The following is a 54,742-nucleotide window of genomic DNA, read 5'->3' as shown; positions in this document are numbered from 1 at the left end:
GGCCTGAACCAACTGCTCACATCCACACCGTCCTTCAACCCGGTCGCTGGAGCAGGCCTGAACATCACGATCCCCGAACTGGCCCTGGCGATCGTCGTCGCGATCCTGCCGGTCCTGGTGCTTTTCCTCTTCTCCCAGCGAACGCTGGTGTCGGGGATGCTCGCGGGAGCGACCAAGGAATAAGCGGTACCGGGAAAGGCGCGGTGCCTAGAGCGCCCCTTAGGGGCGCGGGAACTACGCGACCAGTCACAACGCACCCGCAGACACCAAAAGCATCTTCTGCAGCTCCCGCGCAGCCCTGGGCGGCGCCACATCACTCCGGTGCGCCAAAGCGATCGTCCGATGCAACCCCGGCCGAGCCAGCGGAGTGACCCGCAACCCCCGCCCCGACCGAGCGGCGACCATCCGGGGCACCACGGCCACCCCCAACCCGGCCCGCACAAACCCCAGCACCGCGTCCATCTCGCCCCCCTCCACGGCAAAACTCGGCTCGAACCCAGCGGAGCGGCACGCGGCGACGGTCAGCTCCCGCAGGTCGTAGCCGTGCCGGAACATCACCAGCCGCTCCCCCTCCAGGTCGGAGATCTCCACCCCGCCCCGCCCCCGCCCGGGCACCGTCGCCTCGGGCGAGGACACCACCACCAGGTCCTCCCGCAACAGCTCGACCGTGGTCAGCGCGGGCGACGCCGGCGGCAGCGGCAGCACGATCAGGGCCAGATCCAGCGCCCCGCGCGCCAGCTCCCGTACCAGGTCATGGGAGCCGCTCTCCTCGATCAGCAGCTGGATCCCGGGATAGCGGTCGTGGAACGCCCGCAGCACATCCGGCAGCAACCCGGTGCACAGGCTCGGCGTCGCCCCCAGCCGAACCCGGCCGCTGCGCAGCTGCACCAGCTCCTGCACCTCGTGCCGGGCGGTGTCCGCGTCCGCGAGGATCCGCCGGGCCAGCGGCAGCAGCGCCTCACCCGCGTCGGTGAGGGTGATGTTGCCCCGGGCCCGCAGAAACAGATCCGCCCCCAGCTCCCGCTCCAGCGCCTTGATCTGCTGGGAGAGCGAGGGCTGGGCGACATGGACCAGCTCGGCGGCCCGGGTGAAGTGCCGGGTCTCGGCCACGGCGACAAAGTACTGAAGCTGCTGGAACTGCATGGTGACACGATAGCTCCCGGCTATGGAATCGAGCCGGACCATGTCTTGGACCGATCGGGTCCTCGGGCTCTACCGTCCTCAACATGGCTCTGGCAACGCGGACGGACCGACGGCCGTCCATGGCGCGCACGATGTGGGACAGCTCCGTCGGCAAGAAGACCGTGATGGCCGTCAGCGGCCTGATCATGCTGCTCTACCTGGTCGTGCACATGATCGGCAACCTGAAGATCTACTTCGGGGCGGGCGAATTCAACCATTACGCCCACTGGCTGCGCACCGTCGGCGAACCCTTCATGCACTACGAGTGGACGCTCTGGCTCATCCGGATCGTCCTGGTCGTCGCCGTGGTCGCCCACGCCACGTCCGCGTACCAGCTCAGCCGCCGTGACATCAGGGCGCGCCCCACCAAGTACGTGCACGGCAGGCCCCGGGCCGGCTACGCGACCCGCACCATGCGCTGGGGCGGGATCATCCTCGGCCTGTTCATCGTCTGGCACATCCTCGACCTGACCACCGGCACCGTGCACTCCGGCGGCTTCCAGGAGGGCCACCCGTACCAGAACGTCGTGGACACCTTCTCCACCTGGTACGGCAACGTCATCTACATCGTCGCGATGCTCGCGCTCGGCCTGCACGTCCGGCACGGCTTCTGGAGCGCCGCCCAGACCCTCGGCGTCGGCAGCCGCACCCGCGACCGCGCCCTCAAGACCGTCGCCAACGTCCTCGCGCTGCTGCTCACGGCCGGCTTCATCGCCGTACCCGTGGGTGTCATGACCGGAGTGGTGAGCTGAACATGACCGACTACGTGAACTACACGACCGGCGAAGCCGTGGCCGACGGCAAGGCGCCCTCCGGACCGATCAACGAACGCTGGGACAAGCGCCGTTTCGAGGCCAAGCTGGTCAACCCCGCCAACCGGCGCAAGCACACCGTGATCGTCGTCGGCACCGGCCTCGCCGGGGGCTCCGCCGGGGCCACCCTCGCCGAACAGGGCTACCACGTCGTCCAGTTCTGCTACCAGGACTCCCCGCGCCGCGCGCACTCCATCGCCGCGCAGGGCGGTATCAACGCGGCGAAGAACTACCGCAACGACGGCGACTCCATCCACCGGCTGTTCTACGACACCGTCAAGGGCGGTGACTTCCGGGCCCGTGAGTCGAACGTCCACCGGCTCGCGCAGATCTCCGTCGAGATCATCGACCAGTGCGTGGCGCAGGGCGTGCCGTTCGCCCGTGAGTACGGTGGTCTGCTCGACACCCGGTCGTTCGGCGGTGTGCAGGTGTCCCGGACCTTCTACGCCCGCGGCCAGACGGGCCAGCAACTGCTGCTCGGCGCGTACCAGGCACTGAGCCGGCAGATCGCCGCCGGGAACGTGGAGATGCATCCGCGCACCGAGATGCTCGACCTGATCGTCGTCGACGGACGGGCGCGCGGCATCGTGGCCCGGGATCTGATCACCGGTCGCATCGACACGTACTTCGCGGACGCCGTCGTACTGGCCAGCGGCGGCTACGGCAACGTCTTCTACCTGTCGACGAACGCCATGAACTCCAACGCGACCGCCGTCTGGCGGGCGCACCGGCGTGGCGCCTACTTCGCCAACCCGTGCTTCACCCAGATCCACCCCACCTGCATCCCGCGCACCGGCGACCACCAGTCCAAGCTCACCCTGATGAGCGAGTCGCTGCGCAACGACGGCCGGATCTGGGTGCCCAAGGCCAAGGGCGACACCCGGCCCGCCAACCAGATCCCCGAGGACGAGCGCGACTACTACCTGGAGCGCATCTACCCGTCCTTCGGCAACCTCGTCCCGCGCGACATCGCCTCCCGCGCCGCGAAGAACGTCTGCGACGAGGGGCGGGGGGTCGGGCCCGGTGGGCAGGGCGTCTATCTCGACTTCGCCGACGCCGTCGCGCGGATGGGGCGGAAGGCCGTAGAGGCGAAGTACGGCAACCTCTTCGACATGTACCAGCGGATCACCGACGAGGATCCGTACCAGGTGCCGATGCGGATCTATCCCGCCGTGCACTACACGATGGGCGGCCTGTGGGTCGACTACGACCTGCAGACCACCGTCCCGGGCCTGTTCGCGATCGGCGAGGCCAACTTCTCCGACCACGGGGCGAACCGGCTCGGCGCGTCCGCGCTGATGCAGGGCCTGGCCGACGGCTACTTCGTGCTGCCGGCGACCATCAACGACTACCTCGCCCGCAACCCCCACCAGGAGGCGGTGACGGCCGGACACCCCGCCGTACAGGAGGTGCTGGCGGAGACGGAGGACCGGCTGAACCTGCTGCTGTCCGTCGACGGCGACCGTACGGCCGACTCCTTCCACCGTGAACTCGGCGAACTGATGTGGGAGTTCTGCGGTATGGCCCGTACGGACTCCGGGCTGCGCAAGGCACTTGAACGCATCCCGCAGATCCGCGAGGAGTTCTGGCGGCGCATCAAGGTGCCCGGGACGGGTGAGGAGTTCAACCAGTCCCTGGAGAAGGCCAACCGCATCGTCGACTACCTGGAACTCGCCGAGCTGATGTGCCTCGACGCGCTGCACCGCGCCGAGTCCTGCGGCGGTCACTTCCGCGAGGAGTCCCAGACTCCCGACGGCGAAGCCGCCCGCAGGGACGACGAGTTCGCGTACGCGGCCGCCTGGGAGTTCACCGGCACCGGGGACGCCCCGGTGCTGCACAAGGAAGACCTGGTCTTCGAGTACGTCCACCCCACCCAGCGGAGCTACGCATGAAGCTCACCCTGCGCGTCTGGCGGCAGAAGAACGCCGACGCCGACGGCGCGATGTCCACATACGAGGTGGACGGCATCTCGTCGGACATGTCCTTCCTGGAGATGCTCGACACCCTCAACGAGGAGCTCATCCTCAAGGGCGAGGACCCGGTCGCCTTCGACCACGACTGCCGCGAGGGGATCTGCGGCGCGTGTTCCCTTGTGATCAACGGGGATGCGCACGGTCCCGAGCGGACCACCACCTGCCAGCTGCACATGCGGTCCTTCAAGGACGGCGACACGATCGACATCGAACCGTGGCGGGCGGCCGCCTTCCCGGTGATCAAGGACCTGGTGGTCGACCGGACCGCGTTCGACCGGATCATCCAGGCCGGCGGGTACATCACCGCGCCGACCGGGTCCGCGCCTGAGGCGCACGCCACGGCGGTGCCGAAGGCCGACGCCGACTTCGCGTTCGAACACGCGGAGTGCATCGGGTGCGGGGCGTGTGTCGCGGCCTGCCCCAACGGGGCGGCGATGCTCTTCACCTCCGCCAAGATCAATCATCTGAACGTGCTGCCCCAGGGGGCGCCCGAGCGGGAGACGCGGGTGCTGGACATGGTGGCGCAGATGGACGACGAGGGCTTCGGCGGGTGCACCCTGACGGGGGAGTGCGCGACGGCCTGCCCGAAGGGGATCCCCCTGGTGTCCATCACGAGCATGAACAAGGAGTGGCTGCGGGCCACCCGGAAGGCGGGGAAGCGGTAGCGCCGTAGGGGGCGCTTCGGTGAACGTTCGCCGACAAGTGCGGACGGGCGGGGTCGGGACTGGTGCTCCCCGGCCCCGTCTCGCCGTTCGCCGACCGTCCTCCAGGGGCGCGCAACGGCCCGGCTGGGTCACGGTAACGTTGCCTCAGCGCGTCCATCAGGCCACGCGCGGGGGTGCACCACCCCCCGATTCCCGGCATTCAGCAGTCGCACATCCCCGGGTCCCGCGCACGTCACGCCGAGTCCAGCCTGCCAAGGAAGAAAGCAGGTGCAGATTTCCTCAGCTTCCGCTCGGCGCAGGAGACCTCCATGACCGCCATGCCCGCCTCACCCCCCGCTCTCGCCGCCCCATCCGGGGACTCCGGCTATCTGGTGCAGCTCGCCCGTGACGAGGACGACGTCCGGGCCGCGCAGCGACTTCGCTACCAGGTGTTCGCCGGAGAGATGGGCGCCCGGCTCGACGGGCCGGAACCGGGTCTGGACGTGGACGCCTTCGACGCGTTCTGCGACCACCTCCTGATCCGTGAAGCCCTCACCGGCGAGGTCGTCGGCACCTACCGACTGCTGCCGCCCGAGCGTGCCGCGGTCGCCGGCCGCCTGTACTCCGAGGGCGAGTTCGACCTGAGCCCGCTCGACGGCATCCGCCCCGGACTGGTCGAGGTGGGCCGCTCCTGTGTGCACCCCGCCCACCGCGACGGCGCCGTGATCGGCCTCATCTGGGCCGGCATAGCCCGGTACATGGTGGACCGCGGCCACGAGTGGCTGGCCGGCTGCTGCTCCATTCCGCTCGCCGACGGCGGTGCCCTCGCGGCCGCCACCTGGGAGCGCGTGCAGGCCAAGCACCTCGCCCCGGAGGAGTTTCGGGTACGACCGCTGCGGCCGTGGGTCCCCGAGGGGCCGGCTCCGGAGGGCCGTACCGAACTGCCGGCGCTGCTCCGCGGCTACCTGCGCCTCGGCGCCTGGGTGTGCGGCGAGCCCGCGCACGACCCGGACTTCGGGGTCGCCGACATGTACGTCCTGCTGTCGATGCGCCGGGTCAACTCGCGCTATCTGCGGCACTTCCTCTCGCTCGTCCCGGCCTGATGAGCGTCTGGCTGCCCAGCGCGCCGTGCACCCCGGGCGCGTGCGTGGAGTCCGCGGGGTCCCTCACCGTCGTACCCCGTGCCGTGCTGCGGTTCGCCGCGGTCGTGGCCCTGATGCTGACCGCGATCGTGCTGCTCCCGCTCGGCGGGCGGATCCCCGCCGAGTGGGTGCGGCGGTTCTCCCGGCTGGTCGTCCGGGCCGCCGGGGTCCGGGTCCGGGTCACCGGCAGTGCCCCCGGCACCGGTGGGGTGCTCCTTGTCGCCAACCACATCTCCTGGTTGGACATCCCACTGCTGGCCGCCGTACGGCCGGCGCGGATGCTCGCCAAGAAGGAGATCCGCGAGTGGCCGGTGGCCGGTGCGCTGGTGGCCGGCGCCGGGGCGCTGTTCATCGACCGGGACCGGCTGCGCGCGCTGCCGGAAACGGTCGCCCGGATCTCGGGCGCGCTGCGGGAGGGTGTCGCGGTGGTCGCCTTCCCGGAGGGCAGCACCTGGTGCGGCCGGGCCCAGGGCCGGTTCCGCCGGGCCGTGTTCCAGGCCGCCCTGGACGCCGGCGCGCCCGTGCAGCCGGTGCGCCTGCACTACCGGCTGGAAGCGGGAGAGGCCAGCACCGTGCCCGCCTACGTCGGCGAGGACACGCTGCTGGCGTCCCTGTGGCGAGTGGTGTCGACCCGCGGCCTGGTGGCCGAGGTGGACATACGGCCGCTGATACCGGCCGGCAGCCACCCGGACCGTCGCACCCTCGCCCGCGCCGCCCAGCCGGTGACCCACGAGCCGGCCTGGACGCACGCGGCTCTGGTGAGCCCCGGCAAGGGCTCTCAGTGGTCGGTCTCCAATTGGAGCTTGAGCAAGTCGGCGCCGTAGTCACCGCCGTTGGGCGTGCGGGTGATGGTGTGGACGTGCTGCTGGGTCGGCGTGCCGCCCGGACCGCCCATGCCACCGCCGCCTGTCGGCCGGTCACCGGCCGGCATCCCCGTGAGCCGGCCGGTCAGCCGGCCGGTGGGCTGTCCTGAGGGCTGCCCCGTGGGCTGGCCGCCGCCCGTCCGAGTTCCCTGGGCGAGCGGGACTGGGCGTCGTACTCGACGGCAGGGGCAACCTGTTAGCGTTCCTGAAGATCATCGGGGGAGGTACCGAGACAGACAGGGCCCGGGCGCCACGGACGCGGACGTACGGATCGTGGGGGCTGTGCATCGGGGGAGACTCCGTACGGGCGACTCGCCGGGCAGGGACAAACCCCGCGAGTCCAGCCCGTGCGGTTCGTCAGGACTGCGGAGGGTTGTTGCGGTTCCGCTCCTGCTCGATGTAGTCGTCGGCCCTCTTCTGGGCCATGTCGACCTGGGACTGGTACTTGTTTCCGGTCCGCTGGTCGATCATGTCGCCGCCCTTGTCGACGCCCTGTTTGGCCTGGTCCTCGTGGCCCTTGAGCATGCCCTTGAGCTTGTCCAGCATGGACATGGCAGCCCTCCTCGCTGGTTGAGACTTCCTCCCAGCGTCACCGGGCCGGGCCCGGTCCGCATCTCGGCGGGCGTCCCCGTGCGGGGCCGCCATGCCTGTGCCAGCTTGGAAGACGCGGATTCCCGCCGCCCGCAGAAAGGCCTGGCCCCATGAGCACTCCCGGTTTCGGATTCGGACGCAGTCCCTTCGAGGAGTTCGACGAGCTGATGTCCCGCTTCTTCGGCGGATCCGGACCGGGCACACCGGCCCGCCGTCCGCAGCGCGTCGACGTCGGCAGCCTGCTGTCCGAGCGGGCGCGAGAGCTGGTGGCCGAGGCCAGGGGCCTCGCCGCCGTCGAGGGCAGCGAGGAACTGGACGCCAGGCATCTGCTGGCCGCGGCCACCTCCCATGAGTCCACCCGCCGGCTGCTCACCGAGGCGGGCGCGGACCCCGACCAGCTCCGCGAGCGGCTCACCGCCGGTCACGGCGGCGGTGAGAGGACTGAGCCCACGGCCTTCACCCCGGCCGCCAAGCGCGCCCTGCTCGACGCCTACCAGATCTCCCGCGCCGAGGGCGCCTCCTACATTGGCCCCGAGCATCTGCTTCGTGCGCTCGCCGCGAACCCGGAGTCGACGGCCGGGCGGGCGCTCGGCGAAGGCGGCTGGGAGCCGACCCGGATGCCGGCCGAGGGCGCGGGGGAGCGGAAGAAACCCAGCACCACGCCGACCATCGACGAGTACGGCCGTGATCTCACCGAGGACGCGCGGGCCGGGCGCCTGGACCCGGTGATCGGGCGGGACGAGGAGGTCGAGCAGACCATCGAGGTGCTCTCCCGGCGCAGCAAGAACAACCCCGTCCTGATCGGTGACCCCGGTGTCGGCAAGACCGCCATCGTCGAGGGCATCGCGCAGCGGATCGTCGCCGGCGACGTGCCCAAGACCCTCGAAGGCAAGCGGCTGGTCTCCCTGGACCTGGCCGGAATGGTGGCCGGCACCAAATACCGGGGCGAGTTCGAGGAACGGCTGAAGAAACTCCTCCACGAGGTCCGCGAGCACAGTGACGAACTGGTGCTGTTCCTGGACGAGTTGCACACCGTCGTCGGCGCCGGCGGGGGCGGCGACGGAGCCCTCGACGCGGGCAACATCCTCAAACCCGCCCTCGCGCGCGGCGAGTTGCACCTCATCGGCGCGACCACCGTCGACGAGTACCGCAGGCACATCGAGAAGGACGCGGCCCTGGAACGCCGGTTCGCGCCCATCCTGGTCGGTGAGCCCACCGTCGACGACACCATCGAGATCCTGCGCGGTCTGCGCGACCGCTACGAGGCCCACCACCAGGTCCGCATCACCGACGAGGCCCTCGTCGCGGCGGCCGAGCTCTCCGACCGGTACATCACCTCCCGCTTCCTGCCCGACAAGGCGATCGACCTGATGGACCAGGCCGCCGCCCGGGTCCGGCTGCGCTCGAAGACCCCGCCCACCGACACCCGGGACATCGAGGACCGGATCGCCGCCCTGAACCGGGAGAAGGACCAGGCCGTCGCCGACGAGGAGTACGAACGCGCCAAGGAGGTCCGCGACCGGATCAAGGAGACCGAGGCCGAGCTGGAGCGGGCGGGCACGGCCGAAGAGCACGCGCCCAAGGTCACCGCCGAGGACATCGCCGAGGTCGTCTCCCGCACCACCGGCATCCCGGTCGCCCAGCTCACCGAGGAGGAGCGGGAGCGGCTGATGAAGCTGGAGGAGCACCTCCACGAGCGGGTCGTCGGCCAGGACGAGGCGATCACCGCCGTCGCCCGCGCGGTCCGCCGCGCCCGCGCCGGCATGAGCGACCCCAACCGCCCCGTCGGCAGCTTCCTCTTCCTGGGCCCGACCGGCGTCGGCAAGACCGAGCTGGCCCGCGCCCTGGCCGCCGCCCTCTTCGGCGACGAGAGCCGCATGATCCGCCTGGACATGAGCGAGTTCCAGGAGCGCCACACGGTCTCCCGGCTGGTCGGCGCCCCGCCCGGATACGTCGGCCACGAGGAGGCCGGTCAGCTCACCGAGGCGGTGCGCAGGCAGCCGTACGCCGTGCTGCTCCTTGACGAGGTGGAGAAGGCGCACCCGGACGTCTTCAACACCCTGCTCCAGCTGCTGGACGACGGCCGTCTCACCGACTCCCGGGGCCGTACCGTCGACTTCAAGAACACGGTGGTCATCATGACGTCGAACATCGGCGCCGACCGTATCCTGGCCGCCGGCACCGAGGACTACACCAAGGTCCGCGAGGCGGTCATGCCGGCCCTCCAGCAGCACTTCCGGCCGGAGTTCCTCAACCGCATCGACGAGATCATCGTCTTCCGCGGCCTGGACCGCACCCAACTGCGCCAGGTCGTCAGCCTGTTGCTGGAGCACACCCGGCGCCGGCTGCACGCCCAGAACGTCTCCCTCGACATCACCGACACGGCGGCCGAGTTGCTGGCCGACCTCGGTCACGAGCCCGACTTCGGCGCCCGCCCGCTGCGTCGCACCATCCAGCGCGAGGTGGACGACCGTCTGGCCGACCTGCTGCTGTCCGGCCAGCTCACGGCGGGCGACCGGGCGGTGGTCGACGCGGCCGACGGCCAGATCGTGATCAGGTCCGACAAGCCGGCCGAGGTCGGCTGATCAGGCCTGCACGAGCGCGGCCAGCCGCCGGTAGGAGTCCAGCAGGGCCGGCCGGTCGTAGGTGCTGGTCGTGACCAGGACCTCGTCGGCGGCCGTCTCCTTCAGAACCGTCTCCAGTTCGTGCGCGACCTGGTCCTCGGTACCGGCAAGGTGCCCGGCGAGGCCGGACTCGTAGAAGCCGCGCTCCTTCACGGTCATCGTCCGGTTCTGCACGGCCTCGGCCGGGGGCAGCGGCGGGAAGGTGCCGTGGGTGCGGGAGTACGCCATCGACCAGGCCTCGGGGACGAGCAGCCGGCGGGCCGCCTCGGGGGTGCCGGCGACGGCGACGGTCCCGGAGATCACGACGTAGGGCTCGGTCGCCCAGGGGGAGGGACGGAAGCGGTCGCGGTAGCGGTCGATGCCGCGTCGCATCCTCTCCCGGTTGCGCAGATCGCCGATGACCATGGGCAGCCCGGCGCGGGCCGCGATGTCCGCGCCCTCGCCCATCGCCAGCACGAACGGCGGCACCCGCAGCCCCTCCGCAGGGCGGGCCCGCACCCCGGTCGGCGAGGTGCCCTCGAACCAGCCGAGCAGCTCACCGAGTTGCGCCGCGAAGTCCTCGGCGTCGTCCTTGTCGCGCCCCAGCGCCCTGCGGACCCCGTCGGTGAAACCCACCGACCGGCCGAGCCCCATGTCGATCCGCCCGGGGAACAACGACTCCAGCACCCCGAACTGCTCGGCCACGATCAGGGGTTGGTGGTTCGGCAGCATGACACCGCCGGTGCCGACCCGGATGGTCCGGGTCGCCGCGGCGACGGCGGCGGCGAGCACGGTCGGAGCCGAACCGGCGACCCCGGGCACACCGTGATGCTCCGACACCCAGAACCGGTGATACCCGAGCGCCTCCACCTCCCGCGCCAGCGCCACGGTGTCCCGCAGCGCCGCACCGGGGGCGTGTCCCTCCCGAGTGCGGGAGCGGTCGAGGACGGAGAACCGGGTCCGGGCGATCAGTGCGTTCACAGACGGTTCAACACCGGGGCGCCCCCATGATTCCCGCCGACGGCCGGTCCCGGAGGTGCGGCAGGCCGCGCTCGTAGGCCCTGACGCGGTGCCGCGGCACCAGGTGGCGGACGCCGTCGACGTTTCTCCGGGACGAGTGCCGGGGCGCTTTCCCGGGCCGTCGGCCCTAGCCCCGGCAGACGGCGCCCCGGGCCGATGTCGTTGCCGCGACTAGGGTTACGGCGTGACCGAGAGCAGTAGGCGTCCGATCGCCGTGTTCGACATCGACAACACCCTCGCCGACACCGCGCACCGGCAGCGGTTCCTGGAGCGCAGGCCCCGGGACTGGGACGCGTTCTTCGCGGCCGCGCCGCACGACCCGCCGCTCGCCGAGGGGATCGCGCTGGCCGTGGCGACCGCGGAGGAGTGCGAGATCGTCTATCTCACCGGGCGGCCCGAGCGCTGCCGGCGCGACACCCTGGAGTGGCTCGCCGCCCAGGGGCTGCCCGAGGGGCGCGTGCACATGCGGCGCAACGCCGACCGCAGGCCCGCCCGGCACACCAAGCTGGAGGTCCTGCGCGGCCTCGCCGAACGACGTGAGGTCCGCGTCCTGGTCGATGACGACGAGCTGGTGTGCGACGACGCCGAACGGGCCGGGTTCACCGTGGTGCGGGCCCGCTGGGCCGACCGCTCGGCCGCGCTGGAGCAGGCCCAGGAGGGGGAGGGGCGGACCTGAGCCCCGCCCGGCCCGGGTCCTGGAGCCGTCAGCCCTCGTCCTCGATGCGGAAGCCCACCTTCAGGCCTACCTGGTAGTGCTCGATCTGCCCGTTCTCGATCTGGCCCCTGACCTGTGTCACCTCGAACCAGTCCAGGTTGCGCAGGGTCTGGCCGGCGCGTGCGACACCGTTGCGGATGGCCTGGTCGATGCCCTCGTGCGAGGTGCCGACGATCTCGGTGACCCGGTAGGTGTGGTTCGTCATCGGGATGCTCCTCTCGTGGTCACTCCAAGGTGCCGCATCCCGAAGCGGAGCGCGAGGCGTCAGTTGCGAAGGGGGCGTCGGCGGCGAACGCGAGCCGCCCGAAGTTCTCGGCGATGCGGCGGTGTCCTGCCGGATCGGGGTGGATGTCGTCGGGCAGGGGGATTTCCGCGTAGTCCTTCTCGCCGTAGAGGTCCCGGCCGTCGAGGTAGTGCAGGTTCGGGTCGTCGGCCGCCCGCTGTTCGACGATACGGGCGAGTTCGTCACGGATGACATTGAGCGTCAGTCGCCCGGCGGCGCGTTCGGCCGGATCGCCGGTCGCCTTGAACCGCGGGGTTCCGCCGTCGAAGTCGGGCGCGAGTGGGCCGGGCGTGTCCTCCTGGAGCGGGCACAGAATGGGGGAGACGACCAGCAGTGGCGCGGTCGGATGCCCCTCGCGGACGGTGTCGAGGAAGCCGTGGACCGCGGGGGTGAATGCCCGCAGACGCATGGTGTCGGCGTTGACGATATTGATGCCGATCTTCAGGCTGATCAGGTCCGCGGGGGTGTCCCGCATCGCGCGGGCGGTGAACGGGTCCAGCAGCGCACTGCCGCCGAACCCCAGGTTGACCAGTTCCACCTCACCCTGGGCGGCCGCCAGGGCCGGCCAGATGGCGGTCGGGTGCGTGGCGTTCGACCCGTGGCTGATGGAACTGCCGTGGTGCAGCCACACCCTGCGCCCGCTGTCCGGTGCCTGCTCGATGGGGGCGTCGGTGCGCAGGGCGATCAGCTCGGTGACCTCCGTGTGCGGAAGCCAGATCTCGACGTTCTTGTCACCGGCGGGGAGACCGGTGAACCGGGCGGTGCCGGCGGGTCCCTCCGACAGCTCGTAGGCCTGGGTGAGCATGTCGGTGATCGTGTGCACGTTGCCGCCGCCCACCGTGGCCTGGGCCGCGAGACGGCCGTCGACCAGCAGGTCGTACGTGCCGTCCGCCGGGGCCGGGAACCCCCGGTAGACCCGCTTGGTGGGCAGCGTGTCCAGTTCGATGGTGGTGGCCCGGGTACGGAAGACCAGCCGCACGCCGGAGGGCTGGGCCTCGGCCAGGGCCAGTTGGCTGTCGGGGATCTGCCGGCGCGCCCGGGCGGGCAGCCGATGCGGCAGCAGTCCGTGCGCGGTTGCTTCCACATCGAGGAAGCCGCGCAGGATGTCCACGGTGACGGGTGTGGTGATCCAGTCGTGTTCGGTGCTCATTGCCTCAGCCTGTTGATCGATGTTTCCGGATGGTTCAGGGGGTGGCCCGGTTCCGTAGCAGAGCGTCGAGGGAATCCACGATCCAGGCCCACGACTCCTGCGCGTCGGGGGCGCTGTGCTCGAAACCCCCGGCCAGCTCCAGGCTGACGTAGCCGTGGAAGACGCTGCCCAGCATTCGGACCGCGTGCGTCTGGTCCGGCTCCTTCAGGTCGTAGCCGCGCAGGATCGCCCGCGTCATCTGTGCGTGCCGCACCCCGGCACTGGCGGCCGCCGTCTCGTGATCGAGGCGCAGTCGTGCGGCCGCGTACCGGCCAGGGTGTTCCCGGGCGTAGTCGCGGTAGGCATCCGCGAAGGCGGCCAAAGCGTCCTTCCCGGCCCGCCCGGCCAGGGCGTCGGCGACCCGGTCGGCGAGTTCCTCCAGGGCGAACAGGGCGATCCTGGTCCTGAGTTCCTGGGAGTTCTTCAGGTGCGAGTACAGACTCGCGACCTTGACGTCGAACTGCCGGGCGAGTGCCGAGACGGTCACCTGGTCGAAGCCGACCTCGTCGGCCAGCTCCGCGCCCGCCAGGGTCAGCCGCTCCGGGGTCAGGCCTGCTCTAGCCATAACCTTCCTCCTGTTCAGCGGCAACAATAATGCATTTGCCTAAAGCTTATAGGCAAATTAGCCTGCCCATCATGAGACCCCTGAGCGAGCGGGAGATCCGCACCGCCTTCGTGAACTGCACCAAGGGCGAGGCCAAGCGCCTGTCCGTCCCCCGTGACCTGGCCGAGCGGCCGTGGGACGACCTGGACTTCCTCGGCTGGAGGGACCCCCAGGCTTCCGACCGGGCCTACCTCGCCATCGAGCTCGGCGGCCGCCCGGTGGCACTCGCCCTGCGCAGCTCCAGCGCCACCTCCTGGCAGACGCGGCGGAGCATGTGCTCGCTGTGCATGACCACCCACACCGGGGGCGTCTCGCTGATGGTCGCCGCGAAAGCCGGCAAGGCCGGACAGCAGGGCAATTCCGTGGGCCTCTACATTTGCAGCGACCTCGCCTGCCCGCTGTACGTACGAGGCAAGAAGGACGCGGGCGTCGGCGCACGCCTCCCCGAGTCGCTCACCTTGGAGGAGAAGATCCAGCGGACCGTCGCGAACCTCACGGCGTTCATCGCAAGGGTCACCGCATGAGGCGACCGGCCGCGCAGGTCACAGCTGCCCGGGGCGCTGTGCGTCACCCCCGCCGCCGCCAAGCTCACGGATTCTTCGGCCAGTACCTGGCCGGCTGACCCTGCGCGGAGGGGTGCGCAGTCGCCCCGCCACGTCCTTGGGCTCGCCGGGTCTTGACCCTTCGCATTGGTCCATACCAAAATCCCGTACACCCGTACGAGCGCCAGTGCTCGTTCCCCCCACGTCGGGTCTCTTCCCTGTCCGCCAGACAGAACAGGAACCCCTCGTGAGACCTCTTCGCCCGCTCGCGCTCGTCTGTGTGTCCGCCGCGCTGCTCAGCGCCTGTGGCGTCCTGCCGGGTGGGGAGGGCGAGCGGCGCACCGTCACGGTGTGGCTGATGCAGAACAGCGCGTCGGAGGAGTTCCTGCGCCGGTTCACCGCCGATTTCGAACGCACCCACCAGGACATCCGGCTCGACATCCGTATCCAGCAGTGGACCGGGATCGTGGACAAGGTGCAGGCGGCGCTCAAGTCCGGCTCCGCGGACGTTCCCGACGTGATCGAGGTCGGCAACACCCAGGTCCCGCAGTACGTCGAGGGCGGCCGGCTCACCGACCTCACCCTGGAGTCGATGCGCGACTGGGGCAAGGAGCACTGGCTGCCCGGCCTCGCCGAACCCGGCCGCAACGACTCCCGTCAGTACGGCATCCCCTGGTACGCGGCCAACCGTGTCGTCATCTACCGCAAGGACCTCTTCCAGAAGGCCGGCCTCACCTCCCCGCCGAAGACCCGCGAGGAGTGGCTCGCCGACACCGAGAAGCTCAACTCCGGCGGGAACCAGGGAATTTACCTCGCCGGACAGGACTGGTACACCCTCTCCGGGTTCGTCTGGGACGAGGGCGGTGATCTGGCCGAGGAGACGGACGCCGGCTGGAAGGGCGCCCTGGACAGCCCGGCCGCGCTGCGCGGGATGGACTTCTACCGGCGGCTCCAGGCCCTCGGCAGGGGACCTGTGGACGCCGACGAGGAACACCCGCCCCAGGCCCAGGTGTTCGCGGGCGGTCAGGTCGCACAGATCGTCGCGGTGCCCGGCCTCGCCCAGTCCATCGTGCAGGAGAACCCCGAACTCAAGGACGAGATCGGCTACTTCCCGGTGCCGGGCCGCACGGCCGACCACCCCGGCGCCGTCTTCACCGGCGGCTCCGACCTCGTCGTACCGCAGAACACCGACCGGCCCTACGACGCGACCGCCGTCGTCGGCGCACTCACCGGCGCCAAGTGGGACACCGAACTGGCCCGCACCATGAACTACGTGCCCAACAAGACCACGCTGGCGGGCGCGGTCGCCGGGGCGGAGGGGGTCGCCGCCATGGCGGCGGGAGCCGCGCAGGGACGGGCGACCCCGCACACCCCGGACTGGCCGGCGGTCGAGGCCGACAACCCGATCAAGGGCTATATGACCGAGGTGCTCGGCGGAGCGGACCCCGCGACCGGGGCCCGCCGTGCCTCCCGGCGGATCACCGAACTGCTCGCGCCGGACTTCGGGTGACTCAGCGGGCGACGCTGAGTGAGAGCGCGAACCGGCCCTGCGAGTCGGTCCACCAGTTGGTCAACTCAAGTCCGGCGGCCGCCAGTTCGGCGGTCACTCCGTCGCGCCGGAACTTCGCCGACACCTCGGTACGCAGCTCCTCGCCCGCCGCGAAGTCCACGGCCAGGTCGAGCGCGGGCACCTTCACGGTCTGCGCGACACGGGAACGCAGCCGCATCTCGATCCACTCCTCGTCCGTGTCCCACAGGGCGACATGGTCGAAGCTGTCCGGGTCGAAGTCGGCGCCCAGCTCCCGGTCGACGACGGCCAGGACGTTCTTGTTGAACTCGGCCGTCACCCCGGCCGCGTCGTCGTAGGCCCGGACCAGTACGTCCTCGTCCTTGACCAGGTCGGTGCCTAGGAGCAGCGCGTCACCGGGCGCGAGCAGTCCCCGCACCGAGGCCAGGAATCCGGCCCGCTCGGCGGGCAGCAGATTGCCGATCGTGCCGCCGAGGAACGCCAGCAGCCGCGGGCCCGGCGTCTCGGGCAGGCTCATCCGGCCCGTGAAGTCGGCGATCAGGGCGTGCACGGACAGCTCCGGCCGCTCCTCGATGAGGGCCTGCCCGGCCTGGGTCAGCGCGCTCTCGCTGACGTCGACCGGCACGTACACCTCAAGAGAGGTGAGCGCGTCGATCAGCAGGCGGGTCTTCTCGGAGGAACCGGAGCCCAGCTCCACCAGGGTGCGGGCGCCGCTCACGGCGGCGATCTCGCCGGACCGGGCGAGCAGGATCTCCCGCTCGGCCCGGGTCGGGTAGTACTCGGGCAGCTCGGTGATCTGCTCGAACAGGTCGCTGCCCCGGGCGTCGTAGAACCACTTCGGCGGCAGCGTCTTGGGGGTGGCGGTGAGGCCGTTCAGGACATCGGCGCGCAGCGCGGCGTCCGTGGCGTCCTCGGGAAGGGTGCGGGTGACACGGAGGGGACTCACGTACAGGGCTCCTTCGGGGATACGGATGCCGGGGCCTCGACCGGACTGTCCTGGACCAGGTCGCCCTCGACCGGGTTCTCGACCGGGGCGAGGGTGACGCTCCGGCGGCTCGCGGTGAGCAGCGTGCGGTCGGGGACCTCCCGCCAGCGCGGGTCGTCGTCGTACGGCTCGGAGGCGACGACGGTGCGGTGGCCGGGTTCCGAGAGATAGAAGAGGCTGTCGCCCCAGGCGGTGGCGGCGATGGTCTCGCCGTCGGTGAGCAGGAGGTTCAGCCGGGCGGTCGGGGCCGCCTCGGCCACCTGCTGAACCGTTTCGGCAAGGGCGGGGCCCGGTGCCGTGCCGGACCGCAGCCGGTTGAGAGCCAGGGCCCAGACGAACGCCGAGTCGTTGCGCGCCTCCATGGACAGCAGGTCGACCGGGGGCAGGAACGGGGCGAGGGACGCCACGGACCGCGGCCAGCCGGGGATCGCCCCGTTGTGGCTGAACAGCCAGCGGCCCGCGGCGAACGGGGCAGCCGCGGCCTCCGCGTCCGCACCCGCCAGGGTCGCGTCCCGTACGGCGGCGAGCACGGCGCCGGTGCGCACCACCCGGGCCAGGTCGGCGAAGGACTGGTCGGCCCAGATCGGCCCGGCCCGCCGGTAGCGGGCCGGCTGCGGATCCTCCGGGGCGTACCAACCCACGCCGAAACCATCGGCGTTGACCGTCCCGTACCGCTGCCGCCGAGGCGCCCACGACTGGCGGTAGAGGGAGTGCTCGGGCTCCACGAGGAGCCGGCCGAGCGGCTCCTCGGGTCCCAGACAGGCCAGATGACGGCACATCAGACGGACTCCGCGGCGGTGCGGGCGGTGCGGAAGCCGGAGAAGATCTGCCGCCGGATCGGGTAGTCCCAGTTGCGGAACGTCCCCCGGCAGGCCACCGGGTCCACGGCGAACGAGCCGCCGCGCAGCACCTTGTGCTCGGGGCCGAAGAACACCTCCGAGTACTCCTTGTACGGGAAGGCGGTGAAACCGGGGTAGGGGAGGAAGTCGCTGGACGTCCACTCCCAGACGTCACCGATCAACTGCCGTACGCCCAGCGGTGACTCGCCCTCCGGGTAGCTGCCCGCCGGGGCCGGGCGCAGATGCCGCTGGCCGAGGTTGGCATGGGCCGTTGCCGGGTCGGCGTCGCCCCACGGGTAGCGCCGGGACCGGTTCTCGCCGGGATGGTGCCGGGCGGCCTTCTCCCACTCGGCCTCGGTGGGCAGCCGGCGGCCGGCCCAGCGGGCGTAGGCGTCCGCCTCGTACCAGCACACGTGCAGCACCGGCTCCTCGGGCGGCACGACCTCCGTGACCCCGAAGCGGCGCCGTAGCCACTGGCCGCCCTCACGGCGCCAGAAGTGCGGGGCGACGATCGAGTGCTGCCGGATGTGCTCCCAGCCCTCGGGCGTCCACCAGCGCTCGTTCTCGTAGCCGCTGTCCTCGATGAACGCCAGGTACTGACCGTTGGTCACCGGGGTGGTGTCGATCCAGAAGGCCGGCACCTCCCGCCGGTGCGCGGGGCGTTCGTTGTCCAGCGACCATGGCTCGGTGGAGGTGCCCATGGTGAACGGGCCACCGGGGACCAGGACTTCGGCCGGGCCGGTGAACGGCGGTGCCGGATTCGGGTCCGGGGCGGTCAGAGCCTGGGGGCCCTTGCGGAGCTGATGGGTGATCAGCATCGTCTCGTCGTGCTGCTGTTCGTGCTGGGCGATCATCCCGAAGGCGAAGCCCGCCTCGGTCAGCCGGGTGCCGGTGAACGCCGAGCCCTCCAGCAGGTCCAGGGCCCGGCCGCGCACCTCCGCCGCATAGCGCCGGGCCTCGGCGGGCGGCAGCAGCGGGAGCGTGGGCCGTTCGGAACGCGGGTGCTCGAAGGCGTCGTAGAGGGTGTCGATCTCGGGGCGCATCGCCTCCCGGCCGGCGACGTTGCGCAGCAGCCAGAGCTCCTCCTGGTTGCCGATGTGCGCCAGGTCCCAGACCAGCGGTGACATCAGCGGGGAGTGCTGGGCGGTGAGGTCGGGCTCCTCCACGCAGCTGGTCAGGAGTGTGGTGCGGTCCCGGGCCGTGGTCAGGGACTTCAGGGCCCGGTCGCGCAGGGTCTCGATGTCGATGTCGGTCTCGGGGGCGGTCATGCGGGGATGTCCTTCCCGTGGGCGCGACCCGATGTGCCGCGCAGGGGGTCCAGCAGGTCGTCGGCCGGGCAGCGGCCCTGGAGGACGTACCGGTCGAAGTACGCCGTCACGGCGGCCACGACCTCGGGGGTCGCGCCCAGCCGGGGCAGGGCCTCCAGCGCCGCCGCGAAACAGGCGACGGCGGCCTCGTGCAGCTCGGGGTCGCCGAGTCCGGTCCGGGCCGCGTCGATCCACAGCGGATTGTGCGGGGCGGGCCGCGGCACCGCCCGCTCGGCCAGCGGTTTCACCGTCCGGTACACGGTCTCGGCGGCCTCCGGGTCGTCGAACAGCGCCGCCGTCACCGCCAGCGGCACCATCCAGCCGTCGTCGCCGGGCTGCGCGTCGATCATCCGCAGCTCCAGATGACCGCGCGGCCGGACCGGCGGGAACAGCGTGGTGAGGTGGTATGCGAGATCAGCCCTGGTGGGCGACCCCGAGCGGGTCCAGTCCCGGAAGGTGAGTCCCTCGGGCACCTCCCAGGGGCCGCCGTCCCGCCGTACGCACATCACCGGGGCGTCCAGCACGTGCCGGGCCCAGGACGTGCGCGGGTCGCCGGCCAGCGGGGGAGCTCCCGCGCGGCCCGCGCCGATCCCCAGCCACAGCAGCTGCCGGGTGGAGACCCAGCCGGTGGGCTGCCCTCCCACCAGGGGCGAGTTCGCGAAGGCGGCCACCAGGACCGGGCCCAGCTGATGGGCCAGCCACCAGCGGCGGGTGTGCCCCAGCGGGCCGGGCTCCTCGTGGCCGGCGTCCAGGCAGACCTGTACGGACGCCGAGGCGCACATCATGTGGCGGCCCGCCGTGCCGGTACGGTCCAGGCAGGCCTCCATCGCCTCGTAGCGCGGTTCGCGCAGGAAGCGGCGGGGTGTGTGCCAGGGATCGTGACCGACGCCCACGAGGCCGAGGCCCTGCTGGGTGAGGACCGTACGGACGGCGTCCAGGTCGGCGGAGACGGTGCCGATGCACTCCATCAGGGAGGCGGCGGGCGGCGAGCTCAGCTCCAGCTGGCCGCCGGGTTCGACGGTGAGCGCCGACCCCAGGGGCACCGTGCGCAGTGCGGCGTATGCCGCTTCGAGTCGTTCGGGTGTCACGGGGAGCTGCGGCTGCCGCAGCTCGTGTACCAGCCATTCCACTTCGACCCCGAGCGTGCGGGGCGGGCCTGTCTTGAAGCAGATGCCCTTGACCAGGGCCTCCACCTCGGCTTCGGTGACAGCGGTGCGGTCGTCCGAGAAGTCGGTCTTCACCGAACCGTCGGTACAGTCGCCGCCGTCGGATATCGAGTCGGACATGTCGGGATCCTCCTGAGATTCCACCATGCCGCCGGCCCGGCCCTGGATGGGCCGGGACGGCACGTCCGTTCAACCCAAGACCTTCGCGTCGATTCGCACAAGGGCACCTATCGGGACGTTCTAGATCGGTAACCTCTGCTTCCTTGCACGTTCGGAACCGTTTCAGGCGCAGGAAACTCCATTGCACCGCATCACCAGCATCGCCCAGGATGCGTACATGAGCACGACGGGGGAGACCGCGCGGGCCGCGGTCATGGCGTCCACGGGGGTGGCGCCATGAGCGCGCGCCTGCGCGGGATCGCACAGGAGACCGAACAGATCGTGCTGGCCGGCGCCTATCGCGCGCCCGACGGCCGGGAGGTCCTCCTGGTGTCCGACATCGCGGCCGCACAGGCCGGGACGCGGATGTACGGCCCCGAAGCGGTGCCGGTTGCGCGGACCACCCCTGTGGAGACGGTCGTCGAGGTCACCGGTGAGAGCAGCCTGGAGGCCGCCGGCCGCCTGGCCGACGCCCCGGTCGCGGTGCTGAACTTCGCCTCGGCCCGCAATCCGGGCGGCGGCTATCTGAACGGCGCCCAGGCGCAGGAGGAGGCCCTGTGCCGCGCCTCCGCGCTCTACGCCTGCCAGTTGCGCGCCCGTGCCTTCTACGACCACCACCGTGCCCACCGCGACCCGTTCTACTCAGACCGCGTGATCCACTCCCCGGCCGTTCCGGTCTTCCGTGATGACCGTGGCCGCCTCCTCACGGATCCTTTCCGCGCGGGCTTCCTCACCTCCGCCGCGCCCAACGCGGGCGTGATCCGCCGTACGGCGCCGGAACGCACCGGTGAGCTGCCGGGCGCCCTGGCCGTACGGGCCGAGCGGGTCCTGGAGGTGGCGGCCGCGAACGGCTACCGGCGGCTGGTCCTCGGCGCCTGGGGCTGCGGGGTCTTCCAGAACGACCCTCGGCAGGTCGCGGGGGCCTTCCGGGGGCTGCTGGGCCCCGGCGGACGGTTCGCCCGGACCTTCGAGCACGTGGTGTTCGGGGTCCTGGACCGTACACCGGGATCGGTGGTCCGGGCGGCCTTCACCGAGGCGTTCCAGGAAGTCGCCTGGACGTCTGACGTCTAGGGGGTGTCGTCTGGATCATGCCGGCGTCGCGGGCCCTGGCACGCACTCCTGCAGAGGGGGTGCCCCCAGCCGCGTTGTCGTCACTCGCCGACGTCCCCCAGCCTTCGGCCGGGGGTGCCCCCACCGCTTCGCCCGCCGCGGCAGCGGCTGATCGTCTACGCCTCCTCCGCCTCGCAGCTGCACGCACCAGACCCCGCTCGGCTCGGTCAAGAGGCACAGTTTCTCGCTGCCAATCCAGACGACACCCCCTGGGTCCAGCGGCTCACTTCCAGCCGTAGCGCTCGTGCAGGCGGTTGCGTACGAGGTTGAAGCGGCCCCGGTCCAGCGCGCACGCCTCCCTGCGCATGCCGTCCTCGTGCAGTCGCAGCACGCGGTCCACGTCCACCCAGGAGTCACGCCCCGAGCGGTCCCAGGGGCCGCTGCCGATGGCCACCCACTCGCGGTCGTTGTCGTGCCGCTTGCTCGACAGCTGTACGGCGAGCAGGGTGCCGGGCGCCTCCCGGGCGACGACCAGCACCGGCCGGTCCTTGCCCCGCCCGTCGTTCTCCTCGAAGGGCACCCAGGTCCACACGATCTCACCGGGATCGGGGTCGCCGTCGTGGGCGGGGGAGTATTCGGTGCGCACCCTGCCGACCTCGTGTGGGTCGGCCTCGGTGGTCGCGGTGGGGCCGTAACGGCCGGGGATGTTCTCGTCGTCGGTTAGCGCAGTCACGAGGGCACCCTAAGGGGCCTCAGCCTGCGAGAACAGGCGGGGTACCGGTACGGCGCAGCTCCGCCTCGATCAACTCGGCGGTGACATCGGGGCGTTCGATGTGCGGAAGGTGACCGGCCTGCGGGATCGGCTCGAACCGGCCCTGGGGGAAGGCCTTCGCATAGGCGGCTCCGTAGGCGGGGGTGACGATACGGTCGCTCTCGCCCCAGATCACCAGCACCGGCTGCGGCACGCGCCCAGCTGGCCGCCACCACCTTCCAGAGCGAGCAGGCCTTCGGCACACTGGTGGGCCGGCTGGTCGCACAGGGCCTGGTGGAACGGAGGCCGGGCCAGGGGCGGCGCATCCGGCACCATCTGACCCCGGACGGCGAGCGGATGCTGGCGGCCGGGCACGGGGTGGCCGGCGAGGTGCTCGCCGGATGCTTCGCCGGGCTGTCGGCGGCGGAGCGTTCGACGCTCCTGGAGCTGTTGCGGCGGCTCAACGAGCAGGAGTGAGAACGGAGATGCCCCCGGTCCGGCCGGGGGCACTCCTGTTCCCGCTCGCGGCTACTCGCCGTCCTGCTCCACCGGAACCTTCTGCGCCTTCGGGGCCGTGACCTCGTTGAGAATCGGCGAAGTACCGTTCGGGGCCTGCCCGTTCTGGTTCATCGACGCCAGCAGCTGACGTGCCAGCCCCAGTCCGGTGCCGCCCATCGTGAGCGCCTTGGCGAACATCTCGCCCATACCCTCGGCGCCGTTGAGCAGCACCATGTTGTCGACGTTGCCGAAGGCCGACGCGCCGGCCTTGACGATCTCCGGCCAGTTCTCGGCGAGTTGCTGGGCGACGACCGCCTCCTGGTTCTCGGCGAGGGCGGCGGCGCGGGCCTTGATGGCCTCCGCCTCGGCGAGGCCCTTGGCCTTGGCCGCTTCGGCCTCGGCGAGGCCCTTGGCCTGCGAGGCGGCCGCCTCGGCCTCACCGGTGGCACGGGTCGCGGCGGCGCTCGCCGTTCCCCGGGCCTTCATGGCCTCGGCCTCGGCGCCCGCGGCTGCCTTGACCCGGGTCGCCTCGGCCGCGGCCGCCAACTCCGTCTCCTTCGCCTTGGCCTGGGCCGCCGAGATACGCGCGTCACGCTCGGCCTCGGCCAGCGTGCGCTTCTCGTAGGCCTTGGCGTCGGCCGGCTTGCGGACGTCCGCCTGGAGCTGCTGCTCCCGCCGCTGCGCCTCCAGCTCGGCGACCCTCGTCTCCTGGACGACGACCTCCTGCCGGGCGGCCGCGTCGGCGAGCGGCCCGGCCTGGCGGGACTGGGCCCCGGCCTTGTCCCGCTCGGCCTGGTAGCCGGCCTGGAGGATCTCGCTGTCCCGGGTGGCCTCCGCCATCCGGGCGAACGACGCCTGCTCCGCCTCGGTGGCGAGACGATTCGCCTCCGCCTGCGCGATTCGCGCGTCCCGCTGGACGGCCGCCGCGTGCGGCATCGCCAGGTTCTTGATGTACCCGGTCGGATCCTCGATCTCATGGATCTGCAGGGAGTCGACGATGAGCCCCAGCTTCTCCATCTCCGTGCCACAGGCGGCCCGGGTCTGCCCGGTGAGCTTCTCGCGGTCGCGGATCATGTCCTCGACCGTCAACCCGCCCACGATGGACCGCAGATGACCGGCGAACACGTTGTGCACCCGCTCGGACATCAGCTTCTGCTGGTCCAGGAACCGGCGGCCCGCATTGGCGATCGACACGAAGTCGTCGCCCACCTTGAAGATGACCACGCCCCGCACCTTCAGCGGAATGCCCTGCTGGGTCACGCAGTCCACCGACAACTCGGTCTCGTTCAGGTCCAGAGAGAGCTTGCGCACCGCCTGAACGCCCGGCAGCACCAGCGTGCCGCGCCCCGTGACGATGCGGAATCCCATGCCTTCCTCAAGACCCTCGGTCCGATGCTTCGAACCGGAGATGATGAGCGCCTCGTTCGGCTCGGCGACCCGCCACATCATCTTGAACACACCGATCACCACGAGAACGGCGAGAACCGCCGCCCCCGCCACGACGCCGACAACCATCGGCATACGCCCCCCCCTTTGCATGGTGCCCTTTCGGCACCGAACGAACGGAGTGTGCGCCTGTGCGAGCCCGGGGTGAAGACGCTGACGAACCCTTGTTGCAATCTTGACGCATACGCCCCTCACCTGGGGCTACGTTCGCTCAACTGTCGTAGGCGGGCGTGACGTAGACCGTCCTCGGCGGCAGGTACTCGACCACCATCACGACCGTGCCCGGCTCGATCCGGGCGCCGCCGTCGGCGGGGTACGCGAGGAAGTGCTCGGCACCCCCGCGCACCCGGACGATCACCTCGCCGACGAGTCCGGGCCCGATCGTTCCGGTGACCCGCCCCATGAGCCCGACCATCGACGCATCGTCCATGGTCAGAGGGTACGGGCAGGCCAAGCCACGGGAAAGCCACCCGCCGTCATACAGCAGGGGATTCGGTGATCACTGCCGGGGGCGGCCGGCGCTCGTGCCAGCGCAGCTCGGCCTCCAGCTGGGCGGCGGCGGACACGAGACGGTGTCGGGCGGCACGTCGGTGACGAAGAACGCGACCCGCCCCTTTCAGTCCGTCAACTACACCCACGAGGTACTGGGAGGAACAGTCCGCCCTCCTCAACCTCCCGGTCGTGACCGGCTCCAGCGCCACCGCGGACAAGCAGGCGGCCACCTTCACGGTCGTCGCGGGCCTGGCGGACTCCAACGGCTACTCGTTCCGTGACGCGTCCGGCAACTACCTGCGCCACTGCGACTTCCGGGGCCGGTTCGACGCGAACGACGGCACGACGACGTTCGCGAAGGACGCCACCTTCATCGCCCGCACGGGAACGGCCGGCGGCTCGGTGCCCTTCGAGTGGTACAACTACCCCGGTTACCATCTGCGCCACTACAACTACCAGCTGCGCGTGCAGATCTCGGACGGTACCGACTTGTTCCGCCAGGACAGCTCGTTCATGCGGGTGGCTTCCTGGGCCCGACCCCAGGAAGGGGTCGTGGGTGTCGCCAGGATGCCGTCCGGTGGCGGCCTCGCGCGCGGGCGGTGACAATCGGGCCAGACCACTTCAGGAGAGACGATGGCGAAGATCCTTTTCGTGATGACCGGCGCCGACCGGTGGACACTGGCCGACGGCAGCACGCATCCCACCGGCTTCTGGGCCGAAGAGGCGGTCGTTCCCTACGAGGCGTTCAAGGTCGCCGGTCACGAGATCACCGTGGCCACCCCGGCCGGTGCCGTCCCGCCGGTCGACCCGGCCAGTCTGGCTCCCGAGGCTGCCGGCGGCGTCGAACAGGCCGCGCAGGTGAAGCAGGTGGTGGACAGGGCTCCAGAGTTCCAGGCGCCGGTGGCGCTGGCCGACGTACGCCTTCAGGACTTCGACGCGGTCTATGTCCCCGGCGGCCACGGTCCGATGGAGGACCTGGCCGTGAACGCCGACGCAGGCCGGATCCTCGCCGACGCGGTCGGGGACGGTCTGCCGGTGGGAGTGGTGTGCCACGGCCCGGCCGCGCTCCTCGCCGCCGTCAAGGCGGACGGCACCAACGCCTACGCCGGCTACCGGATCACCGCCTTCACCAACGCCGAGGAGCAGCTGGCCGGCATGGCGGCGGCCGCCAAGTGGCTTCTGCAGGACCGTCTCACCGAGGCCGGGCTGGAGGTCGAGGCAGGCGAGCCGTGGGCTCCGCACGTCGAGATCGACCGCAACGTCGTCACCGGCCAGAACCCGGCCTCCTCCGGCCCGCTCGCCGCCGAACTGCTGAAGAAGCTCGCCTGAAACCGCCCGCGGACCCATGACCCGAGGAGTACATATGTCCAAGCCACCGCTGCCGCCCGAGGCGCAGGAACTGCTGCGCCGTCCCAATCCGGCTGTGATGGCGACGCTGCGCTCCGACGGCGCGCCGGTGTCCACGCCCACCTGGTACCTGTGGGAGGACGGCCGGGCCCTGATCAGCCTGGACAAGGGCCGCGTCCGCCTGAAGCACCTGCGCCGGGACCCCCGCGTCAGCCTCACGGTCCTGGACGGCGACGACTGGTACACACACGTCACCCTCATCGGCCGGGTCGTCGAGATGCACGAGGACGAAGGCCTCGCCGACATCGACCGCCTCGCCACGCACTACACCGGCAAGCCCTACCCGGACCGCGTCCGCCCCCGGGTCAGCGCCTGGATCGGGGTCGAGCGCTGGCACGGCTGGGGCGCACACCGCGACAGCGACCAGGCGTCCGGATGACGGCCGCAGGACAGGCGAAGACTGTCCACGCGTGCCCTGCTCCGGGCCCGGCCCGGTCCGGCGCCCTCGACACCCCGCGGCCGGCCGGGCCGCCGTTGCGGCCTGTCACGGGAAGAGCGGAGACCGGATCGGCGAGGTAGAGGGGCGCGGCCCGCACGTCCCGGTTGCCGGTCGATGTCGTGATGTCCTTGGCGACGCGTTCGCCCGCCGCCACGTCCCGGACGGCGAGGGCGACGGTCGCACCGGCCCCGCCAGGGCGCGGGCCGTCTGGGCCCCGAGGCCGGACGAGGCGCCGGTGACCACCGCATGGCGGCCGGTGAGGTCGATCCCTTCGCCACCTCGGCGGCCGTGCTGGAGAAACCGAAGGCAGTGGTGATGGTGCTCATGCGTGAACTCCTCGCCCTGGACTGAGCCGTGTAGTGAGGAGTGCGGGACGGCGGCCCCGCGCGTTCACGGCGTGAGCATGCCGTCCTGCTCCACCGGGGGCGTGCCGTCGTGCCAGGGCAGGGCCTTGCCGAACCGGACCAGTTCGCCGTAGAGGGCCGGATCGACGTGTTCGGCGAAGACCAGGTCGAGCACGGCTTCGGCGGCCTGGGCCGGCGACTGTGCCTGGCTGTAGTCGCTGAACCACGGGCGCGAGGTCGCGGTGTCGACCATGCCGGGGCACACGGCCGCGATCAGCGTGTCCGTGGCCCTCGAGGCCTTCGGCCACGCCGGGCGCGGGGGCGGCACTCTCCCCTCCGCTCGCCGCGTGTGGCCCGGCACCCGGTGATGCCCCGGTGGGGCATCACCCCGCCGCGGCCTCGCGGGTGCGCTGGTGGTGGCGGCGTGCCTTCATGCGGTTGCCGCAGACGGCCATCGAGCACCAGCGGGCCTTGTTGGTCTTGCTGCGGTCGACGAGGAACAGCCGGCACTCCGGGTTGGCGCACGGCCGCAGCCGGCCCGGCATGGTGTCCTGCAGCGCGCTCCAGGCCAGGACCGCCGTCACCGCCAGCCGGCGCTGCGCGGGGACGTCCAGCTCCCATGCCACCCCCGTGGACGACAACTGCGGGCGTGAGGTGACGTCCGCGAGGAGTGGCGCCAGTGAGGTGGCGGGCCGGGTGCCGGTCACCACGTCCTGCAGGAGATCACGCGCCTGGACGAGAAACCGGCGCTCTTCCTTGCCGCCGCTGCCCCCGTGGGCCCGCTGCCAGGACCTGGCCGCCTCCGCATCGGCCAGCTGGTCCTGGACCGTACCGTTGACCACGGGCGTGCTGTTGAGGAGTTCCAGCAGCATGTCCTGCTGCTCCGGGCCGGTCACCATTGCCGCCGCCTCCTAACCCGATTGATTCGCTTGAAAGGTTACATCAGTGTGCATCGGTCACCTGCTGCCTAACCCCTTGAGGCGCATTGACAGGTTAGGTGAAGAGTGCTCGACTCGGTGGGTAACCAGTCAAGCGCGATAGAAGGGTTAGGGATATGGCCTCCGCAGTTCATCACCGCGCCGCCACCGTCAACGGCCTCGACGTCTTCTACCGGGAGGCCGGCGATCCGCGGGCGCCCGTCGTGGTCCTCCTCCACGGCTTCCCGACCAGCTCGCACATGTTCCGCAACCTGATCCCGGCGCTCGCCGACCGCTACCGTGTGATCGCCCCCGACCACATCGGATTCGGCCAGTCCGCCATGCCGGGTCTCGACGACTTCCCGTACACCTTCGACGCCCTCACCGACGTCACCGCCGGCCTGCTCGATCGGCTGGGGGTCGACCGGTTCGCGATGTATGTGCAGGACTACGGAGCCCCCATCGGCTGGCGCCTCGCGCTCCGGGCCCCGGACCGCGTCACGGCGATCGTCACCCAGAACGGCAACGCCTACGAGGAGGGCTTCGTCAAACCCTTCTGGGACGGCGTCTTCGCCTACGCCGAGAACCCGGGACCGAAGACCGAGGCGCCCATGCGCGGCGCCCTGACCCTGGAGTCCACCCGCTGGCAGTACGTGAACGGAGTCGACGACCCCAGCCTGGTCAGCCCGGACAACTGGGTGCACGACCAAGCGCTGCTGGACCGCCCCGGCAACGACGAGATCCAGCTCAAGCTCTTCCGCGACTACCCCACCAACGTGGATCTCTACCCGAAGGTCCACCGGTACTTCGAGGACTCCCAGGTCCCGCTGCTGGCGGTGTGGGGCGCGAACGACGAGATCTTCGGTCCCGACGGCGCCCGGGCGTTCGCCCAGGACCTGCCCGACGCCGAGATCCACCTCCTCGACTCGGGGCACTTCGCCCTGGAGAGCCACCTGGAGACCATCACCGAGCACATCCGCGACTTCCTCGCCCGCGTGCTCGTCTGACGCGCCGGGTGCCGTGCCGTCAGTGGGACCGGTACAACGGCATCACCTCGTGACACTCTCGGCCGGCCTGCTGAGCACGGCTCGACGCGCGTGATCGGCCCGGAGCTGGTGTGCTGGGGGAGGGGGTTCAGACCGTTCTTGTCGTACCCGCTCCGGGAGAGACGTATGAGCATCTACCGAGTCGCGCAGGTGACCGCCGCGGGCGGGCCGTTCGAGATCGCCGAGCGAGAGGTGCCGCGACCGGGTCCCGGTCATGTGCGGATCGCCGTGGAGGCCTGCGGCGTGTGCCACAGCGACAGCTTCTTCGTGAACGCCGGGGTGCGGGGCATCACGTTCCCGGTGGTGGCCGGGCACGAGATCGCCGGGCGGATCGAGGAAATCGGCGAGGGCATCGAGGACTGGGGCTGGCAAATTGGCGACCGGGTCGCGGTCGGCTGGTTCGGCGGCAGCTGCGGCCACTGCACACCCTGCCGCCAGGGCGACTTCATCGTGTGCGAGAACTTGAAGACGCCAGGCCTGAGCTACGACGGCGGCTTCGGCGAGAAGGTGATCGCGCCGGTCGACGCCCTGGCCCGCATCCCCGAGGGACTGACCTCGGCCGATGCGTCGCCCATGGCCTGCGCGGGCGTGACTACCTTCAACGGGCTCAGGCGCAGCCCGGCGGAGCCCGGTGACCTGGTCGCCGTCGTCGGTCTCGGCGGGCTCGGCCACCTCGGCGTGAAGTACGCGGTGGCCATGGGTTTCGAGACGGTGGCCGTCGCCCGCGGCCCGGAGAAGGCGGACTTCGCCAAGCGACTCGGTGCCCACCACTATGTCGACTCCACGGCCGCGACGCCGGTCGCGGAGGCCCTCCAGTCGCTCGGCGATGCCAAGGTCGTCCTCGCCACCGCGGGTAACTCCCAAGCCATCGCAGCGACCGTCGACGGGCTGGCGCCCCGGGGCGAGCTGGTGGTGATCGGCATTGATCCCGAGCCGCTCGGGATCAGCCCGCTCCAGCTGCTGACGCGGGGGCGGGTGGTCCGCGGCCATCCGTCCGGCACCGCGCAGGACGTACAGGACACCTTGGAGTTCAGCGTCCTGCATGGGATCCGCCCGACGGTCGAGACCGTACCGCTGGAGCAGGCGAACGAGGCCTACCAGAAGATGCTCACCGGCGCCGCGCGGTTCCGCATGGTGCTCACCTACGACTGACCCGCCGGTCACTCGCGTACGGCGCGGGCCGCGAGCAGCGCGATGTCGTCCTCGGAGCCGGTGGCGAGGTGGTCGAGCACGGTGTCGAGGATCTTGTCCAGCGGGTCGGAGGGGCAAAGGGACAGTCCCGTCAGCCGGGCCAGGCCCCGGTCGATGTCCTCGCCGCGCCGCTCCACCAGCCCGTCGGTGTAAAGGAGCAGCACACCCCCGCGCTCCGGGGTGACGCGCTGCTCGTACCGGCCGAGCCCGCTGCCCAGCGGCGGGCCGACCGGCACCGGCACCAGCTCTGTCCCGCCCTCGGGGGTCAGCCAGACCGGCGGCAGATGCCCGGCGCTGGCATAGGTGAGCGTGGCGACGTCCGAGTCGCCGAGCGCGAGGAAGCAGGTGGCCACCCGCTCGAAACCGGAGTCGGCGACCATCCGGTCCGCGTGCTCCAGGATGCGGCCCGGCGAGAGCCCCGCGAGGGCCAGGGCGCGCAGTGTGGAACGGTAGTGGCTCATGGCCACCGCCGCGTCCACGCCATGGCCCATCACATCCCCGATGACCAGCATCGTACGGCCGTCGGGCAGGGCCAGGACGTCGTACCAGTCGCCGCCGATCAACGAGCCGTCGTCGGCGGGACGGTAGCGGGCGGCGGTCTCCACAGCGGCGTGCTGCTGCAGCTGGCCCGGCTCGGCCAGCAGGGCCCGCTGCAACTCCAGGGCCATGGTGTGCTCACGCTCGAAGCGGAGCGCCCGGTCCAGGGCGCGCGCGGCGCGGGCGGCGAGTTCGCGGGCCACGGTGGCGTCCTCGTTCGAGAACGGCCCGGAGTCCCCGGCCCGGGCCAGCAGCAGGCTGCCGAGATTCCGGCCGTCCGAGACCAGCGGCGCGAGGAGCACCGAGTGGACACCGGCGGTCAGACACGCACGGGCCGGCGCCCAGCTCGGGATCAGCGCCCGCCACTGTGCCTTCGTGATCGCGTTGCGCCGCAGGACCCGGCCCGCCGCCAGGTTCCGCCGGGTCCCGGTGCCGCGCGGCCAGCCGACCAGCTCACCGCGCGCGTCCAGCGCCGCGAGACCGGTGACCAGCCCCGGGCGGGTCGCGTACGCGGCGAGCCGGGTGGGCGCCCGCCGCGCCGACGCCGTGTCCGGCGGACTGAGCTCGACGCCGGCCGCGTCCGCCAGTTCCGGTACGACGAACTCCGCCAGCTCCCGGCAGGTCCCGGCGACGTCGGTGCCGGTGCCGATCCGGGACGCGGCCGCGTCCAGCAACGCGAGCCGCCGATGGGCGCGCTCCAGCTCGTACACGTACTGCTGCGGCTCACTGATCTCCAGGCCCACCCCGGCGACGCCCACGACCTTGCCGGTGCTGTCCACCAGCCGGTGGTACACACACCGCCACTCCCGCACCTGGTACGGCGAGTCCACCCAGGTCCGCCCGGTGACGATGGTCTCGCGCGGCCGCCCGTCGCGCAGGATGTCCCGCAGCGGCCGCTCCGACCTCTGGATGTGCGGCAGCACCTCGTGCAAGGTGTGCCCGAGGTACGCGGCGGCGGGCAGGCCGGTCATCCGGGCCATGTGCGGGTTGACGTACAGATAGCGCAGATCGGTGTCGAGGACCGCGAAACCGACGGCCGAGTCCTCGACGATGCCGCGCAGCAGATCGAGGTAGCCGATACCGAGGGCCGGTGCGCCCGATGCGGCCGGTCGTCGTGAGGAGGTGTCCCTGTCCACCCGGTCCTCCTCGCCTGCCCCCGCCCACGGCCGCCCTCATCCTCCATCAGGTCCCGGTACAGCGCATCCCGGGACGGCACCGCAGCGCACCCCGGACCCGCTCCCGCTCACATCGCCCGAAGCCGGCCTGTGCGGTGGCCTTAACCCCCGTTGATCAGGAGCGGTGACGCCCACGTAATCACCTGCCCATACGGTCGAGGCCGGATGGAAGAGGCGGACCAGCAGGAACAGGGGGCGCCCGTGGCCGCGCCGGACTCGCGCAGCACCTACACCGGCAAGGTGCGGACGGTCTGCTCGTACTGCGGGGTCGGCTGCGGCATGGTCCTGGACGTCGGCAGGGGCCCGGACGGCCGGCGTACCGTACTCAGGGTCTCCGGCGACAAGGAGCACCCGGCGAACTTCGGGCGGCTCTGCACCAAGGGCGCCACCACCGCCGACATGCTCGCCGCGCCCGGCCGTCTGACCACCGCCCTGCTACGGCCCGAGCGGGGCGATGAGGCTGTCGCCACGGCGGTGGACACGGCGGTCGCCGAGACCGCGCGACGGCTGCGCGCGATCATCGACGAGCACGGACCGGACGCGGTCGCCCTCTATGTCTCCGGCCAGATGAGCCTGGAGGCCCAGTACCTCGCGAACAAGCTCACCAAGGGCTATCTGCGCACCAACAACATCGAGTCCAACTCCCGGCTGTGCATGGCCGGCGCCGGCACCGGCTACAAGCTGTCCCTCGGCGCCGACGGCCCGCCGGGTTCGTACGAGGACCTCGACAAGGCGGACGTCTTCCTGGTCATCGGCTCCAACATGGCCGACTGCCACCCCGTCCTCTTCCTGCGCCTGATGGACCGGGTGAAGGCGGGCGCGAAGCTGATCGTCGTCGATCCGCGCCGCACCGCCACCGCCGAGAAGGCCGACCTCTTCCTCCAGGTGAAGCCCGGAACCGACCTTGCCCTGCTCAACGGCCTGCTCCACAACCTGCACGACAACGGGCACACCGATCCCGGGTTCATCGCCGCGTACACCGAAGGCTGGGAGGCGATGCCGGAGTTCCTCGCCGACTACCCGCCCGCCACCGTGGCCGCGATCACCGGCGTCCCCGAGGCCGACCTGCGCGCGGCCGCCCGGCTGATCGGCGAGGCGGGGGAGTGGACCAGCTGCTGGACCATGGGCCTCAACCAGTCCACCCACGGCACCTGGAACACCAACGCCCTGGTCAACCTGCACCTCGCCACCGGCAGGATCTGCCGTCCCGGCAGCGGCCCCTTCTCCCTCACCGGCCAGCCCAACGCCATGGGAGGGCGGGAGATGGGGTACATGGGACCGGGCCTGCCGGGCCAGCGGTCGGTCCTGGTCGACGCCGACCGGGCCTTCGCCGAGGAAGTGTGGGGGCTGAACCCCGGCACGATCCGCGCCGACGGGGTCGGCGGGGGAACCGTCGAGATGTTCCAGAAGATGGCCGGCGGCGAGATCAGGGCCTGCTGGATCATCTGCACCAACCCGGTCGCCTCCGTCGCCAACCGCAGAACCGTCATCGAGGGCCTGGAGGCCGCCGAGTTCGTCGTCACCCAGGACGTCTTCACCGACACCGAGACCAACGCCTACGCCGACGTCGTCCTGCCCGCCGCCCTGTGGACCGAGACCGAGGGCGTCCTCGTCAACAGCGAGCGCAACCTCACCCTCGCCCGCCCCGCCGCCGACCCGCCCGGCGAGGCCACCGCCGACTGGCGGCTGATCGCCGCCGTCGCCCGCGCGATGGGCTTCGAGGACGGCTTCCGCTACGACAGCGCGGAGCAGATCTTCGAGGAGATCAAGCGCTTCCACAACCCGCGGACCGGCTACGACCTGCGCGGAGTCAGCTACGACCGGTTGCGCGCCACTCCCGTCCAGTGGCCCGCCGCCACCGCCGACGGCCCCGGCCGCAACCCCGTCCGGTACGTCGACCCCGACGGCAGCCTGACCTTCGCCACCGCCTCCGGCCGCGCGGTCTTCCACGCCCGCCCGCACCTGGACCCCGCCGAGATGCCGGACGACGACCACCCGTTCGTCCTGAACACCGGCCGCCTCCAGCACCAGTGGCACACCCTCACCAAGACCGCGAAGGTCGCCAAGCTCAACAAGCTCAACCCCGGCCCGTTCGTCGAGGTCCACCCCGAGGACGCGGCCGCGCTCGGCCTCGCCGAGGGCGACTCCGTCGAGGTCGCCTCCCGGCGCGGCCGGGCCGTACTGCCCGCCGTCGTCACGGACCGGGTGCTGCCCGGCTCCTGCTTCGCGCCCTTCCACTGGAACGACCTGTTCGGCGAGTACCTCAGTGTCAACGCGGTGACCAGCGACGCGGTCGATCCCCTGTCCTTCCAACCCGAGTTGAAGGTGTGCGCGGTGTCGCTGACCAAGGTGTCCACACCGGTGAGCGTGCAGATGCCGGGTATCGAGGCTGCCCCGGCCGTGCTGCCCGCTGCCGCTGCCGCTGCCGCTGCCGCTGCCGCTGCCGCTGCCGCTGCCGCTGCCGCTGCCGCTGCCGCTGCCGCTGCCGCTGCCGCTGCTGCTGCCGCCTCCGTCTTCGGCCTCGACCCCGCCCCGCCGCCGGTCCTCACCGAACGCGAACGGCACTACCTGGTCGGCTTCCTCGGCGGCATCCCGGCCGGTGCCCCCGGCGTCCCCGTCCTGCCCCCGGACGCGCCCTTCAGCCCCGAACACGCCCTGTGGGTCAACGGCACCCTCGCCGGCATGTACTCCCGCAGCTCCGCGACCCCGGACACGGCACCGGCTCCGGGCCGGCAGGTGGTGGTCCTCTGGGCCTCGCAGACCGGCAACGCCGAGGACTTCGCCGTCACCACCGCCGAGCGCCTCACCGCGGGCGGCCACGTGGCCTTTCTGGCCGCCATGGACGAGGCCGACCCGGCCGCCCTGCCCGCGGGCGCCGACCTGCTGCTGATCACCAGCACCTTCGGCGACGGCGACGCCCCCGACAACGGCGCCGGCTTCTGGGACGGCCTCGCCGCCCTCGACGCCGGGCGGCTCTCCGGCCGCCGGTACGCCGTCCTGGCCTTCGGTGACTCCAGCTACGACGACTTCTGTGGGCACGGGCGGCGCCTGGACCGCCGTATGGACGAACTCGGTGCGGTCCGGCTCGCCCCGCGCACCGACTGCGAACCCGACTACGGGACACAGGCGGAGGCCTGGCTGGACCGGGTGCTGACCGCCCTCAAGGACGGGTCTGCCGCTGCCGCCCCCGCGCCCGCCCGTCCCCGGCGCCCCGCCCTCACCACCGCCCGGCTCGTCGGCAACCAGCTGCTCAGCCTGCCCGGCGCCGGGAAGGAGGTCCGCCGCTTCACCTTCGACACCCGTGACAGCGAGACCCCGCTGGTCTACGAGGTTGGCGACGCGCTCGCGGTCCACCCTCTCAACTCCCGTGCTCTGGTGGAGGAATGGCTGACCGTCACCGGCCTGGACGGGGCGACCGGCGTGGAAGTCGACGGAGTCGGTGAAGTCCCTCTCTCCGAAGCCCTCCTGCGGCACCTGGACATCACCAGGGTCACCCCCGACCTGCTTCGCCTCGCCACCGAACGCACCCGTGACCCCCGCGAGTTGCGTAAACTGCTGCGCCCCGACAACAAGGACGAGCTGGCCAAGTGGTCCTGGGGGCGGCAAGCGGTCGACGTCGCCGCCGAGTTCGGGATCCGCGCCGATGCCGGGGAGTGGGCGGGCGTCCTCGGCAGACTGCAACCGCGCCTGTACTCCATATCGTCCAGTCCGCTCACCGACCCCCACCTGGTCTCGCTCACCGTCTCCGTCGTCCGCTACGAGAACGCGCACGGCAGACCCCGGCAGGGCGTCTGCTCCCCGTTCCTCGCCGACGCCGAGACCGGCACCCCGGTCCCGGTGCACGTCCGTCGCTCCCCGCACTTCCGCCCGCCCGCCGACCCTGCGACGCCCATGGTGATGGTCGGCCCCGGCACCGGTGTGGCGCCCTTCCTCGGCTTCCTCCACGAGCGCCGCGCCCGTGGCCACCACCGGGCACCAAACTGGCTGTTCTTCGGCGAACAGCACCGGGCCACCGGCTTCTACTACGAGGAGGAGCTCGCCGCCCTGCTCGCCGAGGGCACCCTGAGCCGCCTCGACACCGCCTTCTCTCGCGACCAGCGGGCCAAGGTCTACGTCCAGGACCGGATGCGCGAACACGGCCCGCTGCTGTGGTCCTGGCTCCAGGACGGTGCCCACTTCTATGTCTGCGGCGACGCCTCCCGGATGGCCAAGGACGTCGACCGCGCCCTGAAGGACATCGCCACCGTGCACGGCGCACTGACCGAGGACGAGGCGACGGCATACCTCAAACAGCTGGCCACGGACCGGCGTTACGTCCGGGACGTCTACTGATTCGCCATCAACTGCCGCATGGTGGGGGCAAGTTGCAGCCGGAACCGGCCGTTTCGGTGGTGTCCAGGCCGAGCCGCCGGGCCGCGTGCAGCCGGGCCGTTAGCGGGGCGTCGGCGTCCAGGACCGTCTCGACCAGCGCCGGATCGTCCACCGGCGGCGCCGGGGCCCGGCCCCCGGGTGAGGTCGAGCACGGACCGTACGGCCGCCGAGGCCCGCTCCAGGATCACCGCGTCGACCATGCTCGGCCCGTCCGACCCGGTCCGCTCCAGCCAGAGTGCCGGCGGCCCACCCGGCACCAGCGGCGCACACGGCCGGCCGGGATCGGGCGCGCCCGCGCTGTCCCGACGCCGTCCGTCCGGCTCCACCCGCAGCCGGACCCGCCGCTCCTCGTCGGCCAGCCGTCGAGCACACAGACCCCGACGGACGCCCGCGAGACCGTCGCCGACCTGCTGGGACTGGCGACCTCGGCCGTACGGGTCCATGTGGTGCGCGGCGGCTCGTTCGGCCGCCGGCTCAACTTCGACGCGGCGATCGAGGCGGCGCTCGTCTCCAAGGCGGCCCGCAGGCCCCCAAGTACGGCTGCGGGGTGGGCGTCTGCCGCGCCTGCACCAGTCACCTCGACGGCGAGGAGATCCAGCCGTGCGTGGTCCCGGTCGCCGACTGCGCGGACCGCAAGGTCACCACCCGCTCGTCGACGTCAAGGTCGACGGACGGCGCAAGCACAAGGTGGCGCTACGGCATCTGTCCTGGGCCGAAGTCACCCAACAGGCGCAGATGCTGATCCGGCACGAGGGCGTCGGCAACAAGGCGCATGCCTGGCTCCTCCAGGAGTTGCTGCACTACCTCCAGCACGAGAACTCCGGCTGCCACGGGTTCCAGAACATGGGCCCCGCCTGGGTTCCGGTACGAAACGGCATCGACGACGAGACCCTGTGCCAGGGAGACCCGCGGGCCCTCGACGTGGTCGAGAGCTGGGAGCGGCTCATCCGGCAGGTCTGCCTGGGCCTGGGCGGCGAACTGGGGCAGAAGGTGCTCCCGGTCCGGGGCTCGAAGAGCGGCAGGGATCCCCGGGAGCGCCGGAGCCTCCTCGCCGACCAACTGTGCCTCCAGGGCCGGCTCCAGGCCGAACTGCGCATCGAGGGAACGCCCGGGGTGCTCGCGGTCGTCGCCGATCTGCGCACCGGAAGACTCCGTACGTCCATGGACGTCCCGGCCCCCGAGCAGGGCTACCCCCTGAGCTGGGCCAAGCGGCTGGTGCGGTCCCTGGCGGAGGCGCCGGCCGATCTGCATGTCGAGACCCTGATGGAGGGCGACACGGCCGGCCCGCGCGGCACGCTCGAACGGCTGCGGCCCGAGCCCGCCGACCTGCTGCCGAAGGCGGACGGTGCCCGGATCACCGGCTTCCGGCTCTCCCTCATCAAGGGCATGGGCAGCGGCCGGGGCAATGCCGAGACCGGGTTCATCCGCAGTGTCGACGACGCCGTGCAGCGGTTCTACGGCACCGTGGCGGTCCAGCTCGACCGGGCGACGGCCCGACGGGTCCCGGCGAGTCAGCCGGTGCCCGTGGGCTGACGTCCGCTCAGGGTGCCAGCAGTCGTCGCAGCCAGTCGATATGGGCGGTCCTCGCCGACTGGGACAGGGCGGCCTGTGGGGCGGAGCCGTCGAAGCCGTGGAAGCCGCCGGGCCAGACGTGGAGTTCGGTGACACCGCCCGACTGCCAGATGCGGGAGGCGAAGGCGACGGCCTCGTCGCGGAAGGTCTCGGCGGAGCCGACGTCGAGGAAGGCCGGGGGAAGGCCGGTGAGGTCGGCGGCGCGGGCCGGGGCCGCGTAGGGGGAGACGTCGGGACCGCCCCGGGCCTCGCCGAGCAGGGCGGTCCAGTCGGTCTCGTTGGCCGTGTGGCCCCAGACGCCGAGGCCCTTCATCTGGTGGCTGGAGGGGGTGTCGTTGCGGTCGTCGAGCATCGGGCACATCAGCATCTGGCCGATGACCGACGGGCCCTGACGGCCTCTCAGGAGGAGAGCCAGGGCGGCGGTGGGGCCGCCGCCCGTGCTCGCCCCGGCGAGCGCGATCGGCTCGGGGTCGCCGCCGACCTCCGAAGCTTGACTTGGAGTGCGCTCCAAGTCCTAGCGTCGGCAAAGCAGGAGACCATCCGGGCGGAACGGAGAACGGCCATGCGCGTGGGCGTGCACATCAACCGGTTCAACCATCCCGAGGGCGGCCCTGCCCTGGGCGCCGAACTCGCCGCCGCCGGTGCCGCGGCCGAGGCGGCGGGTGTCAGCTGGGTCTCGGTGATGGACCACTACTTCCAGATGGAGTTCAACGGCGGCGCCGAGGACGCCATGTTGGAGGCCTACACCACCCTCGGCTACCTCGCCGGCCGCACCTCCACCGTCCAGCTCGGCGCCCTGGTGACCGGGGTGACCTACCGCCACCCCGGACTCCTGGCCAAGATCGCCACCACTCTCGACGTGGTGTCGGGCGGCCGGGCCACGCTGGGCATCGGGGCCGCCTGGTACGACCGTGAGCACCACGGTCTCGGCGTGCCGTACCCGCCGCTCGCCGAGCGCTTCGAGCGGCTGGAGGAGACCCTGCGGATCTGCCTGCAGATGTGGGACCCGGAGAACAACGGCCCCTTCGAGGGCAGGTACTACCGCCTCGCCGAGACGCTGTGCGTACCGGCGCCGGTCAGCTCGCCGCACCCGGAGATCATGATCGGCGGCGGGGGAGAGAAGAAGACCCTGCGCCTGGTCGCCCAGTACGCGGACGCCTGCAATCTGATCCCCTCCTCGCCGGAGGAACTGCGCCACAAGCTGGAGGTGCTGCGCGGGCACTGTGACACCGTCGGGCGCGACTACGACACCATCCGCAAGACCATCGCGTACGGCGCCGAGCCTGCCACCGAGGGCGACCTGGACGCCTTCACCCGGGACATCGAGGGGTACGCCAAGCACGGTGTCGACACCGTCATCCTGTCGCCCCGCCTGGGCGAGACCTCGGGGTGGATGGAGAGCTTCGCGGCCCCGGCCGTCGAACGGCTCGCCGCGATCGACTGAGGCGCGAAGGGGCCGGGGCTCTGTGCGTCCCGGCCCCTTCCGTCAGGCAGTGCCTCAGGCGGCGACGCCCACGTTGCCGTGCAGACGCGCGACGACCTCGGTCAGCTGGGCGGCGACCTCGGAGTCGTCGGCCGGGTGGGTCTCGGCGAAGCGGGTCACCGAACCGGGGATCGCCAGCTTGATGTCCTCGATCACCTTGCCACCGGCGATGCCGACGGCCTTGCGGGCCTCGTCCTGCGCCCACACGCCGCCGTACTGGCCGAAGGCGGTGCCGACGACGGCGACCGGCTTGCCGCCGAAGGCGCTGGCGCCGTACGGGCGGGACAGCCAGTCGATGGCGTTCTTCAGGACGGCCGGGATGGTGCCGTTGTACTCGGGGGAGAAGAGCAGGAACGCGTCGGCGGCCTGGGCGGTCGCGCGCAGCTTCGCGGCGGCGGCCGGGACGCTGCCCTCGACGTCGATGTCCTCGTTGTAGAACGGGATGTCGGCGAGGCCCTCGAAGACCTCGACCTCGGCACCCTCGGGGGCGAGCTTGACGGCCGCCTCGGCGAGCTGGCGGTTGTGCGAACCGGCGCGGAGGCTGCCGACGAGCGCAAGGATGCGGACAGACATGGGGGAAACTCCAAGGGGACAGAAACACTGCGGTTGCGGATCCGGACCAAGGTCCGGTTAATTTCTAACACCTGAAACGGACCGCGGTCCAGTTCTGTTCCCGATGCTTTACGCTGTCTTCATGTCCAGCGTCCTGCCGCCCTTCCCGCAGCCCCAGGAGCCCTTCGACACACCACAATTGCTCGATGTGGGGCCCGCCCCGGAAGAGCCGTGCCTGCGCGCCGACGCCGCCCGCAACCGTGCCCGGCTGCTGGAAGCCGCCGCCCGGCTGATCGCCGAGCACGGAGTGGCCGGCGTCACCATGGAGGCGGTGGCCGCGGCGGCCGAGGTGGGGAAGGGTACGGTATTCCGCCGCTTCGGAGACCGTACCGGACTGCTGATGGCGCTGCTCGACCATTCCTCCCGCCGGCTCCAGGCCGACTTCCTCGGCGGGCCGCCGCCGCTTGGCCCCGGAGCCCCGCCGGTCGAGCGGCTGCGGGCGTTCGGCGTCGCGGTGCTGTACCGCGCGGCCGAGCAGCTCGACCTGCAACTGGCCGCCCAGCCCGAATCCACCCGGCGTTACGCCCACCCCTCGATGCAGGCGCTGCGCACCCATGTCAGCATGCTGCTGCGACAGATTCAGCCGGACGCGGACTGCGAACTGCTCGCCCACACACTGCTGGGGTATCTCGACCCCGCCCTGATCCACCATCTGACCAGGCAGTGCGGGATGCCGATGGAGCGCCTGGAGGCCGGCTGGGTCGACCTGGTCGCCCGGGTCACGCGGACGGAGTCGCCCCGCTGACACCCGCCCCGCTGACGTCCGTGCCGTCGGCGGCGAACATGTCGACCAGGCCCTGCGGCGCGTCGGCCCGGAACAGCCTGGCGCCGCTCTCCGCGGACTCCGCCGCGGACCTCTCGGCGCGGGCGAACATCCGCTCCTCGTGGGCGGCCAGGGCGGCCTCGGTGTCGCCGGGGTGCGCGACCAGCGCCAGGCCCAGGTCGGCGCCGTCGTGGCGGGGGCACTTCGTCCAACGGTGAACCACCTCGCCCCGCCGGTCCCCCCCTCCCCGGCCTTCTGCCAAGATGCCGTACGTCATGGTGCAGATACCGAATACGCCCTCGGCAGCGTCGCCGACTCCGCGCTCGGTCCCCACGAGCGCCGATGTGGCCCGCCTGGCCGGCGTCTCCCGCGCGACCGTCTCCTACGTCCTCAACAACACCAGTGCCGTACGGATCAGTGAGCCCACCCGCCGCCGGGTCCACCAGGCCGCGAAGGAACTCGGGTACGTGCCCCACGCGGCCGCCCGCAGTCTGCGCGCCGGCCACAGCCGTATGGTCCTGATGCCCGCCCCGGCCATCCCGATGGGCCCGCTGTACGGCGAGTTCATCACCGACCTCCAGTGGGCCCTCGGCCGTCTCGACTACACGGTCGTCCAGTACGGCACCGCGGGCCTGCGCGGTGACGAAGCCGCCCGCGCCTGGGCCGAGTTGAGACCGGTCGCCGTGCTGGTCCCGGGCGCCGGACTCGGCGCCGAGGGCGTCGCCGTCCTCAAACGGGCCGGCGCCCGCGCCGTGGTCACCCTCGGCCCCGAGCGGGTCGACGGCGCGCACGCCCTGTTGATGGACCATGACGCCGTCGGCCGCTGCGCCGGTGCCCACCTGTACGCCCGCGGCCGGCGCCGCATCGGCGTGGTCGTCCCCGAGGAGACCGGCCTGGACACCTACTCCCGGCCCCGCCTCGAAGGCGTCCGCCAGGCCCTGCACGGCACCGACGCCACGGTGACCGGGCTGCCGCTCGGCTACACGGAAGAATCGGCGGCCGAACTCGCCTCGCGTTGGCGGGAGTTGCAGATCGACGCGGTGTTCGCGTACAGCGACGAGTACGCGATGCTGTTAATGCGCGCCCTCCAGGACGAGGGCGTGCGCATCCCCGAGGACACCGCCGTGGTCGGCGCGGACGACCTGCTGCTCGGCCGGCTGCTGCGGCCCCGGCTTTCCACGATCCACATCGACCTGCCCTCCGGCCGTGACCTCGCCGAACTGGTCGACCGCGTGGTGCGCGACCCGGGCGGCGCACCGGAGACGCGCACGGTGCTGGGCGCCTCGATGGTGCGGCGCGAGTCCAGCTGATGGGTCACCCTGGTCGGGGCGGTGCTTTCCGGAGCCCCTGACCAGTACCGCGGCACTAGGATGTTGCGCGCTCAACAAAAACGGCTCACGGGCGCCGTGGGCCGCGCAACCCCGGTGATCGATCGGAGAGCCGTCATGCCGCTGCTCGACCCGAAGACCTGGCAGGCGAGTGCCCTGTCCGGCCCCCAGTACGCCGTCACCGAGCCCGCCACCGGCGACACGCTCGGCGCGGTCACCCTGGCCGCCCCCGCGGACGTCTCCCCTGCCGCCACGGCCGCCCTCGCCGCGCAGCGCGACTGGGCCCGCGCACCGCACTTCGTGCGGGCCCGAGTCCTGCGCCGTGCGGGCGACTTGTTCACGGAGCACGCCGACGAACTGCGCGAGTGGATCGTCCGCGAGTCCGGCTCCATACCCGGCAAGGCGGACTTCGAACTGCACGTCGCCGCCCAGGAGTGCTACGAGGCCGCCGCCCTCGCCTCCCGCCCGGCGGGCCAGGTCCTGCCGAGCGAGGGGCCCCGGCTGTCGTACACCCGCCGGGTCCCGGTCGGTGTGGCCGGGGTGATCGCACCGTTCAACGCGCCGCTGATCCTGTCCATCCGGTCGGTCGCGCCCGCCCTCGCGCTGGGCAACGGGGTGGTCCTGAAGCCGGACCCGCGCACCGCCGTCTGTGGCGGGCTCGCCCTCGCCGCGGTGTTCGCCGAGGCCGGGCTGCCCGAAGGGCTGCTGCAGGTGCTGCCCGGCGGGGCCGACGCCGGCGCGGCGCTGGTCGAGGACCCGCGGGTGCCGGTCATCTCCTTCACCGGATCGACGGCGGCCGGCCGCGCGGTCGGCGAGGCCGCGGGCCGCCATCTCAAGCGCGCCCACCTCGAACTCGGCGGCAACTCCGCCCTGATCGTCCTCGAGGACGCCGACCTTGACGCGGTGATCTCCACGGCCGCCTGGGGATCCTTCTTCCACCAGGGCCAGATCTGCATGACCACCGGACGGCACCTGGTCCACCGTTCCCTGGTCGACGAGTACGTCGAACGCCTCGCCGCCAAGGCCGACTCCCTCGCCGTAGGCGACCCGCACCGCGAGCAGGTCCACCTCGGCCCGATCATCGACGCCGGGCAGCTCGCCAAGATCCACGCCCTGGTGGAGTCGAGCACCGCCCACGGCGCGAAACTCGCGGCCGGCGGTACCCACGAGAACCTCTTCTACCGGCCCACGGTCATCAGCGGCGTCGACGAGCGGACCCCCGCCTACGCCGAGGAGGTCTTCGGACCGGTCGCGCCCGTCCGCGCCTTCGCCGACGCCGACGAGGCCGCCGCCCTGGCGGCGGACAGCTCCTACGGCCTGTCTCTCGGCATCGTCACCCGGGACGCGGCACGCGGCCTGGACCTCGCCGAACGCATCCCGACCGGCATCGTCCACATCAACGACCAGACCGTGAACGACGAGGCCGTGGCCCCCTTCGGCGGAGTCGCCGCCTCCGGCACCGGGGCGCGGTTCGGCGGCGAGTCCAACCTGGAGGCGTTCACGGACGTGCGGTGGACGACCGTGCGCGGGGACGTGGCGCCGTACCCTTTCTGAGCCGAGTAGACCGAGTAAAGCGAGCTAAAAGGTATAGCCGCAGTCAGAGGGCCTGACTGCGGCTATGCGGTGTTACTCAGGCGGTGGCTTGTCACCCGGGTGGTAGGCCGTCACTCGCCCTGCGCGCCGCCCTGCTGCGCGGCGACGCTCTTGCGCACCTCGTCCATGTCCAGCTTGCGGGCCTGGCCGATGACGTCCGTCAGGGCGGCCTCCGGGAGCGCGCCCGGCTGGGCGAAGACGGCGACCTGGTCGCGGACGATCATCAGGGTCGGGATCGACTGGATGTCGAAGGCCGCGGCCAGCTCCGGCTGCGCCTCGGTGTCGACCTTGGCGAACACCAGGTCCGGGTTGTCCTGCGCGGCCTTCTCGTAGACCGGGGCGAACATACGGCACGGGCCGCACCAGGCCGCCCAGAAGTCGATGAGAACGAACTCGTTCTCGCTGACCATCTGGTCGAAGTTCTCCTTGGTGAGTTCCACGGTGCTGCTCATGCGTGTTCCGCCTTCCTGATGTGGGGGGCGCCCCGCTCCGGGACGAACCGTCCGCACAACACGTCCGCCGGGGTGGGTATTCCGGCCAGGTACCCGTGTGGCCCCGGCGCACGCCACCCGTAAGACTGACCCCATGACGGAAACGGAATCCATCGCTTACGACGTCGTGGTGCTCGGGGCCGGGCCCGTGGGGGAGAACGTCGCCGGCCGCACCCGTGCGGCCGGCCTCACCACCGCGGTCGTGGAGAGCGAACTCGTCGGCGGCGAATGCTCGTACTGGGCGTGCATGCCCAGCAAGGCCCTGCTGCGCCCGGTCATCGCCCAGGCCGACGCCCGCCGCCTGCCCGGTCTCAGCCAGGCGGTCCAGGGCCCTCTCGACACCCCCGCGGTCCTCGCCCGCCGCAACGAGTTCACCTCGCACTGGAAGGACGACGGCCAGGTCGCCTGGCTCGAGGGCATCGGTGCCGACCTGTACCGCGGCCACGGCCGCCTCGCCGGACCCCGCACGGTCACCGTGACCGGCCCCGACGGCACCCTCACCACCCTCACCGCCCGGCACGCGGTCGCCGTCGCCACCGGCACCCGCGCCCAGCTGCCCGCCCTGCCCGGACTCGCCGAGGTCAAGCCCTGGACCAGCCGTGAGGCCACCAGCGCCCAGGAGACGCCCGGCCGGCTGATCGTCGTCGGCGGCGGTGTCGTCGCCACCGAGATGGCCACCGCCTGGCAGGCCCTCGGCTCCCGGGTCACCCTCCTGGTCCGCGGTAAGGGCCTGCTCAACCGTATGGAGCCGTTCGCCGGTGAACTCGTCGCCGAGGCGCTCAAGGAGGCCGGCGTCGACGTCCGCACCGGCACCTCCGTCGAGTCGGTGACCCGCGAGAACGGCACGGTCGTGGCCGTGACCGACGCCGGTGACCGCATCGAGGCCGACGAGGTCCTCTTCGCCACCGGGCGCGTCCCGCACACCGACGACATCGGCCTGGACACCGTCGGTCTGGAACCGGGCTCCTGGCTCACCGTCGACGACAGCCTGATGGTCGAGGGCACCGACTGGCTCTACGCCGTAGGGGACGTCAACCACCGGGCGCTCCTCACCCACCAGGGCAAGTACCAGGCCCGGATCGCGGGCGACACCATCGCCGCCCGCGCCTCGGACACGCCCCTCCTGGACGGCCCCTGGGGCGCGCACGCTGCCACCGCCGACCATCACGCCGTACCGCAGGTCGTCTTCACCGACCCGGAGGCGGCGGCGGTCGGCCTCTCCCTCGCCGAGGCGGAGCAGGCCGGCTACCGGGTGCGGGCCGTCGACGTCGAGTTCTCCTCGGTCGCCGGGGCGGGCCTGTACGCCGACGGCTACAAGGGCCGCGCCCGCATGGTCGTGGACGTGGAGGCGGAGATCCTGCGCGGGGTGACGTTCGTCGGCCCCGGCGTCGGGGAGCTGATCCACTCGGCGACGGTCGCCGTCGCCGGGCAGGTGCCGATCAGCCGGCTGTGGCATGCGGTGCCGTCTTATCCGACTCTGAGTGAGGTGTGGCTGCGGCTGCTGGAGGAGTACCGGGGGTGACGGCCGACGGCCCCTCCCCTCTCCGGGGCGCTCCCGAACGGGGCGCGGTCCTGGTCAGGGCAACGTGAAGCCCAGTTCCTCCGCCGCCCTCGTCGGCGTCGGCTCGGCCCAGCGCTGTGCCATCGCCTCGTTCGACGACAGTGAGCGGAGTTCGGCACGGTCCAGGTAGAGCGTGCCGTCGAGGTGGTCGGTCTCGTGCTGGACGATCCGGGCCGGCCACCCCGTGAACACCTCGTCGACCGCGCTGCCGCGCTCGTCCTGACCGCGCAGTCGTACCTCGGCGTGCCGGGCCACCACCGCCTGATAGCCCGGCACGCTCAGGCAGCCCTCGAAGAAGGCGGCGCGGGCCCCGCCGACGGGCTCGTAGACCGGGTTGACCAGCACCCGGAACGGCTGCGGGACCCGGCCCCGGGCGACCGCCACCTCCGCCGGCACCGGTGCCGGATCCTCGATCACCGCGATCCGCAGCGGGATGCCGACCTGGGGCGCGGCCAGGCCCACGCCCGGTGCCGCGTGCATGGTGCCGCGCAGCGCCCCCACGAACCGGGCCAGCAACTCCGGGCCCAACTGGCCGTCGTACGGCTCGGTTCCGCGCCGCAAAACCGGGTCGCCGGCCGCGACGATGGGCAACGGGCCGCCGACGGCGAGGAGTTCCTCGACCCGCTCGGCAAGCGGTGCGCGATCACTGGGAGATGCCATCGCGCCAGCATGCCATGACGGAGAGTGTGACACGGGTCACTCTACTCACCGGGAACTTGCTCCCACCCCACCGCGGCCGGCCTCGCCGTCCGGGGCGCGGCCGCGGGCACCCTGGTGTCGGCGATGCCCTCGGCGAACTCGGCGGTCACCCTGTTCCTGATCCTGCACGCGGCCACGCCGTCGTGACCGCCGTACGACAGTGAACGCCGCTCACTCCTCCGGGAAGTCCCCGGCCAGCGCCGAGGCGAGGCGCAGATGAGGCTCCGCCTCCTCGTGCCGGGCCTGCCGCTGGAGGGTGCGAGCCAGCATCAGCCGGGCGTAGTGCTCCACCGGGTCGCGCTCGACGATCTCGCGCAACTCGGTCTCGGCGCGGCGCAGTTGAGCCGAGTGGTAGTAGGCGCGCGCCAGCAGCAGCCGGGGTCCGGTCTGCTCCGGCACCTCCTCGACCAGCCCGGCCAGCACCCGCGCGGCGCCCGCGTAGTCCTTGGCGTCGAAGAACAGCTGGGCGCGGTCCCAGCGTTCGGCGAGGGTTCCCTGGTCGTAGTACGTGGTGTCCACTCGTGACCTCCTTCGGCGCCGTCAACCGAGGGATGTAGTTGAATATTCCACTACCCCGTGGGTGATGGTTTGGCGGTGCCGGTACGGGCTACGCGGCCGGTGCACAGAGATGTGCCGAGCCACCGAGGAAGGGGAACGCCATGAGCCACGAACCTCCCGGCCGAACTCGGCAGCCGCTGTCGCGGGCGCGCTCCGGAATGATCGGCGGCCGCGTCCCGCGGACCGGTACCGAACCGGTCACCGCCCGTAGCGCGGTGCGCCTGCGCCTGCTGCTGAGCGGCATCTTCCTGCCGCTGTTCGCCGCGGCTTGCGTCCTGTTCGCCGTCTGGGCCGCGCACTCCGGAACGGGGGACAGCCCCGGCCGCGGCGTCCTGGTCACCCTCGCCGCCGTCTGCGCGGCCCTCGCCCTGGCGGCGGCCATGGACCTGCTGGTTGTCATACGTCGGCTGCGTCGCGAGCGGAGCGCCCCTCGGTGAGGTCAGACACCTCGGTGCCTGCACAGACCGGTGACAACGCGGAGTCGGTGACCGGACCATGACGACGAAGACCGACGGGAAATCCGACACGAAGACGACCGGCACGACGGACGAGTCGGTGGTGCACGCCCTGTTCGACCGGCAGCGGCGCACCTACCTGGCGCAGGCCGGCATCCGGCTGCGCAACACCCCCGCACCGCTGTACCAGACGCTTGTGCTCGCGAATCTCCTCAGCGCCCGCATCAGGGCCGACATCGCGGTGGCCGCGGCCAGGGCCCTGTTCGACGCCGGGCTGCGTGATGCGCGGTCGATGGCGGACGCATCCTGGCAGCAACGCGTCGACGTCCTCGGCAAGGGTGGCTACCGCCGTTACGACGAGCGCACCTCCACCTTGCTCGGCAAGGGAGCCGAACTGCTCCTCGAACGGTACGACGGCGATCTGCGCAGGCTGCGCGGGGAGAGCGACCCACGGAAGGCCTTGACGGACATACCCGGGATCGGCCCCACGGGCGCCGACATCTTCCTGCGTGACGTCCAGGGCGTGTGGCCGGAGTTCGCACCGTACTTCGACCGCAAGGCGTTGGACGGCGCCCGGCGGCTCGGACTGCCCGCCTCGCCCGAGAAGCTCGGGGGTCTCGTCGCCGCCCGCGAAATCCCCCGTCTGGCCGACGGCCTGGTCCACGCGGCCCTCGACAAACCGCTGGCCGACGAGGTGCTGTCCCTGGCGTCGAAGAACAACTAGGCGACGCTGTGTAGTCATACGTTCGACTGCCGTGGTCGGGCTCGGCCGAGCGGGGCGGGGACGAAGTGGCGGCGGCGGACCGTGCCCTGCCTTGACAACGTGATGTCCCCGCCGGGAACGAAGCCGTGCTGTGACACGGCCGGTTGCCGGAACCGGCCGGCGTCCTCCTGGTCCGTACCTGTCTTGTTCGACTCTACGAACTTTCTGTGTGACGGGTACACATCACCGGCGAGCTCTGATAGGAAACCTTCCTATCAGTACCACTCCGCCCCCCACCACCTTCTGGAGCCCCCGTGAGGCATCCGAACAACCCCCCGACGAACCCGGTCCTGACCTCCCGTCGCACTCTGCTCGCCCTGCTCGGCGCGTCCGCGGCCGGCGCGGTGCTGCTGCGTCCCGCGCTCGCCTCGGCCGCCCCGGCCGTTTCGGAGGCCACGAGCTGTGCGGGCCTCGACGACCCGGCGAAGAAGGAGATCGCCATGAAGCTGGTGTCGAGCGCGGAGAACTCCTCGCTCGACTGGAAGGCGCAGTACAAGTACATCGAGGACATCGGCGACGGCCGCGGCTACACCGCCGGGATCATCGGGTTCTGCTCCGGCACCGGCGACATGCTCGACCTCGTCCAGCTCTACGCCGACCGCAAGCCCGGCAACGTGCTGGCCAAGTACCTCCCGGCGCTGCGCCGGGTCAACGGAACCGACTCGCACTCGGGGTTGGACCCGAACTTCCCCTCCGACTGGCGCAAGGCGGCCCAGGACACCGCGTTCCAGCAGGCGCAGAACGACGAGCGCGACCGTGTGTACTTCAACCCGGCCGTTCAGCAGGGCAAGGCGGACGGGCTGGGCACGCTGGGGCAGTTCGCCTACTACGACGCCATCGTCATGCACGGCGACGGCGACGACTCCACCAGTTTCCGCAACATACGCAAGCGCGCCCTCGGCAAGGCGAAGCCGCCGGCGCAGGGCGGCGACGAGGTGACGTACCTCAACGCGCTCCTCGACGCGCGCGTATGGGCCATGAAGCAGGAGGAGGCCCACAGCGACACCACCAGGGTCGACACCGAGCAGCGGGTCTTCCTGAGCAAGGGCAACCTGTGCCTGAACACCCCGCTCGACTGGAAGGTGTACGGGGACAGTTACCACATCGGCTGACCCGCCCCCGGTTGCTCCGGGCTGTCGTACCGCCGTATCACCGTGCGGTACGACAGCCCGCGCGCGTTACGGCTCGCGCGTGCGGAACCGCACCGTAGTACCGCCGTTGACGTGGGGTCCGTGGGGGAGGGAGGTCAGCCAGTGGTCAGATGGTCGGCGAGGCCCCGTTTGACCCCGGCGACGAACGCCGTGATCTCCTCCGGGGTGTAGATCAGGGCGGGGCCGGCGGGATCGGTCGACTGGCGCAGCGCCACCCGGCCGTCGGCGAGCTGTTTCGTCTGCACGCACTGACCACCGTTGGGGCCGCTCCAGGGCGACTCCCAGCCCTGCTCACCGAGGTCCGAGGCGGGCATGCCGTTGTACACGTCGTGGGCACTGCCGTCGATGATGGTCATGCGTACTCCTTGCGCATGCGGTTCAGCAGGGCCCTGCTCTGCGCGCCGGAGGCCAGCAGGGACATGCGGTTGTGGGCCTCGAGATGGGCGACGACGTCGGAGCGCTGGTCCAGGTACATCGCGCCGGAGAGGATCTCGCTGTAGACGACGTCGGGAAGCTCGGGCTCCTCGAAACGGAAGTAGGTGAAGGGGGCGCACACGCCCACATGGGCGCCGGCGGTGAACGGCACGACGTCGACGCTGACGTGTTCCAGTCCCGAGACCTCCAGGAGCCGTTCGATCTGTGCCCGCATCACCTCGGGTCCGCCGACCACCCGGTGCAGGACGGCTTCCTCCGTCACCACCCACAGGGTGGGCGCGTCGGCTCTCTCCAGCAGGGCCTGACGGCGCAGCCGGAGGTTCACGCGGCGCTCCAGGTCCTCGTCGCGGTCGTTCGGGAAGCCGCCGCCGAGTACCGCGCGCGCGTACTCGGGGGTCTGCAGCAGCCCCGTGGCGTAGTGCGGCTCGTAGGTGCGCAGGGTCTTCGCCCCGGTTTCCAGGCTCACGTAGGCGCTGAACCAGGTCGGCAGCACATCACGGTAGGTGTGCCACCAGCCGGGCTCATTGGCCCGCTCGGCGAAGGCGACGAACTCGTCCGTCTCCTGCCGGTCGGCGCCGTAGGTCTCAAGGAGCTTCTCCACATAGAGAGGCCTGAGCGCCACCTCCGCCTTCTCCAGGCGACGGATGGTCAGGGGGGCGACCCGCAGCGCCCGCGCCGCATCCTCCAGTGACACGCCCGCTTCCTGGCGCCGCTCCTGGAGTCTGCGGCCCAGGATCATGCGCAGCACGGTGGGCGCACTGGCGCTGCCCGCGTTCGACCGGCCTTCGCTCACGCCCTACCTCCTGAGGGGACTTCACCGGGACAAGCCCGACAGCCACTTGATGAAGCGACCACACCGACACCGGCACGCTGAAATTATCAGGGAGTCGGTTGCAGGTTGAACCCGGCTGCGAGCATAGTTACTTGTGTAACTCGCGGTCACGATCACGGGCAACGCATGACGCCTGTGCGGACGTTGCTCAGCTCTGCCTGCTCCCCGCCGCACCGCCTCACGGAAGGCAACCACCGTGTCCCCCCACACGACCTCCCCCTTCGACCTGTTAGACGTCGTCGACCCCGACCAGGCTCACTGGATCGAGCTGCCCTCGCACCGCTCCAGCGTCAGAGTGGCCCGCCGCTCCATGAGAGAGCGCCTGACCATGTGGGGAATGCCCGGCGAGCTGTGCGAGGACGCGGTGCTGCTCGTGTCCGAGCTGGTCACCAATGCCGTCCGCCACACGTTCAGCGTGCGCATCCTGTGCGGTGTGGGCCTCATCGCCGACGGATGTCTGCGGCTGGAGGTGCATGACCACGACTACTCACGGCGGGGTCTGCTCCGGCGTGAGCCCGGCCCCGACGACGAGGGCGGCCGGGGACTGCTGCTCGTCGAGGAACTCGCCGACCGCTGGGGCGTCGACCGCTCGCGGCTCACCAGCGGCCACGCCGTGTGGGCCACATTGACGGTCTGACACGGGCGCCGGGCACCCAGGGGGATGGACGGGTGCCGGACGGGCGAGCGGGGGACTCGCCCGGACCGTCTCTGCGGAGAACGGGCAGAGCGGCGCCGGCCCCGGTGAGCACGGTCGCCCCGTAGGGGGAGGGTGACCGCGCCCACCGGGGCACTTCCTTGCCCGCCAGGGCGGCCCCATCATCGTGCATGGCAGCGCCTCGCTGAACCACGCGCTGTCCGGCGCGGTCCTGATCGCCGCTACCACCTGCTCGTCTACCCGCTGCTGCTCGGTGCCGGCAAGCGCCTGTTCAGCACGACGGACAAGGACACGCAGAAGCTGAAGCCGGTCGAGCCGGAGGCCTGCTCCCACGGCGTGCGGAAGGCCGTCTTCGACGTCGTCCACCGACCGGGCCGCGCGCCGCCGTCAACAGGGCTTGCGCCACACCCCCAGTTCGAGCTTCTTCTGCATCGACGACAGGCCCAGCCGCCGGGACTCGGCGCAGAAGGCACTGGGCGGTTCCTCGTACTCCACGTGGAAGACGGCCTTGCCCGCCTTGACGAACGGGGCGAGGCGCGCGCACTCGCCGTACTGGGCGCACTCCTCGTTGACCGCGAAGTCGAAGTCGGCGAGCAGCAGCGGGATCTGCGGGAGGTCGTTCTTCAGGCCCACGGACATCCCGCGTGCATGGGCGATGCCCGCGATCATGCGGTTGTAGCGGAGCTGGTCGGCGGCGGTGAGGCGGAACCCGGTGTCGTTGCCGTAGCCCTCCACCAGGTCGGGTTCCACCGCGTCGAAGCCCTTGTCACGGCACATGGCGAAGCGCCGCTCCATGATCGGCCGCAGCAGGGACAGTTTGCGGATGTCCAGCCAGCGTTCCCCCTCCCACCCGTTGTTCTTGCCGAGCAGCGAGCGCGGGAAGTCGCCCTGGTCGGACCGGAAGTTCTCCCACGCGCCGACGTTGACGTAACAGATGACCTTGCGGCCGGCGGCGTGCAGCCGGGCCACGTCCGCCTTGGAGTTCTCGAAGCCGTCGATGTCGTAGACGGGCACGTCCACCGTCGGCCTGACCTTTCCGTCCAGCTGCCACTGCCAGGCCAGGCCGGGCTCGGGTTTCCAGAGGGACCTGGCGGGCCGTGTCTCGGAGGAGGGCGTCGGCGTGGTGTCCCGGTGTGCGGAGCAGCCCGCCAGGAGCGCCGCCGTGACGGTAGCGGTCAGCGCGGCCCGTGCCCTGATCACTCCGCTCCCGTCAATGCCGGGGTCAACCGGGCCCAGGGATTGGGAGGTTCGCCCGTCACCGGGCCGCACACCGCCGCGCCCCGCTCGTGCGCGGTGCGTACGGCGAGCGGGACGAGGGCCTCGGGCACGCCGTAGACCAGGTGGCACAGCCGTTCGGGCGGCTGCCGGGTGGCCCAGGCCGGTCTGCTGAACGCCGAGACATACGTCGACCAGTGGCCCTCGAAGGTGACGGTCAGATCGGCGAGGCGGACATAGCCCGGCGCCGGGTGGACACCCGGATTGAGCACGACCGTCCCGGCGCCCGCCTTCCGTACGGCACGCACCAGTCGGCGGCAGGACGGCAGCGCCTCCACAGTCGCCGTCACCCGGTCGAGAAAGCAGCCGTCGGCCGAGTACCACTCCTCGTGCCGGCGCACGTCCTCGGTGACCTCGGCCGGTCCGCGCATCCCGTAGTCGGTGTCGACGTACCCCAGCAGGAGCGCCCCGGCCGACCGCAGGGCGTCGGCCGCGGCGGTGAACGCCGCGTCGGGGCGGTCGCCGGGGCCGTTCGCCGGGTTGAGGACGACACCGTAGGTGCCCTTCACGGCGGTGATCAGGCGGTGCCAGGCGCCCGGGTCCTCGGCCGGGTGCACATACAGCGGAATCAGCAGGGTCACCGCATACCGTCGCTCTCCCACAGCGCGGCCAGCGCGTCCTCCAGCGTGTGGGCCGGGCGCCAGCCCAGGGCCCGCTCGGCCGCGGAGATGTCGGAGCACTGCCACGACACGCGCGCCGAACGGACGGAGCCCGCCGTACCCTCTTCCACACGGCCGCGGAAGCCGGCCCGGGCAGCCAGGGCGTGCACCAGTTCGCGCACCGGGACGGCCCGGCCGCCGCCGACATTGAGGACGGGCGGCGGTCCGGGAGCGGTGGCCGCGAGGACCGCCGCTCGGGCCACGTCCCGTACGTCCACGAAGTCGCGGTACGCCGAAAGGTCACCCAGCCGCAGCACCGCCTCCGGGTCCGGACCGGCCTCGCGCAGCAGCGCGGTGATGCGGCCGGGCAGCGAGGCGGCCGGCGCCCCCGGCCCCACCGGGTTGCACACCCGCAGCACCACCGCGTCCAGGCCGGACGCGGTCACCGTGACCGTGCCCGCGAGCTTGGTCGCGCCGTACGGGCCGGCCGGGCTGGTCGGCGCCGACTCGGTGACCGGAGCGTCCGGGGTGCCGGGGCCGTACTCGGCGGCCGAGCCCAGGTGCACCAGACGGGCCGCCGGGGCCGCGTCGCGCAGCGCCGCACACAGCACCGCCGGGCCGCGGGCATTGACTTCGGCGAGCGCCACCGCGTCGGCGCCTGTCACGCCCGCACAGTTGACCACGGTGTCGGGCGCGATGGCCGCCAGGGTCTTGGCAAGCTGCTCCGGGCGGACGGAGGCGAGATCGACGCGGTGGTCCGCGCCGGCCGAGCGGCCGCCGCCGAGGACCTGCGCGCCGGGCACGGCCCGCAGTCCCGCGGCGACATGGGTGCCCAGAAAGCCGGTGTGGCCCAGGACGAGAATGCGCATGACGAGCTCAGGCTCCCTTGAGCAGCAGCGACTTGCGGGTGGTGAACTCGGCGTTGGCCCGGTCGTAGTCGTCCGGGCGGCCGATGTCCAGCCAGTACCCCTCGAAGTCGTAGGCGTGCGGGGGAGTTTCCGCCTTGAGCAGATCCAGGACCAACTCGTCGAAGCCGAGCGGGAGTCCGGGCGTGTAGTCGTCGAGCGTCGACCGGGACAGCCCGTAGACGCCCATGGAGACCCGGTAGTCCATGCTCGGTTTCTCGGTGAACGCGACGACCTTGCTGTCGTCGGTGGTCAGCACCCCGAAGTCGATGCGCACCTCACGGGCGTAGGTGGCGATGGTGAGCGGGGCCCCGGAGTCTCTGTGCCGGTCCAGGACGTCGGCGTAGTCGAGGTCCGTGAGGATGTCGCCGTTCATCACCAGGAACGTCTCGGGCAGCCGGTGGCGCAGGTTGAGCAGCGGGCCCATGGTGCCCAGCGGGCTCTCCTCGGTGGCGTAGTCGACGGCCAGACCCCACTGGGAGCCGTCGCCGACATAGGCGCGGATGATCTCCCCGAGGTGGCCGATCGCCAGAGTGACGCCGGTGAAGCCGGCGGTGGAGAGCTGGCGCAGCACGATCTCCAGGATCGCGTGCTGGTCGCCGATCGGAACGAGCGGCTTGGGCAGCGCGGTCGTATAGGGCCGCAGCCGGACGCCCTTGCCTCCGGCCAGAATCACTGCGTGCATGGGGCTCCTCCTTCGTGTACGTGCGCAGACGTGCCGGACGAGGTCAGATGTTGTAGATGGCGGTCTTGTAGCGGGCGAGGTTGGCCGGGTCGCGGAAGAACTCCACGCTCTGCGCGAGACCCTGCTCCAGGGAGTGAGCGGGCCGCCAGCCGGTGGCGGCGGTGAGCCGGCTCGCGTCGGCGACCAGCCGCATCACCTCCGAGTTGGCGGGCCGGATCCGGGCCTCGTCCTCGCGGACGTCGACGGCGGTGTCCATGACCTTGCCGATCAGCGCGACCAGGTCGCCGATCGAGATCTCCCCGCCGGTACCGGCGTTGAAGGTACGGCCCACCACCTGCTCGGCGGGCGCGGTGCCGACCGTCAGGAACGCCTGGGCGGTGTCCTTGACGAACAGGAAGTCCCGGGTGGGACGCAGGTCGCCGAGGGTGATGCTGCGTTCCCCGGCCGCCAACTGGCCGATGACGGTGGGGATCACCGCGCGCATCGACTGGCGCGGCCCGTAGGTGTTGAACGGCC

General features: G+C 71.5%; 53 protein-coding genes and 8 pseudogenes (2 of these 61 cut by a window edge). 29 read left to right on the top strand and 32 right to left on the bottom strand.

Annotation, left to right across the window (positions count from 1 at the left end):
* Window positions 1-183 carry the 3' end of a carbohydrate ABC transporter permease gene (locus tag ABZ396_RS23785; RefSeq protein ID WP_358916884.1) on the top strand. It extends 732 nt beyond the left edge of the window, so 183 of the gene's 915 nt are visible here — the last part of the coding sequence; its start codon lies off the left edge, out of view; its stop codon occupies window positions 181-183.
* A 63-nt stretch (window positions 184-246) separates the two neighbouring features.
* Here the strand turns inward: ABZ396_RS23785 and ABZ396_RS23780 are convergent, their stop codons facing one another.
* A complete protein-coding gene (locus ABZ396_RS23780) occupies window positions 247-1,143 on the bottom strand; it encodes a LysR substrate-binding domain-containing protein (RefSeq protein ID WP_358916882.1) in 897 nt (298 codons plus the stop codon).
* Between the two features lie 119 nt (window positions 1,144-1,262).
* Here ABZ396_RS23780 and ABZ396_RS23775 point away from each other — a divergent pair, with 119 nt between their 5' ends.
* The 5 genes from ABZ396_RS23775 to ABZ396_RS23755 all read left to right on the top strand — a co-directional run bounded on the left by ABZ396_RS23775 (window position 1,263) and on the right by ABZ396_RS23755 (window position 6,577).
* Window positions 1,263-1,934, top strand: coding sequence for a succinate dehydrogenase (locus ABZ396_RS23775; protein WP_358916996.1), 672 nt, complete (start codon window positions 1,263-1,265; stop codon window positions 1,932-1,934).
* Between the two features lie 2 nt (window positions 1,935-1,936).
* Window positions 1,937-3,886 carry a fumarate reductase/succinate dehydrogenase flavoprotein subunit gene (locus tag ABZ396_RS23770; RefSeq protein ID WP_358916880.1) on the top strand — a complete coding sequence of 650 codons (1,950 nt, stop codon included), beginning with the start codon at window positions 1,937-1,939 and terminating at the stop codon, window positions 3,884-3,886.
* On the top strand, window positions 3,883-4,632 hold the full coding sequence (locus ABZ396_RS23765) for a succinate dehydrogenase/fumarate reductase iron-sulfur subunit (RefSeq protein ID WP_358916878.1): 750 nt from the start codon (window positions 3,883-3,885) through the stop codon (window positions 4,630-4,632). Before ABZ396_RS23770 ends, ABZ396_RS23765 begins: the two co-directional genes overlap by 4 nt.
* 317 nt (window positions 4,633-4,949) lie before the next feature.
* On the top strand, window positions 4,950-5,714 hold the full coding sequence (locus ABZ396_RS23760; protein WP_358916994.1) for a GNAT family N-acyltransferase: 765 nt from the start codon (window positions 4,950-4,952) through the stop codon (window positions 5,712-5,714).
* The gene (locus ABZ396_RS23755) at window positions 5,714-6,577 is read left to right on the top strand and encodes a lysophospholipid acyltransferase family protein (protein ID WP_358916876.1); all 864 of its coding nucleotides are present in this window, start codon (window positions 5,714-5,716) and stop codon (window positions 6,575-6,577) included. The genes ABZ396_RS23760 and ABZ396_RS23755 overlap by 1 nt, the downstream gene beginning before the upstream one ends.
* Before the next feature lie 396 nt (window positions 6,578-6,973).
* On the opposite strand, the gene ABZ396_RS23750 is transcribed toward ABZ396_RS23755, so the two are convergent.
* On the bottom strand, window positions 6,974-7,168 hold the full coding sequence (locus ABZ396_RS23750; RefSeq protein WP_358916874.1) for an antitoxin: 195 nt from the start codon (window positions 7,166-7,168) through the stop codon (window positions 6,974-6,976).
* Window positions 7,169-7,317: 149 nt separating this feature from the next.
* Here ABZ396_RS23750 and ABZ396_RS23745 point away from each other — a divergent pair, with 149 nt between their 5' ends.
* Window positions 7,318-9,792, top strand: a complete 2,475-nt coding sequence (locus ABZ396_RS23745) for an ATP-dependent Clp protease ATP-binding subunit (RefSeq protein ID WP_358916872.1) — start codon at window positions 7,318-7,320, stop codon at window positions 9,790-9,792.
* Here ABZ396_RS23745 and ABZ396_RS23740 read toward each other — a convergent pair whose 3' ends face one another.
* A complete protein-coding gene (locus tag ABZ396_RS23740) occupies window positions 9,793-10,791 on the bottom strand; it encodes an LLM class flavin-dependent oxidoreductase (RefSeq protein ID WP_358916870.1) in 999 nt (332 codons plus the stop codon).
* A 223-nt stretch (window positions 10,792-11,014) separates the two neighbouring features.
* Here ABZ396_RS23740 and ABZ396_RS23735 point away from each other — a divergent pair, with 223 nt between their 5' ends.
* Window positions 11,015-11,506: a hypothetical protein gene (locus tag ABZ396_RS23735; RefSeq protein WP_358916868.1), complete on the top strand. Its 492-nt coding sequence runs from the start codon at window positions 11,015-11,017 to the stop codon at window positions 11,504-11,506.
* A 28-nt stretch (window positions 11,507-11,534) separates the two neighbouring features.
* Here the strand turns inward: ABZ396_RS23735 and ABZ396_RS23730 are convergent, their stop codons facing one another.
* From ABZ396_RS23730 to ABZ396_RS23720, 3 genes are read right to left on the bottom strand one after another with little or no spacing between them, the layout of a single operon-like run.
* Window positions 11,535-11,750 (bottom strand): dodecin, encoded by a 216-nt coding sequence (locus tag ABZ396_RS23730; RefSeq protein ID WP_358916866.1) that lies wholly within the window; start codon window positions 11,748-11,750, stop codon window positions 11,535-11,537.
* Window positions 11,751-11,769: 19 nt separating this feature from the next.
* Entirely contained in the window at window positions 11,770-12,978 is a 1,209-nt protein-coding gene (locus tag ABZ396_RS23725; RefSeq protein ID WP_358916864.1) for a GDSL-type esterase/lipase family protein, read from the bottom strand.
* A 34-nt stretch (window positions 12,979-13,012) separates the two neighbouring features.
* Window positions 13,013-13,582 (bottom strand): WHG domain-containing protein, encoded by a 570-nt coding sequence (locus ABZ396_RS23720; protein WP_358916862.1) that lies wholly within the window; start codon window positions 13,580-13,582, stop codon window positions 13,013-13,015.
* Window positions 13,583-13,653: 71 nt separating this feature from the next.
* On the opposite strand from ABZ396_RS23720, the gene ABZ396_RS23715 reads away from it, so the two are divergent.
* Both ABZ396_RS23715 and ABZ396_RS23710 read left to right on the top strand, forming a co-directional pair.
* Entirely contained in the window at window positions 13,654-14,145 is a 492-nt protein-coding gene (locus tag ABZ396_RS23715; protein WP_358916860.1) for an FBP domain-containing protein, read from the top strand.
* 265 nt (window positions 14,146-14,410) lie between these two features.
* On the top strand, window positions 14,411-15,673 hold the full coding sequence (locus tag ABZ396_RS23710) for an extracellular solute-binding protein (protein ID WP_358916858.1): 1,263 nt from the start codon (window positions 14,411-14,413) through the stop codon (window positions 15,671-15,673).
* 1 nt (window position 15,674) lies between these two features.
* Here the strand turns inward: ABZ396_RS23710 and egtD are convergent, their stop codons facing one another.
* Genes egtD through egtA form a run of 4 tightly spaced genes read right to left on the bottom strand, consistent with a single transcriptional unit; the run spans window position 15,675 to window position 20,108 of the window.
* On the bottom strand, window positions 15,675-16,637 hold the full coding sequence (gene egtD, locus ABZ396_RS23705) for an L-histidine N(alpha)-methyltransferase (protein WP_358916856.1): 963 nt from the start codon (window positions 16,635-16,637) through the stop codon (window positions 15,675-15,677).
* A complete protein-coding gene (gene egtC / locus ABZ396_RS23700; protein ID WP_358916854.1) occupies window positions 16,634-17,455 on the bottom strand; it encodes an ergothioneine biosynthesis protein EgtC in 822 nt (273 codons plus the stop codon). The genes egtD and egtC overlap by 4 nt, the downstream gene beginning before the upstream one ends.
* A complete protein-coding gene (gene egtB / locus ABZ396_RS23695) occupies window positions 17,455-18,783 on the bottom strand; it encodes an ergothioneine biosynthesis protein EgtB (protein WP_358916852.1) in 1,329 nt (442 codons plus the stop codon). Before egtB ends, egtC begins: the two co-directional genes overlap by 1 nt.
* Entirely contained in the window at window positions 18,780-20,108 is a 1,329-nt protein-coding gene (gene egtA / locus ABZ396_RS23690) for an ergothioneine biosynthesis glutamate--cysteine ligase EgtA (RefSeq protein WP_358916850.1), read from the bottom strand. Before egtA ends, egtB begins: the two co-directional genes overlap by 4 nt.
* 276 nt (window positions 20,109-20,384) lie before the next feature.
* Between egtA and ABZ396_RS23685 the strand changes: the two genes are divergently transcribed.
* A complete protein-coding gene (locus ABZ396_RS23685; RefSeq protein WP_358916848.1) occupies window positions 20,385-21,218 on the top strand; it encodes a TIGR02452 family protein in 834 nt (277 codons plus the stop codon).
* Window positions 21,219-21,480: 262 nt separating this feature from the next.
* Here the strand turns inward: ABZ396_RS23685 and ABZ396_RS23680 are convergent, their stop codons facing one another.
* From ABZ396_RS23680 to ABZ396_RS23665, 4 genes are all read right to left on the bottom strand, one after another.
* Window positions 21,481-21,930, bottom strand: coding sequence for a type II toxin-antitoxin system PemK/MazF family toxin (locus tag ABZ396_RS23680; protein ID WP_358916846.1), 450 nt, complete (start codon window positions 21,928-21,930; stop codon window positions 21,481-21,483).
* Between the two features lie 19 nt (window positions 21,931-21,949).
* Window positions 21,950-22,351, bottom strand: coding sequence for an alpha/beta hydrolase (locus tag ABZ396_RS23675; RefSeq protein ID WP_358916992.1), 402 nt, complete (start codon window positions 22,349-22,351; stop codon window positions 21,950-21,952).
* A gap of 125 nt (window positions 22,352-22,476) precedes the next feature.
* A complete protein-coding gene (locus ABZ396_RS23670) occupies window positions 22,477-23,967 on the bottom strand; it encodes an SPFH domain-containing protein (RefSeq protein WP_358916844.1) in 1,491 nt (496 codons plus the stop codon).
* 136 nt (window positions 23,968-24,103) lie between these two features.
* Window positions 24,104-24,322 (bottom strand): hypothetical protein, encoded by a 219-nt coding sequence (locus tag ABZ396_RS23665; protein WP_358916842.1) that lies wholly within the window; start codon window positions 24,320-24,322, stop codon window positions 24,104-24,106.
* A 136-nt stretch (window positions 24,323-24,458) separates the two neighbouring features.
* Here ABZ396_RS23665 and ABZ396_RS23660 point away from each other — a divergent pair.
* From ABZ396_RS23660 to ABZ396_RS23650, 3 genes and pseudogenes are all read left to right on the top strand, one after another.
* Window positions 24,459-24,918 (top strand): annotated as a pseudogene (locus ABZ396_RS23660) (AbfB domain-containing protein); the annotation flags it as partial.
* Window positions 24,919-25,017: 99 nt separating this feature from the next.
* Entirely contained in the window at window positions 25,018-25,713 is a 696-nt protein-coding gene (locus ABZ396_RS23655) for a type 1 glutamine amidotransferase domain-containing protein (RefSeq protein ID WP_358916840.1), read from the top strand.
* A gap of 34 nt (window positions 25,714-25,747) precedes the next feature.
* Complete coding sequence (locus tag ABZ396_RS23650; protein WP_358916838.1) at window positions 25,748-26,170, top strand: PPOX class F420-dependent oxidoreductase; 423 nt, start codon at window positions 25,748-25,750, stop codon at window positions 26,168-26,170.
* Window positions 26,171-26,288: 118 nt separating this feature from the next.
* Here ABZ396_RS23650 and ABZ396_RS23645 read toward each other — a convergent pair.
* The 3 genes and pseudogenes from ABZ396_RS23645 to ABZ396_RS23635 form a co-directional block, all read right to left on the bottom strand.
* Window positions 26,289-26,556: pseudogene (locus tag ABZ396_RS23645) on the bottom strand (SDR family NAD(P)-dependent oxidoreductase); the annotation flags it as partial.
* Between the two features lie 64 nt (window positions 26,557-26,620).
* Window positions 26,621-26,863 (bottom strand): annotated as a pseudogene (locus ABZ396_RS23640) (carbonyl reductase); the annotation flags it as partial.
* A 94-nt stretch (window positions 26,864-26,957) separates the two neighbouring features.
* Window positions 26,958-27,473, bottom strand: coding sequence for a CGNR zinc finger domain-containing protein (locus ABZ396_RS23635; protein WP_358916836.1), 516 nt, complete (start codon window positions 27,471-27,473; stop codon window positions 26,958-26,960).
* 155 nt (window positions 27,474-27,628) lie between these two features.
* On the opposite strand from ABZ396_RS23635, the gene ABZ396_RS23630 reads away from it, so the two are divergent.
* Window positions 27,629-28,498: an alpha/beta hydrolase gene (locus ABZ396_RS23630; protein WP_358916834.1), complete on the top strand. Its 870-nt coding sequence runs from the start codon at window positions 27,629-27,631 to the stop codon at window positions 28,496-28,498.
* Window positions 28,499-28,663: 165 nt separating this feature from the next.
* The gene (locus ABZ396_RS23625; RefSeq protein ID WP_358916832.1) at window positions 28,664-29,689 is read left to right on the top strand and encodes an alcohol dehydrogenase; all 1,026 of its coding nucleotides are present in this window, start codon (window positions 28,664-28,666) and stop codon (window positions 29,687-29,689) included.
* A gap of 8 nt (window positions 29,690-29,697) precedes the next feature.
* Here the strand turns inward: ABZ396_RS23625 and ABZ396_RS23620 are convergent, their stop codons facing one another.
* Window positions 29,698-31,401 carry a SpoIIE family protein phosphatase gene (locus ABZ396_RS23620; RefSeq protein ID WP_359185730.1) on the bottom strand — a complete coding sequence of 568 codons (1,704 nt, stop codon included), beginning with the start codon at window positions 31,399-31,401 and terminating at the stop codon, window positions 29,698-29,700.
* A gap of 240 nt (window positions 31,402-31,641) precedes the next feature.
* Between ABZ396_RS23620 and ABZ396_RS23615 the strand changes: the two genes are divergently transcribed.
* A complete protein-coding gene (locus ABZ396_RS23615) occupies window positions 31,642-35,772 on the top strand; it encodes a bifunctional nitrate reductase/sulfite reductase flavoprotein subunit alpha (protein ID WP_358916990.1) in 4,131 nt (1,376 codons plus the stop codon).
* Window positions 35,773-35,833: 61 nt separating this feature from the next.
* Here the strand turns inward: ABZ396_RS23615 and ABZ396_RS23610 are convergent.
* A pseudogene (locus ABZ396_RS23610) lies at window positions 35,834-36,254 on the bottom strand (hypothetical protein); the annotation flags it as partial.
* Between the two features lie 86 nt (window positions 36,255-36,340).
* Between ABZ396_RS23610 and ABZ396_RS23605 the strand changes: the two are divergent.
* Together ABZ396_RS23605 and ABZ396_RS23600 are read left to right on the top strand one after the other, a co-directional pair.
* Window positions 36,341-36,457, top strand: a pseudogene (locus ABZ396_RS23605) ((2Fe-2S)-binding protein); the annotation flags it as partial.
* Window positions 36,457-37,344: pseudogene (locus ABZ396_RS23600) on the top strand (TerD family protein); the annotation flags it as partial. The pseudogenes ABZ396_RS23605 and ABZ396_RS23600, both read left to right, overlap by 1 nt.
* Window positions 37,345-37,351: 7 nt before the next feature.
* Here the strand turns inward: ABZ396_RS23600 and ABZ396_RS23595 are convergent.
* Window positions 37,352-37,873 (bottom strand): annotated as a pseudogene (locus ABZ396_RS23595) (alpha/beta hydrolase fold domain-containing protein); the annotation flags it as partial.
* Window positions 37,874-37,945: 72 nt separating this feature from the next.
* Here ABZ396_RS23595 and ABZ396_RS23590 point away from each other — a divergent pair.
* Window positions 37,946-38,827, top strand: a complete 882-nt coding sequence (locus ABZ396_RS23590) for an LLM class F420-dependent oxidoreductase (protein WP_358916829.1) — start codon at window positions 37,946-37,948, stop codon at window positions 38,825-38,827.
* Window positions 38,828-38,881: 54 nt separating this feature from the next.
* Here ABZ396_RS23590 and ABZ396_RS23585 read toward each other — a convergent pair whose 3' ends face one another.
* A complete protein-coding gene (locus ABZ396_RS23585) occupies window positions 38,882-39,439 on the bottom strand; it encodes an NAD(P)H-dependent oxidoreductase (protein WP_358916827.1) in 558 nt (185 codons plus the stop codon).
* Window positions 39,440-39,542: 103 nt separating this feature from the next.
* On the opposite strand from ABZ396_RS23585, the gene ABZ396_RS23580 reads away from it, so the two are divergent.
* Window positions 39,543-40,223, top strand: coding sequence for a TetR/AcrR family transcriptional regulator (locus ABZ396_RS23580; RefSeq protein ID WP_358916825.1), 681 nt, complete (start codon window positions 39,543-39,545; stop codon window positions 40,221-40,223).
* On the opposite strand, the gene ABZ396_RS23575 is transcribed toward ABZ396_RS23580, so the two are convergent.
* On the bottom strand, window positions 40,198-40,464 hold the full coding sequence (locus ABZ396_RS23575) for a hypothetical protein (RefSeq protein WP_358916823.1): 267 nt from the start codon (window positions 40,462-40,464) through the stop codon (window positions 40,198-40,200). The two genes, ABZ396_RS23580 and ABZ396_RS23575, sit on opposite strands and share 26 nt — an antisense overlap.
* Before the next feature lie 40 nt (window positions 40,465-40,504).
* Between ABZ396_RS23575 and ABZ396_RS23570 the strand changes: the two genes are divergently transcribed.
* Both ABZ396_RS23570 and ABZ396_RS23565 read left to right on the top strand, forming a co-directional pair.
* Window positions 40,505-41,551 carry a LacI family DNA-binding transcriptional regulator gene (locus ABZ396_RS23570; RefSeq protein ID WP_358916822.1) on the top strand — a complete coding sequence of 349 codons (1,047 nt, stop codon included), beginning with the start codon at window positions 40,505-40,507 and terminating at the stop codon, window positions 41,549-41,551.
* Window positions 41,552-41,686: 135 nt separating this feature from the next.
* On the top strand, window positions 41,687-43,123 hold the full coding sequence (locus ABZ396_RS23565) for a benzaldehyde dehydrogenase (protein ID WP_358916820.1): 1,437 nt from the start codon (window positions 41,687-41,689) through the stop codon (window positions 43,121-43,123).
* 110 nt (window positions 43,124-43,233) lie between these two features.
* Here the strand turns inward: ABZ396_RS23565 and trxA are convergent, their stop codons facing one another.
* The gene (gene trxA, locus ABZ396_RS23560; protein WP_358916819.1) at window positions 43,234-43,614 is read right to left on the bottom strand and encodes a thioredoxin; all 381 of its coding nucleotides are present in this window, start codon (window positions 43,612-43,614) and stop codon (window positions 43,234-43,236) included.
* 133 nt (window positions 43,615-43,747) lie between these two features.
* Here trxA and ABZ396_RS23555 point away from each other — a divergent pair, with 133 nt between their 5' ends.
* Complete coding sequence (locus ABZ396_RS23555; RefSeq protein ID WP_358916817.1) at window positions 43,748-45,175, top strand: NAD(P)/FAD-dependent oxidoreductase; 1,428 nt, start codon at window positions 43,748-43,750, stop codon at window positions 45,173-45,175.
* Window positions 45,176-45,229: 54 nt separating this feature from the next.
* On the opposite strand, the gene ABZ396_RS23550 is transcribed toward ABZ396_RS23555, so the two are convergent.
* Both ABZ396_RS23550 and ABZ396_RS23545 read right to left on the bottom strand, forming a co-directional pair.
* Window positions 45,230-45,874, bottom strand: coding sequence for a peptide deformylase (locus ABZ396_RS23550; protein ID WP_358916815.1), 645 nt, complete (start codon window positions 45,872-45,874; stop codon window positions 45,230-45,232).
* A 210-nt stretch (window positions 45,875-46,084) separates the two neighbouring features.
* The gene (locus ABZ396_RS23545) at window positions 46,085-46,432 is read right to left on the bottom strand and encodes a tetratricopeptide repeat protein (protein ID WP_358916813.1); all 348 of its coding nucleotides are present in this window, start codon (window positions 46,430-46,432) and stop codon (window positions 46,085-46,087) included.
* Window positions 46,433-46,629: 197 nt separating this feature from the next.
* Here ABZ396_RS23545 and ABZ396_RS23540 point away from each other — a divergent pair, with 197 nt between their 5' ends.
* The 3 genes from ABZ396_RS23540 to ABZ396_RS23530 all read left to right on the top strand — a co-directional run bounded on the left by ABZ396_RS23540 (window position 46,630) and on the right by ABZ396_RS23530 (window position 48,801).
* The gene (locus ABZ396_RS23540) at window positions 46,630-46,908 is read left to right on the top strand and encodes a DUF6343 family protein (protein ID WP_358916988.1); all 279 of its coding nucleotides are present in this window, start codon (window positions 46,630-46,632) and stop codon (window positions 46,906-46,908) included.
* 58 nt (window positions 46,909-46,966) lie between these two features.
* Entirely contained in the window at window positions 46,967-47,650 is a 684-nt protein-coding gene (locus tag ABZ396_RS23535) for an endonuclease (RefSeq protein WP_358916811.1), read from the top strand.
* A gap of 293 nt (window positions 47,651-47,943) precedes the next feature.
* Complete coding sequence (locus tag ABZ396_RS23530) at window positions 47,944-48,801, top strand: chitosanase (protein ID WP_358916810.1); 858 nt, start codon at window positions 47,944-47,946, stop codon at window positions 48,799-48,801.
* 134 nt (window positions 48,802-48,935) lie between these two features.
* Here ABZ396_RS23530 and ABZ396_RS23525 read toward each other — a convergent pair whose 3' ends face one another.
* Complete coding sequence (locus ABZ396_RS23525) at window positions 48,936-49,196, bottom strand: DUF397 domain-containing protein (protein ID WP_351704161.1); 261 nt, start codon at window positions 49,194-49,196, stop codon at window positions 48,936-48,938.
* Complete coding sequence (locus tag ABZ396_RS23520) at window positions 49,193-50,068, bottom strand: helix-turn-helix transcriptional regulator (RefSeq protein ID WP_358916808.1); 876 nt, start codon at window positions 50,066-50,068, stop codon at window positions 49,193-49,195. The genes ABZ396_RS23525 and ABZ396_RS23520 overlap by 4 nt, the downstream gene beginning before the upstream one ends.
* Before the next feature lie 235 nt (window positions 50,069-50,303).
* Here ABZ396_RS23520 and ABZ396_RS23515 point away from each other — a divergent pair, with 235 nt between their 5' ends.
* Together ABZ396_RS23515 and ABZ396_RS23510 are read left to right on the top strand one after the other, a co-directional pair.
* Window positions 50,304-50,744, top strand: a complete 441-nt coding sequence (locus ABZ396_RS23515; RefSeq protein WP_358916806.1) for an ATP-binding protein — start codon at window positions 50,304-50,306, stop codon at window positions 50,742-50,744.
* 166 nt (window positions 50,745-50,910) lie between these two features.
* Window positions 50,911-51,125 (top strand): annotated as a pseudogene (locus tag ABZ396_RS23510) (dihydrofolate reductase family protein); the annotation flags it as partial.
* A 24-nt stretch (window positions 51,126-51,149) separates the two neighbouring features.
* Here ABZ396_RS23510 and ABZ396_RS23505 read toward each other — a convergent pair.
* The 5 genes in view from ABZ396_RS23505 to ABZ396_RS23485 are tightly spaced (at most 43 nt apart) and all read right to left on the bottom strand, a layout consistent with a single transcriptional unit that may run on beyond the window.
* Window positions 51,150-51,959, bottom strand: coding sequence for an endo alpha-1,4 polygalactosaminidase (locus tag ABZ396_RS23505; protein ID WP_358916987.1), 810 nt, complete (start codon window positions 51,957-51,959; stop codon window positions 51,150-51,152).
* Window positions 51,959-52,618, bottom strand: a complete 660-nt coding sequence (locus ABZ396_RS23500; protein ID WP_358916805.1) for a spherulation-specific family 4 protein — start codon at window positions 52,616-52,618, stop codon at window positions 51,959-51,961. The genes ABZ396_RS23505 and ABZ396_RS23500 overlap by 1 nt, the downstream gene beginning before the upstream one ends.
* Window positions 52,615-53,505: an NAD(P)-dependent oxidoreductase gene (locus ABZ396_RS23495; RefSeq protein ID WP_358916803.1), complete on the bottom strand. Its 891-nt coding sequence runs from the start codon at window positions 53,503-53,505 to the stop codon at window positions 52,615-52,617. The genes ABZ396_RS23500 and ABZ396_RS23495 overlap by 4 nt, the downstream gene beginning before the upstream one ends.
* Before the next feature lie 7 nt (window positions 53,506-53,512).
* The gene (locus ABZ396_RS23490; RefSeq protein ID WP_358916801.1) at window positions 53,513-54,226 is read right to left on the bottom strand and encodes a sugar phosphate nucleotidyltransferase; all 714 of its coding nucleotides are present in this window, start codon (window positions 54,224-54,226) and stop codon (window positions 53,513-53,515) included.
* Window positions 54,227-54,269: 43 nt separating this feature from the next.
* Window positions 54,270-54,742, bottom strand: the 3' end of a protein-coding gene (locus tag ABZ396_RS23485; protein ID WP_358916799.1) for a GDP-mannose 4,6-dehydratase. It continues 529 nt past the right edge of the window; only the last 473 of its 1,002 coding nucleotides appear in the window; its start codon lies off the right edge, out of view — the gene reads right to left on this strand; its stop codon occupies window positions 54,270-54,272.

The sequence above is a fragment of the Streptomyces sp. NPDC005866 genome (assembly GCF_040629895.1).
Lineage (GTDB): Bacteria > Actinomycetota > Actinomycetes > Streptomycetales > Streptomycetaceae > Streptomyces.
The sequence above is the reverse complement of the archived record's forward strand: the minus strand, read 5'-3'. Positions and strand labels throughout refer to the sequence as shown.

Excerpts from the sequence above, each read along its gene's own strand:
- ABZ396_RS23745 (WP_358916872.1), top strand. The coding sequence starts at position 7,318 with ATGAGCACTCCCGGTTTCGGATTCGGACGCAGTCCCTTCGAGGAGTTC.
- ABZ396_RS23670 (WP_358916844.1), bottom strand. The coding sequence starts at position 23,967 with ATGCCGATGGTTGTCGGCGTCGTGGCGGGGGCGGCGGTTCTCGCCGTT.
- ABZ396_RS23715 (WP_358916860.1), top strand. The coding sequence starts at position 13,654 with ATGAGACCCCTGAGCGAGCGGGAGATCCGCACCGCCTTCGTGAACTGC.
- ABZ396_RS23685 (WP_358916848.1), top strand. The coding sequence starts at position 20,385 with ATGAGCGCGCGCCTGCGCGGGATCGCACAGGAGACCGAACAGATCGTG.
- ABZ396_RS23590 (WP_358916829.1), top strand. The coding sequence starts at position 37,946 with ATGCGCGTGGGCGTGCACATCAACCGGTTCAACCATCCCGAGGGCGGC.
- ABZ396_RS23760 (WP_358916994.1), top strand. The coding sequence starts at position 4,950 with ATGCCCGCCTCACCCCCCGCTCTCGCCGCCCCATCCGGGGACTCCGGC.
- trxA (WP_358916819.1), bottom strand. The coding sequence starts at position 43,614 with ATGAGCAGCACCGTGGAACTCACCAAGGAGAACTTCGACCAGATGGTC.
- ABZ396_RS23730 (WP_358916866.1), bottom strand. The coding sequence starts at position 11,750 with ATGACGAACCACACCTACCGGGTCACCGAGATCGTCGGCACCTCGCAC.
- ABZ396_RS23720 (WP_358916862.1), bottom strand. The coding sequence starts at position 13,582 with ATGGCTAGAGCAGGCCTGACCCCGGAGCGGCTGACCCTGGCGGGCGCG.
- ABZ396_RS23750 (WP_358916874.1), bottom strand. The coding sequence starts at position 7,168 with ATGTCCATGCTGGACAAGCTCAAGGGCATGCTCAAGGGCCACGAGGAC.
- egtB (WP_358916852.1), bottom strand. The coding sequence starts at position 18,783 with ATGACCGCCCCCGAGACCGACATCGACATCGAGACCCTGCGCGACCGG.
- ABZ396_RS23725 (WP_358916864.1), bottom strand. The coding sequence starts at position 12,978 with ATGAGCACCGAACACGACTGGATCACCACACCCGTCACCGTGGACATC.
- ABZ396_RS23625 (WP_358916832.1), top strand. The coding sequence starts at position 28,664 with ATGAGCATCTACCGAGTCGCGCAGGTGACCGCCGCGGGCGGGCCGTTC.
- ABZ396_RS23550 (WP_358916815.1), bottom strand. The coding sequence starts at position 45,874 with ATGGCATCTCCCAGTGATCGCGCACCGCTTGCCGAGCGGGTCGAGGAA.
- ABZ396_RS23770 (WP_358916880.1), top strand. The coding sequence starts at position 1,937 with ATGACCGACTACGTGAACTACACGACCGGCGAAGCCGTGGCCGACGGC.
- ABZ396_RS23580 (WP_358916825.1), top strand. The coding sequence starts at position 39,543 with ATGCTTTACGCTGTCTTCATGTCCAGCGTCCTGCCGCCCTTCCCGCAG.
- ABZ396_RS23755 (WP_358916876.1), top strand. The coding sequence starts at position 5,714 with ATGAGCGTCTGGCTGCCCAGCGCGCCGTGCACCCCGGGCGCGTGCGTG.
- ABZ396_RS23585 (WP_358916827.1), bottom strand. The coding sequence starts at position 39,439 with ATGTCTGTCCGCATCCTTGCGCTCGTCGGCAGCCTCCGCGCCGGTTCG.
- ABZ396_RS23780 (WP_358916882.1), bottom strand. The coding sequence starts at position 1,143 with ATGCAGTTCCAGCAGCTTCAGTACTTTGTCGCCGTGGCCGAGACCCGG.
- ABZ396_RS23650 (WP_358916838.1), top strand. The coding sequence starts at position 25,748 with ATGTCCAAGCCACCGCTGCCGCCCGAGGCGCAGGAACTGCTGCGCCGT.
- ABZ396_RS23635 (WP_358916836.1), bottom strand. The coding sequence starts at position 27,473 with ATGGTGACCGGCCCGGAGCAGCAGGACATGCTGCTGGAACTCCTCAAC.
- ABZ396_RS23630 (WP_358916834.1), top strand. The coding sequence starts at position 27,629 with ATGGCCTCCGCAGTTCATCACCGCGCCGCCACCGTCAACGGCCTCGAC.
- ABZ396_RS23555 (WP_358916817.1), top strand. The coding sequence starts at position 43,748 with ATGACGGAAACGGAATCCATCGCTTACGACGTCGTGGTGCTCGGGGCC.
- ABZ396_RS23490 (WP_358916801.1), bottom strand. The coding sequence starts at position 54,226 with ATGCACGCAGTGATTCTGGCCGGAGGCAAGGGCGTCCGGCTGCGGCCC.
- ABZ396_RS23535 (WP_358916811.1), top strand. The coding sequence starts at position 46,967 with ATGACGACGAAGACCGACGGGAAATCCGACACGAAGACGACCGGCACG.
- ABZ396_RS23540 (WP_358916988.1), top strand. The coding sequence starts at position 46,630 with ATGATCGGCGGCCGCGTCCCGCGGACCGGTACCGAACCGGTCACCGCC.
- egtC (WP_358916854.1), bottom strand. The coding sequence starts at position 17,455 with ATGTGCCGTCATCTGGCCTGTCTGGGACCCGAGGAGCCGCTCGGCCGG.
- ABZ396_RS23565 (WP_358916820.1), top strand. The coding sequence starts at position 41,687 with ATGCCGCTGCTCGACCCGAAGACCTGGCAGGCGAGTGCCCTGTCCGGC.
- ABZ396_RS23765 (WP_358916878.1), top strand. The coding sequence starts at position 3,883 with ATGAAGCTCACCCTGCGCGTCTGGCGGCAGAAGAACGCCGACGCCGAC.
- ABZ396_RS23525 (WP_351704161.1), bottom strand. The coding sequence starts at position 49,196 with ATGACCATCATCGACGGCAGTGCCCACGACGTGTACAACGGCATGCCC.
- ABZ396_RS23775 (WP_358916996.1), top strand. The coding sequence starts at position 1,263 with ATGGCGCGCACGATGTGGGACAGCTCCGTCGGCAAGAAGACCGTGATG.
- ABZ396_RS23570 (WP_358916822.1), top strand. The coding sequence starts at position 40,505 with ATGCCGTACGTCATGGTGCAGATACCGAATACGCCCTCGGCAGCGTCG.
- ABZ396_RS23665 (WP_358916842.1), bottom strand. The coding sequence starts at position 24,322 with ATGGACGATGCGTCGATGGTCGGGCTCATGGGGCGGGTCACCGGAACG.
- ABZ396_RS23655 (WP_358916840.1), top strand. The coding sequence starts at position 25,018 with ATGGCGAAGATCCTTTTCGTGATGACCGGCGCCGACCGGTGGACACTG.
- egtA (WP_358916850.1), bottom strand. The coding sequence starts at position 20,108 with ATGTCCGACTCGATATCCGACGGCGGCGACTGTACCGACGGTTCGGTG.
- ABZ396_RS23495 (WP_358916803.1), bottom strand. The coding sequence starts at position 53,505 with ATGCGCATTCTCGTCCTGGGCCACACCGGCTTTCTGGGCACCCATGTC.